Source organism: Bradyrhizobium neotropicale, assembly GCF_001641695.1.
Taxonomy (GTDB): Bacteria; Pseudomonadota; Alphaproteobacteria; order Rhizobiales; family Xanthobacteraceae; genus Bradyrhizobium; species Bradyrhizobium neotropicale.
Genome location: NZ_LSEF01000028.1, coordinates 218,272 through 274,380, shown reverse-complemented (window position 1 = coordinate 274,380; position 56,109 = coordinate 218,272). Strand labels below are relative to the sequence as shown.

The 56,109-nt window shown below is 64.5% G+C and carries 57 protein-coding genes (1 of these 57 only partly in view); 39 read left to right on the top strand and 18 right to left on the bottom strand.

The annotated features are described in order from the left end of the window. The 16 genes from urtA to AXW67_RS07115 all read left to right on the top strand — a co-directional run. Window positions 1-912: the 3' portion of an urea ABC transporter substrate-binding protein gene (gene urtA / locus AXW67_RS07190; protein ID WP_063677281.1), read on the top strand. The gene continues 411 nt to the left of window position 1, outside the view; only the last 912 of its 1,323 coding nucleotides appear in the window; its start codon lies off the left edge, out of view; it ends in the stop codon at window positions 910-912. A 99-nt stretch (window positions 913-1,011) separates the two neighbouring features. Then, complete coding sequence (gene urtB, locus AXW67_RS07185) at window positions 1,012-2,622, top strand: urea ABC transporter permease subunit UrtB (protein WP_063677280.1); 1,611 nt, start codon at window positions 1,012-1,014, stop codon at window positions 2,620-2,622. Next, entirely contained in the window at window positions 2,619-3,797 is a 1,179-nt protein-coding gene (urtC, locus tag AXW67_RS07180; RefSeq protein WP_063677279.1) for an urea ABC transporter permease subunit UrtC, read from the top strand. Before urtB ends, urtC begins: the two co-directional genes overlap by 4 nt. Continuing rightward, window positions 3,794-4,555 carry an urea ABC transporter ATP-binding protein UrtD gene (gene urtD / locus AXW67_RS07175; RefSeq protein WP_027553949.1) on the top strand — a complete coding sequence of 254 codons (762 nt, stop codon included), beginning with the start codon at window positions 3,794-3,796 and terminating at the stop codon, window positions 4,553-4,555. The genes urtC and urtD overlap by 4 nt, the downstream gene beginning before the upstream one ends. Window positions 4,556-4,558: 3 nt before the next feature. Beyond that, window positions 4,559-5,254, top strand: coding sequence for an urea ABC transporter ATP-binding subunit UrtE (gene urtE, locus AXW67_RS07170; protein WP_027553948.1), 696 nt, complete (start codon window positions 4,559-4,561; stop codon window positions 5,252-5,254). Between the two features lie 36 nt (window positions 5,255-5,290). Further along, window positions 5,291-6,136 (top strand): urease accessory protein UreD, encoded by an 846-nt coding sequence (locus AXW67_RS07165; RefSeq protein WP_063677278.1) that lies wholly within the window; start codon window positions 5,291-5,293, stop codon window positions 6,134-6,136. Window positions 6,137-6,160: 24 nt separating this feature from the next. Next, a complete protein-coding gene (locus AXW67_RS07160) occupies window positions 6,161-6,463 on the top strand; it encodes an urease subunit gamma (protein WP_027553946.1) in 303 nt (100 codons plus the stop codon). Window positions 6,464-6,475: 12 nt separating this feature from the next. After that, window positions 6,476-6,778 (top strand): urease subunit beta, encoded by a 303-nt coding sequence (locus AXW67_RS07155; protein WP_430648703.1) that lies wholly within the window; start codon window positions 6,476-6,478, stop codon window positions 6,776-6,778. A gap of 315 nt (window positions 6,779-7,093) precedes the next feature. Next, window positions 7,094-7,633, top strand: a complete 540-nt coding sequence (locus AXW67_RS07150) for an HD domain-containing protein (RefSeq protein ID WP_063677277.1) — start codon at window positions 7,094-7,096, stop codon at window positions 7,631-7,633. Further along, window positions 7,630-8,196: a hypothetical protein gene (locus AXW67_RS07145; RefSeq protein WP_145927459.1), complete on the top strand. Its 567-nt coding sequence runs from the start codon at window positions 7,630-7,632 to the stop codon at window positions 8,194-8,196. The genes AXW67_RS07150 and AXW67_RS07145 overlap by 4 nt, the downstream gene beginning before the upstream one ends. After that, the gene (ureC, locus tag AXW67_RS07140) at window positions 8,193-9,908 is read left to right on the top strand and encodes an urease subunit alpha (protein WP_063677276.1); all 1,716 of its coding nucleotides are present in this window, start codon (window positions 8,193-8,195) and stop codon (window positions 9,906-9,908) included. Before AXW67_RS07145 ends, ureC begins: the two co-directional genes overlap by 4 nt. A gap of 140 nt (window positions 9,909-10,048) precedes the next feature. After that, entirely contained in the window at window positions 10,049-10,348 is a 300-nt protein-coding gene (locus AXW67_RS07135; RefSeq protein ID WP_027553941.1) for a putative quinol monooxygenase, read from the top strand. 13 nt (window positions 10,349-10,361) lie between these two features. Beyond that, window positions 10,362-11,006 (top strand): urease accessory protein UreE, encoded by a 645-nt coding sequence (gene ureE, locus AXW67_RS40290; protein WP_082907808.1) that lies wholly within the window; start codon window positions 10,362-10,364, stop codon window positions 11,004-11,006. Further along, complete coding sequence (locus tag AXW67_RS07125; protein WP_063677307.1) at window positions 10,987-11,715, top strand: urease accessory protein UreF; 729 nt, start codon at window positions 10,987-10,989, stop codon at window positions 11,713-11,715. Before ureE ends, AXW67_RS07125 begins: the two co-directional genes overlap by 20 nt. A 108-nt stretch (window positions 11,716-11,823) precedes the next feature. After that, window positions 11,824-12,447, top strand: a complete 624-nt coding sequence (ureG, locus tag AXW67_RS07120) for an urease accessory protein UreG (protein WP_063677274.1) — start codon at window positions 11,824-11,826, stop codon at window positions 12,445-12,447. Window positions 12,448-12,774: 327 nt separating this feature from the next. Beyond that, window positions 12,775-14,433, top strand: a complete 1,659-nt coding sequence (locus tag AXW67_RS07115) for a CHASE domain-containing protein (RefSeq protein WP_063677273.1) — start codon at window positions 12,775-12,777, stop codon at window positions 14,431-14,433. 135 nt (window positions 14,434-14,568) lie between these two features. Here AXW67_RS07115 and AXW67_RS07110 read toward each other — a convergent pair whose 3' ends face one another. Both AXW67_RS07110 and AXW67_RS07105 read right to left on the bottom strand, forming a co-directional pair. Further along, the gene (locus AXW67_RS07110; RefSeq protein WP_027521710.1) at window positions 14,569-15,117 is read right to left on the bottom strand and encodes a sigma-70 family RNA polymerase sigma factor; all 549 of its coding nucleotides are present in this window, start codon (window positions 15,115-15,117) and stop codon (window positions 14,569-14,571) included. Next, window positions 15,117-15,347 (bottom strand): NepR family anti-sigma factor, encoded by a 231-nt coding sequence (locus AXW67_RS07105; protein ID WP_027553935.1) that lies wholly within the window; start codon window positions 15,345-15,347, stop codon window positions 15,117-15,119. Before AXW67_RS07105 ends, AXW67_RS07110 begins: the two co-directional genes overlap by 1 nt. Before the next feature lie 250 nt (window positions 15,348-15,597). On the opposite strand from AXW67_RS07105, the gene AXW67_RS07100 reads away from it, so the two are divergent. From AXW67_RS07100 to AXW67_RS07090, 3 genes are all read left to right on the top strand, one after another. Then, entirely contained in the window at window positions 15,598-16,404 is an 807-nt protein-coding gene (locus AXW67_RS07100; RefSeq protein ID WP_063677272.1) for a response regulator, read from the top strand. A 191-nt stretch (window positions 16,405-16,595) separates the two neighbouring features. Then, complete coding sequence (locus AXW67_RS07095; RefSeq protein ID WP_063677271.1) at window positions 16,596-17,195, top strand: nuclear transport factor 2 family protein; 600 nt, start codon at window positions 16,596-16,598, stop codon at window positions 17,193-17,195. Between the two features lie 301 nt (window positions 17,196-17,496). Continuing rightward, complete coding sequence (locus AXW67_RS07090) at window positions 17,497-17,901, top strand: hypothetical protein (RefSeq protein ID WP_027553932.1); 405 nt, start codon at window positions 17,497-17,499, stop codon at window positions 17,899-17,901. Window positions 17,902-17,941: 40 nt separating this feature from the next. Here the strand turns inward: AXW67_RS07090 and AXW67_RS07085 are convergent, their stop codons facing one another. The 3 genes from AXW67_RS07085 to AXW67_RS07075 form a co-directional block, all read right to left on the bottom strand. Continuing rightward, the gene (locus AXW67_RS07085; RefSeq protein WP_063677270.1) at window positions 17,942-18,397 is read right to left on the bottom strand and encodes a hypothetical protein; all 456 of its coding nucleotides are present in this window, start codon (window positions 18,395-18,397) and stop codon (window positions 17,942-17,944) included. Window positions 18,398-18,481: 84 nt separating this feature from the next. Next, window positions 18,482-18,847 carry an ElaB/YgaM/YqjD family protein gene (locus AXW67_RS07080; protein WP_027553930.1) on the bottom strand — a complete coding sequence of 122 codons (366 nt, stop codon included), beginning with the start codon at window positions 18,845-18,847 and terminating at the stop codon, window positions 18,482-18,484. A gap of 78 nt (window positions 18,848-18,925) precedes the next feature. Further along, on the bottom strand, window positions 18,926-20,041 hold the full coding sequence (locus tag AXW67_RS07075) for an AI-2E family transporter (protein WP_063677269.1): 1,116 nt from the start codon (window positions 20,039-20,041) through the stop codon (window positions 18,926-18,928). A 208-nt stretch (window positions 20,042-20,249) separates the two neighbouring features. Between AXW67_RS07075 and AXW67_RS07070 the strand changes: the two genes are divergently transcribed. Together AXW67_RS07070 and AXW67_RS07065 are read left to right on the top strand one after the other, a co-directional pair. Next, entirely contained in the window at window positions 20,250-21,047 is a 798-nt protein-coding gene (locus AXW67_RS07070; protein WP_063677268.1) for a L,D-transpeptidase, read from the top strand. Between the two features lie 17 nt (window positions 21,048-21,064). Beyond that, on the top strand, window positions 21,065-21,715 hold the full coding sequence (locus tag AXW67_RS07065) for a DUF2865 domain-containing protein (protein WP_063677267.1): 651 nt from the start codon (window positions 21,065-21,067) through the stop codon (window positions 21,713-21,715). Between the two features lie 79 nt (window positions 21,716-21,794). On the opposite strand, the gene AXW67_RS07060 is transcribed toward AXW67_RS07065, so the two are convergent. After that, window positions 21,795-23,888, bottom strand: a complete 2,094-nt coding sequence (locus tag AXW67_RS07060) for a methyl-accepting chemotaxis protein (protein WP_063677266.1) — start codon at window positions 23,886-23,888, stop codon at window positions 21,795-21,797. Window positions 23,889-24,150: 262 nt separating this feature from the next. Continuing rightward, complete coding sequence (locus tag AXW67_RS07055) at window positions 24,151-26,244, bottom strand: methyl-accepting chemotaxis protein (protein ID WP_063677265.1); 2,094 nt, start codon at window positions 26,242-26,244, stop codon at window positions 24,151-24,153. 278 nt (window positions 26,245-26,522) lie between these two features. On the opposite strand from AXW67_RS07055, the gene AXW67_RS41650 reads away from it, so the two are divergent. Beyond that, window positions 26,523-26,678 (top strand): Thivi_2564 family membrane protein, encoded by a 156-nt coding sequence (locus AXW67_RS41650; protein ID WP_145927457.1) that lies wholly within the window; start codon window positions 26,523-26,525, stop codon window positions 26,676-26,678. 59 nt (window positions 26,679-26,737) lie between these two features. Here AXW67_RS41650 and AXW67_RS07050 read toward each other — a convergent pair whose 3' ends face one another. The 4 genes from AXW67_RS07050 to cysD all read right to left on the bottom strand — a co-directional run bounded on the left by AXW67_RS07050 (window position 26,738) and on the right by cysD (window position 32,224). Continuing rightward, window positions 26,738-26,938, bottom strand: a complete 201-nt coding sequence (locus tag AXW67_RS07050) for a CsbD family protein (protein WP_027553924.1) — start codon at window positions 26,936-26,938, stop codon at window positions 26,738-26,740. Between the two features lie 80 nt (window positions 26,939-27,018). Beyond that, the gene (locus AXW67_RS07045; protein ID WP_063677264.1) at window positions 27,019-29,184 is read right to left on the bottom strand and encodes a malate synthase G; all 2,166 of its coding nucleotides are present in this window, start codon (window positions 29,182-29,184) and stop codon (window positions 27,019-27,021) included. Between the two features lie 306 nt (window positions 29,185-29,490). Continuing rightward, complete coding sequence (gene cysC, locus AXW67_RS07040) at window positions 29,491-31,407, bottom strand: adenylyl-sulfate kinase (RefSeq protein WP_027553922.1); 1,917 nt, start codon at window positions 31,405-31,407, stop codon at window positions 29,491-29,493. Between the two features lie 22 nt (window positions 31,408-31,429). Further along, window positions 31,430-32,224 (bottom strand): sulfate adenylyltransferase subunit CysD, encoded by a 795-nt coding sequence (cysD, locus tag AXW67_RS07035; protein WP_027553921.1) that lies wholly within the window; start codon window positions 32,222-32,224, stop codon window positions 31,430-31,432. A gap of 243 nt (window positions 32,225-32,467) precedes the next feature. Here cysD and cysG point away from each other — a divergent pair, with 243 nt between their 5' ends. The 12 genes from cysG to AXW67_RS06975 all read left to right on the top strand — a co-directional run bounded on the left by cysG (window position 32,468) and on the right by AXW67_RS06975 (window position 43,682). Beyond that, window positions 32,468-33,895, top strand: a complete 1,428-nt coding sequence (gene cysG / locus AXW67_RS07030; protein WP_063677263.1) for a siroheme synthase CysG — start codon at window positions 32,468-32,470, stop codon at window positions 33,893-33,895. After that, window positions 33,892-34,209 carry a DUF2849 domain-containing protein gene (locus tag AXW67_RS07025; protein WP_027553919.1) on the top strand — a complete coding sequence of 106 codons (318 nt, stop codon included), beginning with the start codon at window positions 33,892-33,894 and terminating at the stop codon, window positions 34,207-34,209. Before cysG ends, AXW67_RS07025 begins: the two co-directional genes overlap by 4 nt. A gap of 11 nt (window positions 34,210-34,220) precedes the next feature. Continuing rightward, window positions 34,221-35,876, top strand: a complete 1,656-nt coding sequence (locus tag AXW67_RS07020) for a nitrite/sulfite reductase (RefSeq protein ID WP_027553918.1) — start codon at window positions 34,221-34,223, stop codon at window positions 35,874-35,876. Further along, window positions 35,863-36,378 carry a DUF934 domain-containing protein gene (locus AXW67_RS07015; RefSeq protein WP_063677262.1) on the top strand — a complete coding sequence of 172 codons (516 nt, stop codon included), beginning with the start codon at window positions 35,863-35,865 and terminating at the stop codon, window positions 36,376-36,378. The genes AXW67_RS07020 and AXW67_RS07015 overlap by 14 nt, the downstream gene beginning before the upstream one ends. After that, window positions 36,375-37,106, top strand: coding sequence for a phosphoadenylyl-sulfate reductase (locus AXW67_RS07010; protein ID WP_063677261.1), 732 nt, complete (start codon window positions 36,375-36,377; stop codon window positions 37,104-37,106). Before AXW67_RS07015 ends, AXW67_RS07010 begins: the two co-directional genes overlap by 4 nt. 112 nt (window positions 37,107-37,218) lie before the next feature. Continuing rightward, window positions 37,219-38,220 carry a sulfate ABC transporter substrate-binding protein gene (locus AXW67_RS07005; protein WP_145927455.1) on the top strand — a complete coding sequence of 334 codons (1,002 nt, stop codon included), beginning with the start codon at window positions 37,219-37,221 and terminating at the stop codon, window positions 38,218-38,220. Between the two features lie 39 nt (window positions 38,221-38,259). After that, complete coding sequence (gene cysT / locus AXW67_RS07000) at window positions 38,260-39,096, top strand: sulfate ABC transporter permease subunit CysT (RefSeq protein ID WP_082907807.1); 837 nt, start codon at window positions 38,260-38,262, stop codon at window positions 39,094-39,096. Between the two features lie 10 nt (window positions 39,097-39,106). Next, window positions 39,107-40,018, top strand: a complete 912-nt coding sequence (cysW, locus tag AXW67_RS06995; protein ID WP_063677305.1) for a sulfate ABC transporter permease subunit CysW — start codon at window positions 39,107-39,109, stop codon at window positions 40,016-40,018. Next, complete coding sequence (locus AXW67_RS06990; RefSeq protein WP_063677259.1) at window positions 40,008-41,045, top strand: sulfate/molybdate ABC transporter ATP-binding protein; 1,038 nt, start codon at window positions 40,008-40,010, stop codon at window positions 41,043-41,045. Before cysW ends, AXW67_RS06990 begins: the two co-directional genes overlap by 11 nt. 89 nt (window positions 41,046-41,134) lie before the next feature. Then, window positions 41,135-41,638: a CAP domain-containing protein gene (locus tag AXW67_RS06985; protein ID WP_027553911.1), complete on the top strand. Its 504-nt coding sequence runs from the start codon at window positions 41,135-41,137 to the stop codon at window positions 41,636-41,638. A 78-nt stretch (window positions 41,639-41,716) separates the two neighbouring features. Next, window positions 41,717-42,892 carry a DUF3734 domain-containing protein gene (locus AXW67_RS06980; RefSeq protein ID WP_063677258.1) on the top strand — a complete coding sequence of 392 codons (1,176 nt, stop codon included), beginning with the start codon at window positions 41,717-41,719 and terminating at the stop codon, window positions 42,890-42,892. Window position 42,893: 1 nt separating this feature from the next. Further along, complete coding sequence (locus AXW67_RS06975; RefSeq protein ID WP_027553909.1) at window positions 42,894-43,682, top strand: 3-hydroxybutyrate dehydrogenase; 789 nt, start codon at window positions 42,894-42,896, stop codon at window positions 43,680-43,682. A 203-nt stretch (window positions 43,683-43,885) separates the two neighbouring features. On the opposite strand, the gene AXW67_RS06970 is transcribed toward AXW67_RS06975, so the two are convergent. The 3 genes from AXW67_RS06970 to AXW67_RS06960 form a co-directional block, all read right to left on the bottom strand. Beyond that, on the bottom strand, window positions 43,886-44,710 hold the full coding sequence (locus AXW67_RS06970) for a sulfite exporter TauE/SafE family protein (protein WP_027553908.1): 825 nt from the start codon (window positions 44,708-44,710) through the stop codon (window positions 43,886-43,888). A 189-nt stretch (window positions 44,711-44,899) separates the two neighbouring features. Further along, window positions 44,900-46,267, bottom strand: coding sequence for a flippase (locus AXW67_RS06965; RefSeq protein ID WP_063677257.1), 1,368 nt, complete (start codon window positions 46,265-46,267; stop codon window positions 44,900-44,902). A gap of 115 nt (window positions 46,268-46,382) precedes the next feature. Further along, a complete protein-coding gene (locus tag AXW67_RS06960) occupies window positions 46,383-47,225 on the bottom strand; it encodes a protein-disulfide reductase DsbD domain-containing protein (RefSeq protein ID WP_063677256.1) in 843 nt (280 codons plus the stop codon). Between the two features lie 141 nt (window positions 47,226-47,366). On the opposite strand from AXW67_RS06960, the gene AXW67_RS06955 reads away from it, so the two are divergent. Further along, the gene (locus AXW67_RS06955; protein ID WP_027553905.1) at window positions 47,367-48,011 is read left to right on the top strand and encodes a YqgE/AlgH family protein; all 645 of its coding nucleotides are present in this window, start codon (window positions 47,367-47,369) and stop codon (window positions 48,009-48,011) included. A 198-nt stretch (window positions 48,012-48,209) separates the two neighbouring features. Beyond that, complete coding sequence (locus AXW67_RS40285; protein ID WP_082907806.1) at window positions 48,210-49,064, top strand: lysozyme inhibitor LprI family protein; 855 nt, start codon at window positions 48,210-48,212, stop codon at window positions 49,062-49,064. A gap of 41 nt (window positions 49,065-49,105) precedes the next feature. Here the strand turns inward: AXW67_RS40285 and AXW67_RS06945 are convergent, their stop codons facing one another. Both AXW67_RS06945 and AXW67_RS06940 read right to left on the bottom strand, forming a co-directional pair. Further along, entirely contained in the window at window positions 49,106-49,993 is an 888-nt protein-coding gene (locus AXW67_RS06945) for a TauD/TfdA dioxygenase family protein (RefSeq protein WP_063677254.1), read from the bottom strand. A 208-nt stretch (window positions 49,994-50,201) separates the two neighbouring features. Then, a complete protein-coding gene (locus tag AXW67_RS06940; protein WP_063677253.1) occupies window positions 50,202-50,981 on the bottom strand; it encodes an SDR family NAD(P)-dependent oxidoreductase in 780 nt (259 codons plus the stop codon). 97 nt (window positions 50,982-51,078) lie between these two features. Between AXW67_RS06940 and AXW67_RS06935 the strand changes: the two genes are divergently transcribed. Then, a complete protein-coding gene (locus AXW67_RS06935; protein WP_027553901.1) occupies window positions 51,079-51,816 on the top strand; it encodes an SDR family NAD(P)-dependent oxidoreductase in 738 nt (245 codons plus the stop codon). Between the two features lie 61 nt (window positions 51,817-51,877). Then, a complete protein-coding gene (locus tag AXW67_RS06930; RefSeq protein WP_063677252.1) occupies window positions 51,878-52,252 on the top strand; it encodes a CsbD family protein in 375 nt (124 codons plus the stop codon). Window positions 52,253-52,314: 62 nt separating this feature from the next. Here AXW67_RS06930 and AXW67_RS06925 read toward each other — a convergent pair whose 3' ends face one another. Next, window positions 52,315-54,045, bottom strand: a complete 1,731-nt coding sequence (locus AXW67_RS06925; protein ID WP_063677251.1) for an SGNH/GDSL hydrolase family protein — start codon at window positions 54,043-54,045, stop codon at window positions 52,315-52,317. A 171-nt stretch (window positions 54,046-54,216) separates the two neighbouring features. Next, a complete protein-coding gene (locus tag AXW67_RS06920; protein ID WP_245315442.1) occupies window positions 54,217-55,539 on the bottom strand; it encodes a lytic murein transglycosylase in 1,323 nt (440 codons plus the stop codon). A 261-nt stretch (window positions 55,540-55,800) separates the two neighbouring features. Between AXW67_RS06920 and AXW67_RS43820 the strand changes: the two genes are divergently transcribed. After that, window positions 55,801-56,109: sugar phosphate nucleotidyltransferase (locus tag AXW67_RS43820; protein ID WP_245315441.1), on the top strand; the 309-nt coding region annotated here is incomplete at its 3' end.

Here is a 56,109-nt window from a genome sequence, read left to right as displayed (position 1 = left end):
TACCCCGTGCAGTACGAGGGTGAGGAGAGCGAGCGCAACGTGTTCTACACGGGTGCTGCGCCGAACCAGCAGGCGATCCCTGCCGTCGACTACCTGATGAAGGAAGAGAAGGTGAAGCGCTGGGTGCTCGCGGGCACCGACTACGTCTATCCGCGCACCACCAACAAGATCCTGGAAGCCTATCTGAAGTCGAAAGGTGTCGCCCAGGAAGACATCATGATCAACTACACGCCGTTCGGTCACTCCGACTGGCAGACGATCGTGGCCGACATTAAGAAGTTCGGCTCGGCCGGCAAGAAGACCGCGGTGGTCTCGACCATCAACGGCGACGCCAACGTTCCCTTCTACAAGGAGCTCGGCAACCAGGGCATCAAGGCGAAGGACATCCCGGTGGTCGCGTTCTCGGTGGGTGAGGAAGAGCTCGCCGGCATCGACACCAAGCCGCTGGTCGGCCATCTCGCCGCCTGGAACTACTTCGAGTCGATCAAGAATCCGGCGAACGAGAAGTTCATCAAGGACTGGCAGACCTACACCAAGAATCCGAAGCGCGTGACCAACGATCCGATGGAAGCGCACGTGATCGGCTTCAACATGTGGGTGAAGGCAGTCGAGAAGGTGAAGTCGACCGATCCGGACAAGGTGATCGACGCGCTCCCCGGCATCGAAGCGCCGAACCTGACCGGTGGCGTATCGAAGATGCTGCCCAACCACCACATCACCAAGCCGGTGTTCATCGGCGAGATCAAGGGCAACGGCCAGTTCGACGTGGTCTGGAAGACTCCGAGCCTCGTTCCGGGCGACGCCTGGTCGAAGGAGCTCGACGGCTCCAAGGACCTGATCGGCGACTGGGTCGAGAAGAAGTGCGGCAACTTCAACGTCAAGACCAACAAGTGCCTCGGCTCGGGATCCTGATCCAGGAGCACTCGACCAAGGCCTGACGGCCCATTGCACGCGAGGAGAGGGCGGCGATCCCGCCGCCTTCTCCACCCATTTCTGCCGGGGTTTTTCACTGTGCCAGCCAAACTGTCCGCTCGTCTCTGCTCGCTTCTGCTCGCATTGCTCCTGGTCGCGTTCGCGCTGCCGGCTTTCGCCGGTCCGTTCGAGGATGCGGTCGCCAAATTTGCCAACGACGAATTCTCCGATACGGAGGAGGCGATCGGCGTGATCGCGAGCAGCGGCAATCCGCTGGCCTTTTCGATCATCAGCGCGCTCCAGGACGGCCGCCTGATGGCCGATCCCGACAGCAAGAAGGTCTATGTCACTGGCACCGACGGCAAATCGGTCGACGCCGCGACCGGACAGCCGGTCGCCAGCGTGCCCGACAGCGCCAGCGCGGTCCGCCTCAATAACCGCCTGCGCCGCAGCGTCGATGCCGCGCTCGGCAGCCTGACGCTGCAGTCGCCGGATCTGGCGACGCGCCTGCAGGCCGCGCAATCCGTGTTCAAGTCGCATGAGGAGACGGCGCTCGATGCCGTCGAGAGCGCGCTCGCCAAGGAAACCAACAGGTCGGTCAAGTCGGCGCTGGGCGAGGCCCGCGCGGCGATCCTGCTGTACAAATCCGACGCCACCGAGGTGCAGAAGCTCGAGGCGGTCGCCACCATCAAGGCGCGCGGCGACCAGGAAGCGCTTGCGCTCCTCACCGGCATCGGCGGCGACCAGCCGGCTTCGGTGACCAAGGCGGCAGCAAGCGCGATCGGATCGATCCAGAGCTCGCTCGCGGTCTGGTCCACGGTGCAGAACGCCTGGTACGGCCTCTCGCTCGGCTCGGTGCTGCTGCTCGCGGCGATCGGGCTTGCGATTACCTTCGGCGTGATGGGCGTCATCAACATGGCCCATGGCGAGATGGTGATGATCGGGGCCTACACCACCTTCGTGGTGCAGGAGGTGATCCGCACCCGCTATCCCGGCCTGTTCGACTATTCGCTGCTGATTGCCGTGCCGCTTGCCTTCCTCGTCGCCGGCGCGATCGGCGTCTTGATTGAGCGCAGCATCATCCGCTTCCTCTATGGCCGTCCCCTGGAGACGCTGCTGGCGACCTGGGGCCTGTCGCTGGTGCTGCAGCAGGCCGTGCGCACAGTGTTCGGCCCGACCAACCGCGAGGTCGGCAACCCCTCCTGGATGAGCGGCGCCTTCGAGCTCGGGCAGATCACCATCACGTACAACCGGCTTTGGATCCTCGTCTTCACGCTCGCTGTGTTTGCGATCCTGCTCGCCATGCTGCGCTACACCGCGCTTGGCCTCGAGATGCGCGCGGTGACGCAGAACCGCCGCATGGCGGCCTCGATGGGCATCGCCACCTCGCGCGTCGACGCGCTGACCTTCGGCCTCGGCTCGGGCATCGCCGGCATCGCTGGCGTGGCGCTGTCGCAGATCGACAATGTCAGCCCCAATCTCGGCCAGAGCTACATCATCGACAGCTTCATGGTCGTGGTGTTCGGCGGCGTCGGCAATCTCTGGGGCACGCTCGTCGGCGCCTTCACGCTCGGCATCGCCAACAAGTTCCTGGAGCCGGTCGCCGGCGCCGTGCTCGGCAAGATCGCGATCCTGGTTCTGATCATCCTGTTCATTCAAAAGCGCCCGCGCGGCCTGTTCGCGCTCAAGGGCCGTGCGGTGGAAGCATGACCCCTCACATGCTCACGCGATCGCTGGACCGCGGCGCGACGATCTTCCTCGCCATCGTCGCGGCCTGCGGGATCCTCATCCCGCTCTCCAACCTGCTGCTGCCGGCGGGCTCGTTCCTTCAGGTGCCGACCTATCTCGTCGCGCTGTGGGGCAAATATGTCTGCTACGCCATTCTGGCGTTGTCGATCGATTTGATCTGGGGCTATTGCGGCATTCTCTCGCTCGGCCACGGCGCCTTCTTCGCGCTCGGCGGCTACGCGATGGGTATGTACCTGATGCGGCAGATCGGCTCCCGCGGGGTCTACGGCAATCCGATCCTGCCGGACTTCATGGTGTTCCTGAACTGGGAGAAGCTGCCCTGGTACTGGTACGGCTTCGACATGTTCTGGTTTGCGGCGCTGATGGTGCTGGTGGTGCCGGGCCTGCTCGCCTTCTGCTTCGGCTGGCTCGCCTTTCGCTCCCGCGTCACCGGCGTGTATCTGTCGATCATCACGCAGGCGATGACCTATGCGCTGCTGCTCGCGTTCTTCCGCAACGATTTCGGCTTCGGCGGCAACAACGGCCTGACCGACTTCAAGGACATCCTCGGCTTCAACGTCCAGGCCGAGGGCACGCGTGCGGCGCTGTTCGCGCTGAGCTGCCTGGCGCTGATCGTCGGCTTCCTGGTCTGCCGCGCCATCGTCTCCTCCAAGCTCGGCAAGGTGCTGATCGCGGTACGCGATGCGGAGTCGCGTACGCGCTTCCTCGGCTACCGCGTCGAATCCTACAAGCTGTTCGTGTTCACGGTGTCGGCCTGCATGGCCGGCGTCGCTGGCGCGCTCTACGTGCCCCAGGTCGGCATCATCAATCCGAGCGAATTCGCGCCGGGCAACTCGATCGAGGCGGTGGTCTGGGTCGCGGTCGGCGGCCGCGGCACGCTGATCGGCGCCGCGCTAGGCGCCGTCGTCGTCAACTACGCCAAGACGTTCTTCACCTCCGGCATGCTGGCGCCGTACTGGCTGTTCATGCTGGGTGCGCTGTTCATCCTGGTAACGCTGCTGTTGCCGAAAGGCATCGTCGGCACCTTCAATTCCTGGTGGGAGTCGTCCAGAGAAAAACGCCTGGCCGGGGTCGCCGCGAGCGCCGCGGCTGAAGATGGCATCACCGAGCCGAAGCTGGCGGAGAAGCGGTCATGAACGTCATGGACACCCGCGCGACTTCCGCAATGCTCTATCTCGACGGCGTGCACGTCTCGTTCGATGGCTTCCACGCCATCAACAATTTGTCGCTGACGCTCGAGCCCGGCGAGATGCGCGCCATCATCGGCCCGAACGGCGCCGGCAAGACCACGATGATGGACATCATCACCGGCAAGACCAAGCCCGACGAGGGCACTGTGCTGTTCGACGGCGTCACCGACCTGACGCGGCTGGATGAGACTCGGATCGCCGAGCTCGGAATTGGCCGCAAATTCCAGAAGCCGACCGTGTTCGAGAGCCAGACGGTTCAGGACAATCTGCTGCTCGCGCTCAACGTCGATCATTCCGTGCGCGGAACGCTGTTCTGGCGCGGCAGCAGGGCGGAGTCGGAGCGCATCGACAAGGTGCTGGAGACGATCCGCCTTACCGACGCGCGCAACCGCCTCGCCGGCAGCCTCAGCCATGGACAGAAGCAGTGGCTCGAGATCGGCATGCTGCTCGCGCAGGATCCGAAGCTGCTGCTGGTCGACGAGCCCGTTGCCGGGATGACGGATGTGGAGACGCATCTCACCGCGGAGCTGCTCAAGGAGATCAACAAGACCCACACCGTCATGGTGGTCGAGCACGACATGACCTTCGTGCGCGAGCTCGGCGTCAAGGTCACCTGCCTGCACGAAGGCTCCGTGCTTGCGGAGGGCACCATCGACCAGGTCTCGTCCAACGAGCGGGTCATCGAAGTGTATCTGGGACGCTGACGCATGCTCGAGGTCAAGGACATCAATCTCTTCTACGGCGCGGCACAGGCGCTGCGCGGCGTCTCGATCTCGGCCGAGCCGGGCAAGGTGACCTGCGTGCTCGGGCGCAACGGCGTCGGCAAGACCTCGCTTTTGCGCGCCATGGTCGGCCAGTATCCGATCTCGTCGGGCTCGATCGTGTTCGACGGCAGCGACATCACCTCGCTCAAGCCCTATGAGCGGGCGCGCAAGGGCATCGGCTTCGTGCCGCAGGGCCGCGAGATCTTTCCGCTGCTGACGGTCGAGGAGAACCTCAGAACCGGCTTCGGTCCGCTCAAGCGCGAGGACAAGCACATTCCGGACGACGTGTTCTCGTTGTTTCCGGTGCTGGAATCCATGCTCGGCCGGCGCGGCGGCGACCTCTCCGGCGGCCAGCAGCAGCAGCTCGCGATCGGACGCGCCCTGGTGATGCGGCCAAAACTGCTCCTGCTCGATGAGCCGACCGAGGGCATCCAGCCCTCGATCATCAAGGACATCGGCCGTGCCATCTCCTACCTGCGCAACCTCGGCAACATCGCCATCGTGCTGGTCGAACAATATCTCGACTTTGCCTGCGAACTCGGCGACAGTTTTGCCGTGATGGACCGCGGTGCGGTGAAATTCACCTGCGACCGCAGCAATCTCGATCCGGGCGAAATCAGCCGCCAGATGGCGCTGTAGGCCGGGACATTCTGCGGCGACCGGCTGGGGAGACGGATGCGCAGCGAGCTATCAGCCAATTCTTCTGAGTTGGAGTCTTCCGTGTTCGAAGCCAACCGCGCCCGCGGCGCGGTGCGGTTCGACGTGCATGCCAGGGATGGCGTGACGCGGCGTGGCGCCCTGCATGAGTCCGGCTCCCTGCGCGTGCGATTTCCCTCGCCGGAGGGCGAGGGAATGTCCGGCGTCTTTGTCAACACGGCTGGCGGTGTCGCCGGCGGCGATAGCTTCGACATCGAGATCACGGCGACCGATGCCGCGCGGCTGACGCTGACCACGGCGGCCGCGGAAAAGATCTATCGCGCGCCTGGGCCGGCGGCGCAGCTCAACATCGCCTTGAAGGTCGGCGCTGGCGCGCATCTTTCCTGGCTGCCGCAGGAGACGATCCTGTTCGATCGCGCGCGCGTGCAGCGCCGCTTCGACATCGAGCTCGATGAGACCGCGTCGCTCCTGCTTTGCGAGATCGTGGTGTTCGGCCGCACCGCCATGGGCGAGCGCATGGAGCAGGGCGAGTTCGTCGACCGCTGGCGCCTCTCCCGCGGCGGCAAGCTGGTGTTTGCCGAGACCGTCAGGCTTGACGGCGACATCGGCAAGAAGCTCGCGCGGCCAGCGGTCGCCAAGGGTGGGGCTGCGATCGGCACGGCCCTGATCGTGCCGGGCGACGAGGCTCTGGTCGAGCGCATCCGCGAGGCGGCGGACTCTTTTGCCGGCGAGGTCGGGATATCCGCCTGGAACGGCTTTGCAATGGCGCGCTTCTGTGCCCAAGATGCGGCGCGCTTGCGCGCCGACATGATGGCGGTGCTGGCGCGCACGGGTGCGGCCTTGCCGCGGCTGTGGCTGAATTGATGATGTGAAGGGAAGAGATTTCGCATGAACCTGTCTCCCCGCGAAAAGGACAAGCTTCTGATTTCGATGGCGGCCATCGTGGCGAGACGGCGGCTCGACCGCGGCGTCAAGCTCAACCATCCCGAGGCGGTTGCGATCATCTCCGATTTCATTCTCGAAGGCGCGCGCGACGGCCGCACCGTCGCCGAACTGATGCAATCCGGCGCCCAGGTGCTCACCCGCGACCAGGTGATGCCGGGTATCCCCGAGATGATCCACGACATCCAGGTCGAGGCGACCTTTCCGGACGGGACAAAACTCGTCACCGTGCACGAGCCGATCAGGTAGGAGCGCAACATGATCCCCGGTGAACTCTTCATCCAGGACGGCGAGATCGAGCTCAACGCCGGCCGCAAGACCGTGACGCTGACGGTCGCCAACACCGGCGACCGCCCGATCCAGGTCGGCTCGCACTACCATTTCTTCGAGACCAACCCCGCGCTGAAGTTCGACCGCAAGAAGGCGCGCGGCATGCGCCTCGACATCGCCGCCGGCACCGCCGTCCGCTTCGAACCCGGCCAGACCCGCGACGTCCAGCTCGTCGCCATGGCCGGCAAGAAGACCATTTACGGTTTTCGTGGCGACGTGATGGGAAAGCTGTAGGGCAAGGCCGAGGCGAGTGCCGTGATCCACAGTGAGGTGAGCACAGCTGTCTCGCTCCCTCCCCCCTTGCGGGGGAGGGTCGGGGAGGGGGGTGAGCCCCGGGCTCTGGCAGGAGTGATCGTGCACGCTCGCGCAAGTCAGTTGCGTGGCGAAATTGATTTCACTGAGAGCGCTGCCCTCACGATTCTGCAGGCTGCGGAGCAAGGTGCACCCCCCTCCCTGCCCCTCCCCCGCAAGGAGGGAAGGAACGGAGAGGCCGTGTTCAGGAACGAAGTACGTAACGGCACGGTTGAGGCGCAAACGGAGGTTCTTGCCATGCTGTCACCCGTCCGCCTCATCTCTGAAGCTGCCGAGCTTGCCACGCGCCGACACAACGGCATGGCGCGCAAGGGCCGCGGCAATGAGCCTTACATCAATCATCTGGCTGAGGTCGCGAACCTGCTTGCGGCCGCGACCGATGGTGCCGACGCCGAGCTGGTCGCGGCCGGCTGGCTGCATGATTCGATCGAGGACACCGACACCACGCGCCAGGAGCTCGCGCAGAAGTTTTCCGAGCGTGTCGCCGCGCTCGTGGTCGAATGCACCGACGACATGAGCCTGCCGAAAGCCGAGCGGCGGCGCCGGCAGGTGGTGGATGCGCCGAGGAAGTCGGCCGGCGCCAGGCTGATCAAGATCGCCGACAAGATCAGCAATATCGGCGCACGCATCCACTCGGAACCGACCCCCGAAGAGCGCGAAGACCTCGTCGACTATCTCAGCTTCTCCGAGAAGGTCGTGGCTGGTTGCCGCGGCACCAATGTGGTGCTGGATCGCATTTTCGATGAAACAGTCTCGCTTGCGAGGAGCACGCTGTGAGTGCTGCCACGGGATCTCGTGCAAACGGGTACGTCCTGCGAGTGGTCGGTGCGTTCATCGCTTGCCCGGGTATTCTTTGCTGTATCTGCGGAGCAGCCTTCGCAGATGAAACGAAATGGCGCCTGGCAAAGCCCGTCGGCGACACGCTGATGCTCTATACGGCGGACACCGATGAGGCGACCGATGCGCTTGGAGCTCTCGTTCTTGAGTGCCAAGCCGGTTCGGGCCTTGCGAAGGTCGACAAGGTCATCGTGGACAAGAACGAGAGGAGCGCGATCGCCAAATTGGTCGTCGACGACAGTTATCCAACCGTGGAACTCAATCCCGGACCTGAGAAATCAAGTCTTGACGCGATTACCAGTTCGGACGTCAGCGGCTGGGGATACCGTTTTCAGATCAGCACGGATGCGCCGGCGTTCGACCTGTTCAGCAACACGGGCATTCTCAAGTTCAAGATCGGCGGCAGTTCGATTCAGTCCGGTATCAAGGCCGGTCTCGACAAGATAACCGAATTTCAAACAGCCTGTAGCAAGCCACTCGACAGACCAAAGGCTTCAAAATGACATCCAGAATTTCCCGACGCGTCTATGCCGACATGTTCGGCCCCACCACCGGCGACAAGGTGCGGCTGGCCGACACCGACCTCATCATCGAGGTCGAGAAGGATTTCACCAGCTATGGCGAGGAGGTGAAGTTCGGCGGCGGCAAGGTCATCCGCGACGGCATGGGGCAGTCGCAGGTCACCAACCGGCAGGGCGCGGCCGACACGGTCATCACCAATGCGCTGATCGTCGATCACTGGGGCATCGTGAAGGCCGACGTCGCCATCAAGGACGGCATGATCTCGGCGATCGGCAAGGCCGGCAATCCCGACATCCAGCCGGGCGTCACCATCATCATTGGCCCCGGCACCGACGTGATCGCGGGCGAAGGCAAGATTCTCACCGCCGGTGGCTTCGACAGCCACATCCACTTCATCTGCCCGCAGCAGATCGAGCACGCGCTGATGAGCGGCGTCACCTCGATGCTTGGCGGCGGCACCGGTCCCTCGCACGGCACCTTCGCCACCACTTGCACGCCGGGCCCCTGGCACATCGCGCGAATGATCCAGTCGTTCGACGCTTTCCCGGTCAATCTCGGTATCTCCGGCAAGGGCAACGCCTCGCGGCCCGCCGCGCTGGTCGAGATGATCAAGGCCGGCGCCTGCGCGCTGAAGCTGCACGAGGACTGGGGCACCACGCCGGCCGCGATCGACAACTGCCTGTCGGTTGCGGACGATCACGACATCCAGGTGATGATCCACACCGACACGCTGAACGAATCCGGCTTCGTCGAGGACACGATCAAGGCCTTCAAGGGCCGCACCATCCATGCCTTCCACACCGAAGGCGCCGGCGGCGGTCATGCCCCCGACATCATCAAGGTCGCAGGCCTGAAGAACGTGCTGCCGTCCTCGACCAACCCGACGCGGCCCTTCACCCGCAACACCATCGACGAGCATCTCGACATGCTGATGGTGTGCCACCACCTCGATCCCTCGATCGCGGAAGACCTCGCCTTTGCCGAGAGCCGCATCCGGAAGGAGACCATCGCAGCCGAAGACATTCTGCACGATCTCGGCGCGCTCTCGATGATGTCCTCGGACTCGCAGGCCATGGGCCGGCTCGGCGAGGTCATCATCCGCACCTGGCAGACCGCGGACAAGATGAAGAAGCAGCGCGGATCGCTGCCGCAGGACGAGGGCAAGGACAACGACAACTTTCGTGTCAGGCGTTACATCGCGAAGTACACCATCAATCCGGCGATCGCGCATGGCGTCTCAAAACTGATCGGCTCGGTGGAGAAAGGCAAGCTCGCCGACCTCGTGCTGTGGTCGCCCGCCTTCTTCGGCGTCAAGCCGGACTGCATCATCAAGGGTGGCTCGATCGTGGCGGCACCCATGGGCGATCCCAACGCCTCGATCCCGACGCCGCAGCCGGTGCATTATCAGCCGATGTTCGGCGCCTTCGGCAAGGCGCGGACGGCATCTTCCGTCGTCTTCACCTCGAAGGCCGCCGTCACCGGCGGGCTTGCGCGGAAGCTTGGTATCGACAAGAAGCTCTATGCGGTCCAGAACACCCGCGGAAAGATCTCCAAGAAGAGCATGATCCATAACGACGCCACGCCCAAGATCGAGGTCGATCCGGAGACCTACGAGGTCCGCGCCGACGGCGAGTTGCTCACCTGCGCGCCCGCCGAGGTGCTGCCGATGGCGCAGCGATATTTCATGTACTGAAATAGCGCCTCAACACATGTCCCAAAAGTATGTCCCGCGGGCAGGTCCGGAGGCAGCTTTTCCCGATTTGCGTTCGATCCCGCCTGGTCTAATGTCGCGCCCGGTATCTTACCTCAGAAGAAAAGCCGGGAGGATTTCTCGTGATCTACGTCGTTGCCACTTTGACCATCAAGCCCGAAACGCGCGCCGAATTCATCGCAGCCGCCACCGCGTGCATCAAGGAGACGCGGAAGGAGCCCGGCAACATCGCCTATGATTTGCATGAGAGCGTCACCGATCCCTCCAAGATGGTGTTCGTCGAGCAGTGGGAAAATGCCGAGGCGCTGGTGCCGCATCGTGCCATGGAGCACATGAAGACGTTCGGCCGCGTGGCTGTGAAGTGTTTTACGGCGCCGCCGAAGATCGAAGTCATCACGCCGGAAAAGGTCGAGACTAGGTAACAGGGTAAAGTATATGATCCGGGCGACGCAGGTTAAGGGACAGCACCGCTTCACGGAAGCAGCGGCGGATACGGTCGTGCTCGATTTCGACGATCGGCACCGCCGTCGCATGGCGATGACGGGCACGCGCGGGCTCGAATTCCTGCTTGACCTCGAAAACGCCGTCGCCCTGCGTGGCGGCGATGCCCTGGTGCTGGAGGACGGCCGGCTGGTCGAGGTGGTCGCGGCGCCCGAGCCGCTGGTGGAGATCCGCGGCCGGGATCCGCACCACCTCATCCGTGTCGCCTGGCATCTCGGCAACCGCCATCTGCCGACGCAGATCATGGCGAAGAGCCTGCGCATCCGCCGCGACCATGTCATCGAGGCGATGGTAAAGGGGCTGGGTGCGCGCGTGATCGAGATCGAGGCGCCATTCGATCCCGAAGGCGGCGCCTATGCCGACGCAGCTCATGGGCATGACCACGCGCATGGGCATGACCACGCGCATCATGATCACGGCCATCACCATCACGATCATGACCACGATCACCGCGGCCATGATCACCATCATCATGATCATGCCGCGCATGACCACGGCCACGATCATCATCACCACGATGAGCATTGCGACCATCCGGACCATCATCACGGCCACAACCATGCTCATGACCACAAATGAGCCGGTCGAGGCCGGCCGTTTGACCGAGCATGAGGCGGCGGCGCTGTATCGTCTGATGACCTGGCTATCGCCGGCCTTTCCCGTCGGCGGCTTCTCTTATTCCAGCGGCATCGAATGGGCGGTCGAGGCGGGCGACATTGTCGACACCGCGACGCTCGCCGATTGGCTCGACGCGATGCTCGGCGACGGCTCGGGCTTCTGCGACGCGACCTTCCTCGTCCACGCCTATCGTGCCGCCGAGGCGGGCAAGGATGCCTCGCTATGCGAGATCGCAGAGCTCGCTGCGGCCTTTGTGCCCTCGCGCGAGCGGCAGCTCGAGACGACCTCGCAGGGGCGCGCCTTCGTCGACATCGCGCGAGCGGCGTGGGATGCCGACCGGCTGGATGCCATGGTCGCGGCATGCCGCACGCCATTGGTCTATCCCGTCGCTGTCGGCGTGGTCGCGGCCGCCCATGGCGTGCCGCTCGCGCCGACGCTGCACGCCTTCCTGCACGCGTTGGTCTCGAACTGGATCTCCGCGGCGAGCCGGCTCATTCCGCTCGGCCAGACCGACAGCCAGCGCGTGCTGGTGAGGCTGGAAGCTGCGGTCGCCGCGACCGCCAATCGTGCGCTGCTTGCGACGCTGGACGATCTCGGCGGCGCGACGTTTCGCGCCGACCTCGCAAGTCTCCGCCACGAGACGCAATATACGCGGCTGTTCAGGTCGTAACCACGAATGCACGTGGCTATGCATCGGTGTGGCCTCAGCTTGCCGCGACAATAGAGTTCGGTGGTAATGGGTCCTGGCTTTCGCCAGGACGACGATAGGAACGGATCAATGGCTAAATCTCACGGCCCCCTGCGCGTCGGTGTCGGCGGCCCGGTCGGATCGGGCAAGACTGCGCTGATGGACCTGCTCTGCAAGACCATGCGCGAGCGCTACGACATCGCCGCGATCACCAACGATATCTACACCAAATGGGATGCTGAATTCCTGGTGCGCTCGGGCTCGCTGACGCCGGACCGTATCGCCGGCGTCGAGACAGGCGGCTGTCCGCACACCGCGATCCGTGAGGACGCCTCGATGAATCTCGCTGCCGTAGCGGACATGCGCGCAAAGTTTCCCGATCTCGACCTGGTGCTGATCGAGTCCGGCGGCGACAATCTCGCTGCCACTTTTTCCCCGGAGCTCGCCGATCTCACGATCTATGTCATCGACGTGGCGGCGGGCGACAAGATTCCGTCCAAGGGCGGCCCCGGCATCACCAGGTCCGACCTCCTGGTCATCAACAAGATCGACCTCGCGCCCCATGTCGGCGCCTCCCTGGAGAAGATGCAGACCGATGCCAAGCGGATGCGAGGCGAGCGTCCCTTCGTAATGACCAACCTGAAGAAGAGCGAGGGGCTCGACCGCATCGTCGGCTTCATCGAGGCCAAGGGTGGTTTGAAGAGGGGGGGGTGAAGAGCGAGGTTTGAAAGGTCGGCTAGCGGTGCGCGACGACATAACGCAGGCTTTTCCGGTCGTTAACGCCTGCGGCCAAACTGTATCCGCGGAACAAATTTGCGCCATGGCGATTAACGATCTTGGTGCCCGGAGCAAAGCCGTATTGGCCGGACGATCGGCCGGGCGAATTAAGCTTTTCGGGCAACCCAAGTTGCGTCCTGATGCCTCCTCCTTCATTATTGGCTTCGTCACTGAGGTCCACTCTGTTTCGGCACTTGGCCGTTCGAGCGGCGTTCATATGCTCCGTGTTTGTTGCCGACCTCCCACTTTCTTCTGAGTAGACGCGTGGTCCGGCTGGGTTTCATCATCGGCTTCATCGCCCTGCTCGGAGCCCTGCTCTCCGGGCTCGCGGCCTATCGCGTGCACGACCAGGAGCTGGCGCTCGACCGCATCGCGCTGGCGCGCGCCATCGACGTGCATGCGAGCCTGGTGCAGGACCGGCTGACCGAGCGCGAGCTGCTCGCGCGCGTCGCCTCCGGCCTGTTCCGCGCGCCGTCCGTGATCAAGCCCAACATGCTGGAGCCGCTGCGCTCGGCCATCTACGCCTTCAAGACCGATTTCGTGGTGGCCGGCTGGATCGCCCGCCTCAAGCCGAACGAGCTGGCCGCGGCGCAGGCGGCGATCGCGGGCGCGGGCTTTCCCAATCCGAAGATACGCACCTTCGACGACAAGCCGATCGATCCCGCCACCGTCACCCAGCCGATCGATGTGCTGATGGACCTCGAGCCGCGCAGCGACGAGACCAAGGCGCTGCCCGGCCGCAGCTACGATCAGGATCCGGTTCTCAGCGCCATGCTGACGCGGGCCAGGGTCGAGAAGAGGTCGGTCGCCTCCGACCCGGTGCCGCTGCTGCGCGGCAACGGGCCGGTCGGCGTCGTCGTGGCCGCGCCCGTCATTCCCGAGGGCGCGACCGAGCCGGCGGGCTTCATCACGTTTTCCTACGAACTCGCCTCGCTGATGCTGACCAATGACGATCTGTCGTTGTTCTCCGTGGCGCTGAAGGATCCGCGCAAGGACGGCAGCGAACTCGTGGCCAATGACCAGGGCGTGGTCTCCACGCGCCTCGCCTTGGCCGATGGGCCGGCGCCGTCGGCGACGCGCACGCTGAGCTTCGGCGGCCGCGACTGGCAGTTCAGCTATTACGCCAAGACCAATTCGGCACGGCGCGCCGAGCAGACCGCCGTCATCGTGGCCGCGATCGGCTTCGCCATCACGGCGATGGTCTGCGGTCTGTTCGGTTATGTCGCCTACAACAATCTGAGGCTCAGCCGGGAAATCCAGGTGCGGATCGGCTTCGAGCGGCGCCTGACCGCGGTCATCGACGAGCTGAACCATCGCGTCAAGAACATCCTGGCGGTGATCCAGTCGATCGTGACGCGCACGCTGCGCCACGGCTCCGACATCGATGTCGCGCGCGAGCTGTTGATCGGGCGCATCCACGCCATGTCCAACGTGGTCTCGCTGCTCAGCGAGAGCCAGTGGCAGGGTGTCAAGCTGAAGGGCCTGTTCGAGGCACGCGCCATTCCACATGCCGATCGCATCGCCGTCAGCGGTCCGGACATCGCGGTGAGCGCGCGCGCAGCGCAAAGCCTGTCGCTGCTGTTCTTCGAGCTCGCCTCGCATTCCGACGAGGGGTTGTCGCTGGTCGGCAAGCATCCGCACATCACCGCGAACTGGACGGTGTCGGGCGAAGAGGGCGCGGAGATCTTCCACTTCCGCTGGGAGGAGTTCAACACCAGCGAGGCGACGCGCCGTCCCGATTCCGATTTCGGTCTGATCCTGCTCGATCGCGTCGCCCCCGAAGCGCTAGGGGGCGCCGCCAAACGCTATTTCACCGACGCCTCCTACATCTACGAACTGACCGCGCCGATGGAGACCGTCGTCGACATGACCGAGCGCGACCGCACCGAGAAATTCTCGCAGCCAGTGCGGCCGGTGCACTAAAGTTGGATGCGGTAAAAGCTGCCGCGAGCTCCTTTTCCTTCTCCCACAAGGGGAGAAGGGAAGACGCGCATGTAGAGGCGGCCGCCCAATCAGGCGGCCACCTCCACCTTTCCTCGCTGTTCTGACTGCTGCCGGCTAGCCGCCGCTGCCGCCGATCACGGCGCGCACGGTCTCGTCCGGGCCGAAGTCCTCGGCGCCGTCGACATAGAGCAGGGCCGCGAGCTTCGAGCGCGCGCGGTTGACGCGACTCTTGATCGTGCCGACCGCGCAGCCGCAGATCGAAGCCGCGTCCTCATAGGAGAAGCCGGAGGCACCCACCAGGATCAGTGCTTCGCGCTGGTCCTGCGGAAGCTTGTCGAGCGCAGCGCGAAACTCTTCGAACTCGAGGTGCGCGTTCTGCGACGGCTGCGTCTTCAGCGTCTTGGCGTAGTTGCCTTCCGCATCCTCCACCTCCCGCCGCCGCTTGCGATAGTCGGAGCGGAACAGGTTGCGAAGGATCGTGAACAGCCACGCCGGCAGGTTGGAGCCGGGCTGAAACGAATCGATGTTGGCGAGCGCCCGCAGCAACGTTTCCTGCACCAGATCGTCGGCGCGATCGGCGTTGCCGCTAAGCGAGATGGCGAAGGCGCGCAGGCTCGGCACGGCCGCCAGGATATCGTCGCGCAGGGATTCAGTGAGGGGCATTAGTCCCTCCCATGGTTGTCGTTGGTTCCCCCATCGTTTTCCACCTGGGGTGTCGCGCCCGGCGCATCAAGCTTTTTTATGAGCTCCGCGAACCGGTCGGGAACGCCCTGCCGCACGACATCGTCGTACATGGCGCGCAACTGGTGCCCAATCCGGGACTGAATCTCCGGCGTGAGGCCACCCTTGCCGGGGGTTGTGTTCTTGCTGGCTTGAGACTTTAGATCTTTCATGACTTGAGATCTTTCATGACCTGTTCCACGCTTCCCCGAGTTAAGTGACTGCAAAACAGAGACTTTTTCTCAATCGGGAGCCGTTCCCTGGACTGGGCTAATGCAAGCGCGAAGAAAAAGTTCCAGCCGCCGCGGAACTTTTCTTGGTTTCAGGCGTAAGTCAGGGCGAGCAGGGGAGGTCCGGGCTGGCCTCTGCCGTAACTGACGCTTGGTCCACTTGAGGATTGGCCCGAAGATGAATGGAGTGGGGATGTCCCGTTCACAGCTTGTTGCTGAACACTTGCCGTTATTGCGCCGGTATGCACGCGCCCTGACGGGCAGCCAGGCCTCCGGCGACGCCTATGTCGCAGCCATGTTGGAAGCCATGCTCGGCGATCCCTCCGTGCTCGATGAGAGCCACGGACCGCGGTCCGGCCTGTTCCGGCTGTTCACCCAGATCTGGAATTCGGTCTCGGTCAACGACGACTCCGAAGTCACCACCTTGCCGATGCCGCCGGAGCGGCGGTTGTCGAACATCACCCCGCTGCCGCGCCAGGCGTTCCTGCTGCTGTCGCTCGAAGGATTTTCGGAAGAGGAAGTCGCCTTCATCCTCGGCACCGATGTCGCGGAGACGCGCCGTCTCGCCGACGCCGCGGGACGCGAGATGGCCGCCGAGATCGCCACCGAGGTGCTGATCATCGAGGACGAGACCTTCATCGCCATGGACCTCGAGAGCCTGGTGAAGAACCTCGGCCACAACGTCGTCGGCGTCGCCCGCACCCATTCGGATGCGGTGGCGCTCGCCAAGAACAAGCGGCCGGGCCTGATCCTCGCCGACATCCAGCTCGCCGACGGCTCCTCGGGTCTCGACGCCGTCAACGAGCTCCTGCGCACGTTCGAGGTGCCGGTGGTGTTCATTACCGCCTATCCGGAGCGCTTCCTCACCGGCGAGCGTCCCGAGCCGGCATTCCTGATCTCGAAGCCGTTTCAGCCCGCAATGGTGTCGGCGGTGGCGAGCCAGGCGCTGTTCTTCCAGCGCAACTCGCGCAACCGCGCGCCGAAAGCGCCTGCGGCGTAAGGAAGGCGCCCGCACTTCGGCGCGTAATGACGATTTGATCCGGCGTACCGCAGGGTGCGCCGGATTTTTCTTGCTGGCTTTTCTTGCCGGGTTCTTCCTGGCGGCTTGCCGCGCTTGACGGGCGCCGAATGGATTGCTCATACGTCGTGCAGCAGCCGCGTTGCGGCGGCGACGCAATGGGAGATGCATTCATGGACCAGCCGCTGCTCGATCGCCTCGCCATCCGCGACCTCGTCGAGAACTGGGCGGTCTGGCGCGATGCCGGCGACTGGGAGCGCTTTGCCACCGTCTGGCACGAGGAATGCTGGATGTCCGCCACCTGGTTTCAGGGCCCGGCGCGGGATTTCATCCGCGTCAGCCAGGAAGGATTCGCCAAAGGTGTGCGCATCCTGCATTTCCTCGGCGGCACCAGCATCGATCTTTCCGGCGAGCGCGCCATCGCGCAGACCAAGATGACCATCTCGCAGCGCGCGCCGGTGCACGACGTGCTCTGCGACGTCGTCTGCACCGGACGCTTCTACGATTTCCTGGAGAAGCGGCAAAGCAAGTGGGGCATTGTTCGCCGCCAGCCGATCTACGAGAAGGACCGGATCGATCCGGTCGATCCTTCGGCAATCCTCCCCCTCGATGCGCAGGCTCTGGCCGCGCTGCCCGAGGGGTATCGCCACCTCGCCTACATGCAGGAGCTGATCGGTTACAAGGTCAAGCGCGACATGCCGGGCCTTGTCGGCGCCGAAGTCGAGAAGCTCTATGCCGAAGGGCAGGAGTGGCTCGCGGGGAAGGCGAAGTAAGCTGCGGCAAAAGCAAACCGCAGAAAAAAGCAAACCGCAGAAAAAAGTAAGGCGCGACTGGCATCACCACAGTCGCGCCCTACGTCGCCGGTTTATGGGGCAGGGGGGAATAACCGGCTGTTGAGACGACTCCCGGCCGCGAAAGTCGTTCCAAGCCCGATCCAAATTTTTTTGAGCTGCGCGAATTTCTCGAGCCGCGCGATTTTTTTCGCACACGGTTAAGTGATCGTAGCGCCCGAGAACCCCGGACATTCCGGCAGCGTTGTTCCGCCGATCGCCATGGGGCGAGGGACGAACAATAATGTCACAGATTCACAAAGTATTTTTGGGCGCCGTCGCAATTGCCGCGACGCTTGGTGCAGTGCAATTCGCCTCCGGCCATGACCTTGCCAGCCGCTGGCAGGCCATTTCCGACAAGCCTAGTCATATCGTCAATCGTGCCGGCAAGGCAGACCGGGCCGCCGAGCTGAAGCCGGCCGCGACTCCCACCCGCACCGTATCGATGCGGCTCAACGATCTCGCCGATACGTCGGTCCTGTTGCGGGTTCCTGCGGTGATCGAGGCTGGCAATGCCAGCAATGCCAAGCCCCCGCCGTCTCTGCTGAAGAAGCAGGGCCGCAGCAAGCCGACGATCGCCTGCGAGCCGATGGTCAGCTCGCTGACCGAGGTCGCAAAGCTGCTGCAGCCTGGCCGCTGCGTGACCTGATCCCCGCGGGATGATTCTGATCTGAATTTTCCGCCAGCGCTTACTCGGCCGGCTCGGCCGCGGCGTCTTCCGCTGCGCCGCCGCGGCTCGCCATGATCCCGAGCGCGACGCCGCCGATGGCGAGGATCGGCAGCAGCCGCTTGATACCGATGGCGCGGACGATCTGAAGCCCGGTCGCGAGCAGCATGGGGTCGGTCAGCATGCTCTGCGCCGCCGACTTCGCGGCGCGCTCGGCGGCGATGCGGGCGCGCTTTTGCACCGCCCGCTTGTAGCCCCAATACGTCGCCGCTGCGGCGACGGTGAGCAGGAAGAAGATGCCGGCGCCGGCGAGGCATGCCTGCACGGGACCATATTTTTGCAGGACCGATATGAATGCTGCCGCGCACAGGAAGCATGTGGTGATGAAGAGTGCGAATGCGGCGCCGGCGGCGAGGGACGTCAGCCGTACCGTCGTGCCTGTCGACGCGCTGATGCTGTCAACGATACGCTGAAACATGGTCTTGCTCCTCAACTGCCCACAAGCCAGCCGCGGCGGCGCGGCGCGGCGCGCCGCCGTCACCCGAACGGTCACCCCGCATCGTCAGCGGCGCCAGGCGAGGCCGATCAGGAAGCCGATACCGAGCGCGAGCCCGACGGTTGCGAGCGGGCGCTGGGTGATCGCGTCCTCCAGCGTCTCCTCGATCGAGCCATAGGCGTCCTGCGCCGCGTCCATCATCGCGCTGCTGCGCTCCGACATGTCATCCATCGCCGAATCCACGTTCTGGCGTGCCTGGCGATAGCCGCGCCGCGCCTGCTTGCCGGCTGAATTGGCGAAGGTGTTGAGCGCGTCGGTGATCTGTTCGGTGAGGGCTGCGATATCGCTTTTCACGGCTGCTACATCCTTCTCGAGGCGTTCTCTGGTGGCCTTGTCGGTCCAGTCTCTCATTCCGGCTTCGGTCGTTGACATCAGAAGCTCCGAATTGTTGGCGGCTGAGATGACCGGGAAACGTTTCGTCATCGGGTAAGTTCCGCCACGGAAACCCGGTCACGCCTGCGGCAGCTGCGGCGAGTCCGCCGGCATCAGATGCTCCTTCACGATCAGCGCGACGATCAGCAGCGGCGACGACAGGAAGGCGCCCATCGGCCCCCACATCCAGGTCCAGAATGCCAGCGCGAGCAGAACGGCCAGGGCATTCAATGCCAGCCGCCGGCCGATGATGGTCGGCGTGACGAAGTGGCCTTCCAGGAAGGCGATACCGCCGAAGGCGAGCGCGGCGACGAGGCCGCCGCTGATGGTCGGGAAGGCGACGAGCCCCACCATGACGAGCACGGCGAACATTGCGATCGGACCGATGATCGGGATGAAGTTCAGCGTCGCCGCCAGCGCGCCGAGCCCGGCCGGATTCGGCATGCCGGTGAGGGCGCAGACGATTCCGGTGGCGATGCCGAGGCCGATATTGATGACGCTCACGGTCAGGAGGTAGCTGCCGAGATGGTCCTCGATCTCGTTGAGGATCCGGAGCGTGCGCAGCCGCGCATCGCGGTCGCTGAACGTCATGATCAGCGCCCGCCGCAGGTCGCGCCAGCTCGCGATGAACAGGATGAGCGTGGCGAAGAACAGCAGGAATTCGGTGAAGGTCGGCGACAGGAATTCCAGCGTCGGCTGCACCCATTCGAATTTCGGCATCTGGAAGCTCGGCAGCGCTTCCGAGCCGCCGCCGACCATGGCCTGCAGCTCCTGCCACAGCGCCAGCGGCCGGTCGAAGACGTGCAGCTTGTCCTTCAGCTGCGCGCCCAATTCCGGCAGGCGCGAGCTCCACTCCATCGCGGGCGAGGCGATCAGCGCGACGACGAAGGCGACCAGAGTGGTCACTGTTATGACGATCAGCACTGCGCCGAGCGCGCGCGGCACCTTCTGCCGCTCCAGGAAGTTTGCAGCCGGCGACAGCATGGTGCCGGTGACGAAGGCCATCACCACGGGCAGGAAGAACGCCTTGCCGACATAGAGCACGGTCGCGATCGCAATGACCAGTAATCCTGCGAGCGCGAAGGCGACGAACTCGGTGCGGCGGATGACGGGCGGCAGCTCACTGTGGCTGTCGGGAAGCGGTGCGCCTTCGCTGTTGCCGGGGATCAGACGTTCACTGGGAAGGACGCGCACAATACCTCTCCCGCACGGGAAATCTGCTCCGCGCCCATTGGTAGAGTGAGAACGCGTCAGCAGCGCGCGGGTTCCGTCGCGCCTTCGTGAACAAGCGCTCGCTTGACTGTGACGTCGCCGCCGCAAGTGTTCGCGGAACTTGAGTCGGTCCGCGGGCGTTTGTTGGAGCACCGCATCACCCAGATGCACACATCCAACGGGGCAGCACATGACAAAGTTATCTGCAGTCCGCCGCCGCTTCTCGCCGCGCGCCGCCACCGCTCTTGCCTTCGCGACAGCATTGTTGACCGTGCCGTTCGGCGCCGCGCACGCGCAGATGTTTGGCTATGCGCCGATGCAGCCGCTGGCATATCCGCAGGACCAAGGCTATTCGCGGGGTTACACAAACCAAGCGCCACAGGCCGTCGACGAGGATGCCGCGCTGCCCGAGCGCCTGCGCAAGCAGATCGTCAGCTTCGACCGCAGCGAGCCGGCCGGCACCATCGTCATCGATACCGGCAACACCTACCTCTACTATGTGCTCGGCAATGGCCGCGCCATCCGCTACGGCGTCGGCGTTGGCCGCGACGGCTTCACTTGGTCGGGCGTGCAGAGCGTCGCGCGCAAGGCGGAATGGCCGGACTGGCATCCGCCGGCCGAGATGATCGCGCGCCAGCCCTATCTGCCGCGTTTCGTCGCCGGCGGCCCGGGCAATCCGCTCGGCGCGCGCGCGATGTATCTCGGCTCCAGCGAATACCGCATCCACGGCACCAACGATCCCAGCACGATCGGCAAGTTCGTTTCCTCCGGCTGCATCCGCATGACCAATGAGGACGTCATCGATCTGTTCGGCCGGGTCAATGTCGGCGCCAGGGTGGTGGTGCTGCCGAAGAGCGCGCCGCTGATGGCCAAGGGTGGCGACAAGGGTGGCGACAGGAGCGGCGATGCCGTGCGCAAGCGACCGGCGGCGACGACGCTGCCTTCGGGCCGCCAGGCCCTGAGCATCGCGACGTCGTCGGTGAACTGAAGAGCATATGAGGCCGCATGAATAGACGTTCGATCGGCAAACCGGCCCGGATCGCGGCACTCTTTACCGTCGTGTCTCTCGGCTTGGCGCCGACCCCGTCGGCGCACGCGCAGGATTTCTTCTCGGCACTGTTCGGCGGCTTCCGGATGCGGCCGCCGCCGCAGATCCGGGTACCGTTCCCGACCGACGACGTGCCGCGTTACGAGACGCCGCGCTCACGCGCCAGCTATGATGGCGGCGCGGCCTATTGCGTGCGCGGTTGCGACGGCCGCTACTTTCCGGCGCAGGGCAATGATGCCGAGAGCAAGGCGCAATCCTGCAAGAGCTTTTGTCCGGCCGCCGAAACCTCGGTGGTCTATGGCAGCAACATCGACGACGCCGCGACTGACAGCGGAAAATCCTATTCCGATCTGCCGAACGCATTCCGCTATCGCAACGAGATCGTGGCGGGCTGCACCTGTAACGGCAAGGACGCGGTCGGGCTCGCGCCGGTCAAGGTCGATGACGATCCGACCTTGCGCAAGGGCGACATCGTCGCGGGCCGGGACGGCCTCGTCATCGCCAACCGCAACGCCAGCGATCGCAGCGGCGCCGCAATGAACTTCTCCCCGCTGCCGGAGAAGGTCCGCGCCAAATTCCGCCACCTGCCGGTGGTGGCGAAGGAGTAGGGGGAGGGACTCAGCTTTACGTGCTGATCGTCGCCCAGTCTTCGCCGGGACGACACCGAGAGTGTGATGGCTGGGTACCCTACGCCGCGCGGATCTTGCCGAGGAAATCGCTGACCTGATGGCCGAGCTGCCGGCTCTGGGTCTCCAGCATTTCGGACGCCTGCCTGACGTTCTCTGCCGCGCCGGCCGCGGTGTCGGCGTCGGCTTTCACGCCGGTGATGTTGTCCGAGACATTCTTGGTGCCCTGCGCCGCATATTGCGTGCTGCGGGTGATCTCCTGCGTGGCCGCACCCTGCTCCTGCACGGCGGCGGCAATAGCAGTGGCAACCTCGTTCACCTCGCCGATGATGCCGCCGATCGCCTGGATCGCGCTGATGGCGTCGCCCGCGACCTTCTGAATGTCGGCGATCTGCTCGGAGATCTCCTCCGTTGCCTTCGCGGTCTGGCTCGCCAGCGACTTCACTTCGGAGGCGACAACCGCAAAGCCGCGGCCGGCCTCACCGGCGCGCGCCGCTTCGATCGTGGCGTTGAGCGCGAGCAAATTGGTCTGTGCCGCGATGGTGTTGATCAGGCCGACGACCTCACCGATGCGGCCGGCGGATTGCGCCAGCCCCTGCACGGTGCCGTCGGTCTCGCGCGCCTGGTTGACCGCGCGGCTGGCGATGCCGGCCGCATGCGCCGCCTGCTGGCTGATGTCGTTGATCGAGGCGCTGAGCTCCTCGGCTGCGGCGGCGACGCTTTCGACACTGCCGGAGGCGTCGTTTGACGCCTTGCCCGCGACCTCGACGCGTTCATTGGTCTGGCGCGACACGGCGGACAATTCGCCCGAGGTCTTGCGCATTTCGGCCGACGCATCGCTCAACTCGCCCAGCGACTTCTGCACCACGCCCTCGAATTCGCCGACATAGGCCTCGACCGCGCGTTGGCGCGCAGCGGCGCCGGCATTGCGCTCGCGCTCCTGCGCCTCGATCTTCAGCTTGTCGGTCGCCTGCTGGTTGAAGGTTTCCAGCGCGCCGGCGAGTGCGCCGATCTCGTCCTTTCGGTCGAGATAGCCGCTGTCGACGGTGAGGTCGCCGCCGGCCACCTTCAGCATGGCATCGCGGATCCGGTGCAGCGGCGTGATCACGCGGCGGCTCACCGCCAGCATCGCGGCGCCGGTCAGGGCGATTGCGATCGCGAGCAGTGCCGTATTGACGATCAGCGACTGCACCGCAGTCGCGCGCTGGGCCGCGGAATGGTCCTTGGCGGCGGCAAGCGCGGCGTCGGCGAGCTTCACCGCGGTCATCATGCGGTTGACCGAATAGGGGCTCCACTGATTGGCCGTCATCGACGGCTTCTCACCCTTGGCGAGGGCCGCGATAATGCCGTCGCGCGTGCTCCCGTACTGGGGATCGAAATAGACGGATTTGGCTTCTGCCATCGCCGCGCTCAACGCCGGCGGCAGTTGCATACCGGTAGCGGCAAGCTCGATCGCGTTCCAGGCGGTCGCGGTGCCGCCGACCCATTTCGTATAGGCGAGCTGGATCTCAGGCGCGATCTTGCCGCTGCCGAGTGCGTTGCCGACGATCAGCGAGGATTCGCCGGCGTTCAGGCGCAGCAGCCAGGCCATCTGCTTGATCATCAGCAGTTGGTCGATGGTCGGGTCCTGGTGGTTGACGCTTGCGGCGAGGAGCGGCGACAGCTTTTCGAGGATCGCCATCAACCCGTCCTCGCTGTCGGTGTATTCCTTGGCGAGCGCCGTGCGGCGCGACGCCTTTGGCTTGGCGACCTCGCTCCAGAATTCCGCCTGCGCCGCGAGCAGCGCCTTGTTGAACCGGTCGAGGTCGGCGACCATCGCGTCGCGCTGCGGGAGGTCGATCGAAGGCAGGATCTCGATCGCGCGGGCCAGTGCCGGCATCAGGTCGTTACGGATGTCGCGGATATATGTCTCGATGTCCTTGTCCATCTGGATATCGGACGTGAGTTGCCGGTTGCTGGTCGAGCGGTCGGCGCGGATGTTGGCCATCGCCTTGAACACGTCCGCCGAGGCTGCCGAAATCGCGACGATCCGATTGGTCGCTTGCAGCCGGGTCCAGGAGCTCCAGGCATTCAGCGAGAATCCGACGACCACGACGAGCGCGGTGGACAGGATCACTGCCTTCAGCAGCGAAGATACGGTCAAGCGATTGAGCATGGGACACCCCGGTACGTTTCGAAGTTCGTGGCCCCCAACGGCAGCCCCCACGAACTTCGACAATCAAGGGATGCACGCACCGCGCGTATGCCTTTTGGCAGGCGCGCTGGGCGCATTTGGCCCGAAAAGGGTAAAAACTTAGACAGTGGCGCTGCCGTAAAATTACGGAGTCGTTAACGATTGGGGGCGGCGTCTCATCATCGTCCTGGCTTTCGCCGGGACGACACGGGGGCTTGTGGCCGCTTACCTGCAACCCACAGCCTTACGCCGCCCTGATCTTGCCGAGGAAGTCGCTCACCTGCTGGCCGAGCTGGCGGCTCTGGGTCTCCAGCAGCTCGGAGGCCTGCTTCACATTCTCGGCGGCGCCGGCTGCGGCGTCGGCGTCGGCTTTGACGCCGGTGATGTTGTCGGAGACGTTCCGGGTGCCCTGCGCCGCATATTGCGTGCTGCGGGTGATCTCTTGTGTCGCCGCGCCCTGTTCCTGCACGGCGGCGGCGATGGCGGTGGCGACCTCGTTCACCTCGCCGATGATGCCGCCGATCGCCTGGATCGCGTTGATGGCGTCACCCGCCACCTTCTGGATGTCGGCGATCTGCTCGGAAATCTCTTCCGTCGCCTTCGCGGTCTGGCTCGCCAGCGACTTCACTTCGGAAGCGACCACCGCAAAGCCGCGGCCGGCCTCGCCGGCGCGGACCGCTTCGATCGTGGCGTTGAGCGCCAGCAGGTTGGTCTGTGCCGCGATGGTGTTGATCAGGCCGACGACCTCGCCGATACGCCCCGCCGACTTCGCAAGGCCCTGCACGGTGCCGTCGGTCTCGCGCGCCTGGCTGACGGCGCGGCCGGCGATCCCTGCGGCATGGGCGGCCTGCTGACTGATGTCGTTGATCGAGGCGCTGAGCTCTTCAGCCGCGGCCGCCACGCTGTCGACGCTCATCGAAGCGTCATTGGAGGCCTTGCCGGCGACCTGGACGCGATCGTTGGTCTGGCGCGACACGGCCGACAGATCGCCAGAGGTCTTGCGCATGGCGCCGGAGGCTTCGCCGAGCTCGGCCAGCGTCTTGCGGACCGCGCCCTCGAATTCGCCGACATAGGCCTCGACCGCGCGCTGGCGCACTGCTGCGCCCGCGTTGCGCTCGCTCTCATGCGCCTCGATCTTCAGCTTGTCGGTGGCCTGCTGCTTGAACGTTTCCAGCGCGCCGGCGAGTGCGCCAATCTCGTCCTTTCGGTCGAGATAGCCGCTGTCGACGGTGAGGTCGCCGCCGGCGACCTTCAGCATGGCGTCGCGGATGTTGTTGAGGGGATGGATGACGCGGTGGCTGACCAGCATGATCGCACCTACGGCAAGGCCGAGCGCGAGCGCGAGCAGGACGAGCTGCACGATCAGCGCGCGCTGCGCGGCGCCGCGCTGCTCCAGCGTGTGGGTCCTGGCGGCGTCCAGGGCGGCTTCCGCGACCGCGACCGCGCTCGCCATGCGGCCGACCGTCACGGGGCTCCACTGGTTCGCCGTCATCTCGGCCTTTTCACCCTTGACCAGCGTGTCCGCAAGACGATCACGCAAGGCCAGATATTGCGCATCGAAATAGCCGGTCTTGGCCGCCGCCATGGCGGAGGCGAGCGCCGGGGGCAACTGCATGCCCGAGGTCGACAACTCCAGAGCCTTCCAGATCGCCGTCGTGCCGCCGACATACTGGGTATAGGCGTAGCGGCCTTCCGGCGTGATCTTGCCGGCCGCAAGTCCGGTCGAGACGATCAGCGAAGCCTCGCCCGCCGTGTTGCGCAAGAGCCAGGCGTTCTGCTTGATCGACAGCAACTGGTCGATCGCGGCGTCCTGGTGGTTGACGGTCGCGGCCAGGATGTTCGACAGCTTGTCGAGCGTGTCGAGCAGGCCCTGCGTCGTCTCCATATATTCCTTGGACAAGGCAGCGCGGCGTTGGTCCTTGGGCTTCGCCACCTCTTCCCAGAACTGCTTCTGTTCCTCCGTCAGCAATTTGTAGAGGCGGGCAAGCTCCGGCACCAGCGTGCCCGATTGCGGAAAGTCCAGGGTCGGCAGCAGCTCGAGCGCGCGCGCCATCGCGGGCATCTGCGCATCGCGCAGGTCCCGCAGATATTTCTCGATTGTGGGATCCATCGGCTCGGCCGCGTTGAGGAGCCGCGTGGTGGTCGAGCGGTCGGTGCGCAGATTGTGCATCGCCTTGAACAGGTCGGCGGAGGCGTAAGCGATGTGCGAGATGCGGGTCGCGGTTGCGAGGCGGTCCCAGGACTCGTAGGCGGTGAGCGAGAGCGCAATCACCACGCAGACCGACGTGATCGCAATCACTGCCTTCAGCAGCGCGGACACGGTCAGACGATTCAGCATCGAAACCCCCAATTCCAAATTCCAAGCTTCGTTAAGGGCACTCCCAACTGCAAATGAAGGAAAACAGGGAGGGCGCTCGTGATCTGCAATCGCGTGCCGCTCGCGGCTTGCCCCGAACGGTTTCGGCATTCCGAAGCAAAAGGGTAAAATTTTAGGCAGCGGACCCGCCGGTAGAAGTACGTATTTACCAGAAGTTGTAAGGGGTTGCTGGATATGGAACCGGGAGCTAGGGGTGCGCGTTAGGACATCGTTAGGAATTGCCTGAAGGGGGCTTTGCGATGTTGATCGGCGTACTCGTCACCTTTCTCGTCGTTATTCTCGTTCTTTATCTCATCAACATGTTGCCGATGGACGGCCGCGCCAAGCAGATCGCGCGCATCATCGTCATCATCATCGGCGTCGTGTCGCTGCTGAAATATCTCACGGTGTTCTAGCGGGGCTACGAGCAAAAAAGCCCCGGCGTGAGCCGGGGCTTCGTTCGCTTTATCGCGCCCTAGTGCAGCGACTTGAGCCAGTCGTCGACGTCCTGACGAACCTGATCCTTGGCCTTGCCGTAGCGCTCCTGGAGCCGGCCTTCGAGCTGCTCACGACGGCCCTCGATCAGTTTGAGGTCATCGTCAGTGAGCTTGCCCCACTTCTCCTTGGCCGAACCCTTGAACTGCTTCCAGTTTCCTTCGATGCGATTCCAGTCCATGGCCATCTCCAATCAGTTGATGGCCGGACAACGCGATCGGCGCGCCGCCGTTCCGCCGCGCGCCGTGACCTTTCGCCCGATCAGCCCGCGGCTTTGGCCTCGCGGCGGCGCGCGGTGAGGATGTATTCGGTGTAGCCGTTCGGCTGCGTGCGGCCCTTGAAGACGAGATCGCATGCCGCCTTGAAGGCGACGCCGTCGAAGGCGGGCGCCATCGGCTTGTAGAGCGCATCGCCCGCGTTCTGCTTGTCGACGACCACAGCCATGCGCTTCAGCGATTCCATCACCTGCGCTTCGGTGATGACGCCCTGGTGCAGCCAGTTGGCGAGATGCTGGCTCGAGATGCGCAAGGTCGCGCGGTCTTCCATCAGGCCGACATCGTGAATGTCGGGCACCTTGGAGCAGCCGACGCCCTGGTCGATCCAGCGTACGACATAGCCCAGAATGCCCTGGCAGTTGTTGTCGATCTCTTGCTTGACGTCGTCGGGCGCCCAGTTCGACTTCGACACCGGAATGGTGAGGATGTCGGAGAGCTTGGCGCGCGGTCCGCCCTTGGTGAGCTCTTGCTGGCGCGCGATGACGTTGACCTGGTGATAGTGCAGGGCGTGCAGCGTCGCGGCGGTCGGCGAGGGCACCCAGGCGGTGGTGGCGCCAGCCTGCGGATGCGCGATCTTCTGCGCCAGCATGTCCGCCATCTTGTCGGGCGCGGCCCACATGCCCTTGCCGATCTGGGCGTGGCCGGGCAGGCCGTCGATCAGGCCCATGTCGACGTTCCAGTCCTCATAGGACTTGATCCACGGCTGCGCCTTCATCTCGTTCTTGCGGATCATCGGACCCGCTTCCATCGAGGTGTGGATCTCGTCGCCGGTGCGGTCGAGGAAGCCGGTGTTGATGAAGACGATGCGCTTGGAGGCCTGCTGGATGCAGGCCTTGAGGTTGACGGTGGTGCGGCGCTCCTCGTCCATGATGCCGACCTTGAGCGTGTTCTCCGGCAGCGACAGCATCTTCTCGACGCGGCCGAAGATCTCGCAGGTCAGTGCCACCTCGTCCGGTCCGTGCATCTTCGGCTTGACGATGTAGACCGACCCGGTGCGGCTGTTCTTGCTCTTGGACAGACCCTTGAGGTCATGGATCGCAAGCAGGCCGGTGACGGCGGCATCGAGGATGCCTTCCGGAATCTCCTCACCCTTCTCGTCCAGCACCGCGTCGGTGAACATGTGGTGACCGCAATTGCGGATCAGCAGCAGGCTGCGGCCGTGCAGCTTCACCTCGCCCTTGCCGTCCGGCGTCTTGTAGCTGCGGTCGGTGTTGAGCGAGCGCGTCAGCGTCTTGCCGCCCTTCTCGAAATCCGCCGAGAGGGTGCCATTCATCAGGCCGAGCGTGTTGCGATAGACCAGCACCTTGTCCTCGGCGTCGACCGCGGCGACCGAGTCCTCCATGTCGAGGATGGTAGAGACCGCGGCCTCCATGATCATGTCGGCAACGCCGGCCGGATCGTCCTTGCCGATCGTGTTGCTACGGTCGATCTTGACCTCGACATGCAGGCCGTTGTTGACGAGCAGCACCGCGGAGGGCGCGGCCGCATCGTCCTGGAAGCCGGCGAATTGCGCGGCGTTCTTCAGCGCGGTGGCATTGCCGCTCTTCAGCTTCACCGCAAGCTGGCCGGCGACGATGCTGTAGGCGGTGACGTCGGTGTGGCTGCCGGTCGCCAGCGGCGCGGCGGCATCGAGGAACGCCTTGGCCTTGGCGATCACCTTGTCGCCGCGCGATTTGTTGTAACCCTTGCCGCTCTCGGAAGGATCATGCGGAATCGCATCGGTGCCGTAGAAGGCATCATAGAGCGAACCCCAGCGCGCGTTCGCCGCGTTGAGCGCGTAGCGCGCATTGGTGAGGGGCACGACGAGCTGCGGACCGCAGATCTTGCCGATCTCCTCGTCGACATTGGCCGTCTCGACCTTCTGCGTCGCGGGCTCGGGCAGGAGATAGCCGATCTCCTTCAGGAACGCGGTATAGGCATTGATGTCGAACGGCTTGCCCTTGTTGGCGCGGTGCCAGTCGTCGATCTTGGCCTGGAGCGTGTCGCGCACCGCCAGCAGCGCGCGGTTCTTCGGCCCAAGATCTTTGAGGATGGCGGCAAGCCCGGCCCAGAACGCGTCAGGCGCGATCCCGGTTTTCGGGGCCGCTTCCTTGGCGATGAAATCAAACAGGACCGGGGCGATCTTCAATCCGTGGGCATCGACGCGTTTCATGATGGGCTTTCTTGTTGGAAATGGCTGTTTTTGGCTGCTTTTGACCCGTCAGCAGCAAAATGCGCCCATAAAGGGCGGCTTTCGGGGGCCCTATTAGCCCCAAAACCGGGGCCGTGAGAAGGCCCCTATCCGTTTGTCAAAATGTCAAGAAGAGGTGCGCTGCCGCACGCACCGCTGTCATTCCCCGCGAAGGCGGGGAATCCAGTACGCCGCGGCTTCTCCGTATCCCAACGCTGTCTCTGGAATACTGGGTCGCCCGGTCCGCACATCAAGCCGGGCGACGACAACTGGGGAGATACGGCAGACTCAAATATTCGCCGCGAGATCGACCATCTCGTCGAACAGCACGCCGGTCTCCTTCAACATCCGCTCGATCTCGTCGGCCGCATCCGCAACCGTCCGCGCGGACGTGTCGATGACGAGCTCGGCGGCCTGCGGCGTCTCGTAGTCGTTGCCGATGCCGGTGAACGAAGCGAGCGCACCCGAGCGGGCCTTCTTGTAGTGACCCTTGGGGTCGCGTTCCTCGCACACGGCCGCAGGCGTTGCGACATGGATCTCGCGGAACGTGGTGTCGGCGATCCGACGTGCCGTAGCGCGGTCTTCGCGGGCCGGCGAGACGGCGGCGACGATCGCGATATGGCCGTTGCGCGCCAGATGCGTTGCGACTTCGGCGAGGCGGCGGATGTTCTCGCTGCGGTCGGCGGCGGAGAAGCCGAGGTCGCTGTTGAGCCCGGCGCGCAGCGTGTCGCCGTCGAGCAGGATGGGCGAGCCGCCGTTGGTGAACAGCCGCCGCTCCAGCGCCTTCGCCAGCGTCGACTTGCCGGAGGCTGGCAGGCCGGTGAGCCAAACCACCGCGCCGTTGTGGCGATAGCGCGCGGAGCGCTCGTCGGGCCGCAGCGCCGATTCCACCGGCACGATGTCGACCGGCACGGCGCGCTGGCCGGCATCCACCGACAGCACCAGACCGCCGCCGGCGATGCGTCCGGAGACTTCGATCACGAGGCGGCCGGTGCGCGGGTTCTCTGTGTAGGGATCGGTCGCGATCGGATTGGACAGTGAAATGTCGATCTCGCCGACATGGTTGCGGCCGATCGCCTTGTTCTCGGTGCTCGAGAGCTCACCGGGATCGACCGCCTTCTCGATCGCGACCACGGTGGCGCGGCTTTCCTTCGGTCCGCAGCGCACCAGTAGCTGGTCGCCCTTGGCGAGAGGCTTGTCGTGCAGCCAGAAGATGCGCGCGCGCAGCCGGCGCGTCTCGCGCGGGGCCGTGCCCGCATGCGCGATGATATCGCCGCGCTCGATGAACAGCTCGCGGTCGAGCGTGATGCCGACCGAGCGTCCCGCGCCCTGCCGGGTCGCGACCGGCGTCACCGGCCAGCTTTCGACCGTCTTGATCTTCGCGATCTTGCCGGCCGGCATGATCACGATCTCGTCGCCGGCGATGAGGCTGCCGGATTCGATGCGGCCCGCGACGATGCGGCGGTCATCGAATTTGTAGATCGCCTGCACCGGCAACCGCAGCGCCAGCGCCTCGAGCGGGCGCGCCGGCTCGAGCCGGTCGAGCGCCTCGACCACGGTCGGGCCCTTGTACCAGCCGATGCGGTCGGTGCGCGTCGCAACGCCGTCGCCGTCGCGCGCGGAGATCGGGATGATCGCGGTCGGCGTCACGCCGAGGCCATTGAGATGCGCTGAGATCTCGTCGCTGATCGCCTTGAAGCGATCGGCGGCGAAGTCGACGCGGTCCATCTTGTTGACGACGATCGCGACCTGCTTCACGCCGAGCAGATGCAGGAGATAGCCGTGCCGCCGGGTCTGGTCGCGCACGCCTTCGAGCGCGTCGATGATCAGCACCGCGCCGTCGGCCTGCGACGCGCCGGTGATCATGTTGCGCAAGAATTCCGCGTGACCGGGCGCGTCGATCAGCACGATGTCGCGCGAATTGGTGCGGAAGCGGATCTGCGTGGTGTCGATGGTGATGCCCTGGTCGCGCTCGGTCTGCAGCGCATCGAGCAGGAACGACCATTCGAACGGCATGCCGCGCCGCGCGCTGACGGCTTGCAGCATTTCGAGCTTGCCCTCGGGCAGGCTGCCGGTCTCATGCAGCAGCCGGCCGACCAGCGTAGACTTGCCGTGGTCGACATGGCCGACGATGACGATGCGAACCTGCGGACGCGTGGTGCCGTTCGGAGTGGCGGGCGAAGCCGTCGTAACGATCATGTTCATAGCCGCGTTGCGTCCTCAGGGATCAGAGATAGCCGGCGACGCGCAGACGCTCGAAGGCGTCCTCGGTCTCGTGGTCGAGCGCGCGGCCGGCGCGCTCCGGCACCTTGGTCTGCTCGAGCTCAATCAGGATCTCGTCGATGGTTGATGCAGTCGAAGCGACCGGATTGGTGATGTCCTGATCGCCCAGCGAGCGATAGCGCTTGCCGTTCTGCGACAGATAGAGCGGGATGATCGGGATGTTCTCGCGCTTGGTGTAGGCCCAGATGTCGGCCTCGGTCCAATGCAGGATCGGGTGGATGCGCAGATGCGCGCCCGGCGGCGGCGAGGCGTTGAACTGGTCCCAGAACTCCGGCGGCTGGTCGCGCACGTCCCAATTGCCCTCGAGCCCGCGCGGCGAGAACACGCGCTCCTTGGCACGGGTTGCCTCCTCGTCGCGGCGGATGCCGGCGATCAGGCCGTCGAAGCCGAATTTGCCGAGCGCCATCTTCAGACCCTCGGTCTTGCGCGCGGCGGAGCGCGCGGCCGGCGGCAGGGTCGGATCGACGGCATCGATCGGCGGGCAGGGCTCGACGCGAAGATCGAGGTCCCACTCTTTTCCGTAGTGATCGCGGAAGCGATACATCTCCGGAAACTTCTTGCCGGTATCGACGTGAAGGGCAGGGAACGGCATGCGGCCGAAGAACGCCTTCCGCGCCAGCCAGATCATGACGTTGGAGTCTTTGCCGAGTGACCACAAGAGTGCGATCTTCTTCAGCCGGGCGAAGGCCTCGCGGAAGATGTAGATGCTCTGCGCCTCAAGCTGGTCGAGATGGTCCATGCTCGGAGCAAGGTCGGCAGAAAATTCTTGCGCGCGCACGCGCTCGGCGAGCGCCGGGCTGCTCAGTCCGTCAGCTGCGGAATCGTCCTTGAGAAGATGCATCTCTGCCACTTTGCGTTTGGAGGCGAAAATTCTATAGTTGCAGTGCAGAAGAGAAGAAAAAATTTTCTCTTTGCGCGCTCGAAACGACACATATATAGAAAATAATTCCAGTCAACCCCGAATTGGGGAAACGAGTATCGCATGCGGTTCTTGCCGGTGTTCCTCGATCTCAAGGCCGGTCCGGTGGTCCTCATCGGCGCGGGCGAGCTTTTGCGCGCCAAGCTGCGCGTGCTCGCGGCCGCCGGGGCGCGCATTCGCGTGCATGCGATCGACGGCAATCATGACCTCGGCGGTCTCGGCGATGCTGGCACCGCGCACATTGAATTCGATGCCGGCGATCCGCTTGTCGCCGATCTCGCTGGCGTCATCGCCGTCGTCTGCGCAGGAGCGGGCGATGTCGGCGTTGCGATGTCAGCGCGCGCCAAGATGCTCGGCCTGCCCGTCAACGTCATGGACGACCTCGAGCATTCCAGCTTCATCTTCCCGGCGATCGTCGATCGCGGCGATGTCGTGGTCGCCGTCGGCACCGGCGGCACCTCGCCGGTGGTGGCGCGGCGCGTGCGCGAAAAGATCGAGGCGCTGCTGCCGGCCCGCATCGGCGAGCTTGCCGAGTTCATCGGCGGCTTCCGCAAATCGATCAACGAGCGCATCGCCGAGTTTCCGTTGCGCCGCCGCTTCTGGGAGCGCGTGGTCGACGGTCCGATCGGCGCCGCCGTGCTCGCCGGCCGCAAGGATGAGGCGGATGCGGCACTCAAGGCTGTTTCAGATCCGTCCGCCTTCGCGCGCGCCGACAAGCCGGAGGGCTCCGTCACGCTGGTCGGCGCAGGCCCCGGCGATCCCGATCTTCTGACCATCAAGGCGCTGCGCGCGTTGCAGGACGCCGATGTCGTCTTCCATGACGAGCTGGTCTCGGTAGAGATTCTCGACCGCATCCGTCGCGACACCACGCGCGTTCCCGTCGGCCGCCGCGTCGGCAAGCCCGGCATCGGCCAGGACGCCATCAACCGGCGGATGATCGATGCCGCACAGGCCGGCCAGCGCGTCGTGCGGCTGAAGGGCGGCGATCCCTTCGTGTTCGGCCGCGGCGGCGAAGAGGTTGAAGCGTTGCGGGCGGCGGGCGTCGCCTATTCGATCATTCCCGGCATCACCGCCGGCATCGGCGGCGCCGCCGATTTCGAGGTGCCGCTCACCTACCGCCATGAAGCCACGCGCATCACCTTCCTCACCGCGCACAAGGCGCGCGATGCCGAAACCGTCGACTGGTCGACACTGACCGATACGAAAATGACCGTCGTGGTCTACATGGGCATGACTGCCGCGCCTGCCGTGCGCGCCGGCCTGTTCGCGGCCGGCCGTTCGCCGGAGACGCCGGTCGGTGTGTTCGCCCGCGTCACCCGGCCCGATGCGCAAGCCGCGATCGGCACGCTGCGCGACCTGCCCGAGCTCGTGCGGCGGACCAATGGCGGTCCTGCCATTCTCATCATCGGCGAGGTGGTCCGGCATGCCGGTTCCCTTCGCCGCCAAACTCCCAAACAAATCATCTCTGACCTGTTGGATGCAGCCGAATGACCTCCCCGCTTGAACAAAAGAAGATCCGTATCGCCGGTACCTCGGTCGTGACCGCCAATCGCACCTGGGATGGTGCGGTGGTCTATCGCACCGCCAGCAAGGGCTGGTCCGCCGACCTGTCGGAGGCTGCGATCGTGCGCAACTCCGACGAGGCAAAAGCGTTGCTTGCGGAGTCCGTTGCCGATGACGTCGGCGCCGTGGGTGCCTATATCGCTCCGGTGCAGGTCGGCGAGGACGGCAAGGTCGAACCCGGCAATCTGCGCGAACAGATCCGCCGCACCGGCGTGACCATCGGACAGCCGGCCCAGGTTTAAGGCACTCTCTTATGTACGCTTACGATGAAATCGACCGCACGCTGGTCAACGAGCGTGTCTCGGAATTCCGCGACCAGGTGAAGCGCCGCCTCTCCGGCGAGCTCACCGAGGACGAATTCAAGCTTCTGCGGCTTCAGAACGGCGTCTATCTGCAACTGCACGCCTACATGTTCCGCGTCGCGATCCCCTATGGAACGCTGGCGTCGAACCAGTTGCGCGCGCTCGCCCATGTCGCGCGCAAATACGACCGCGGCTACGGCCACTTCACCACGCGGCAGAACATCCAGTTCAACTGGATCAAGCTCGCCGAGCTGCCGGACGCGCTGGCTGATCTCGCCGAGGTCGGCATCCATGCGATGCAGACCTCCGGCAACAACATGCGCAACGTCACTTCGGACCAGTGGGCCGGCGTCGCGCCGGGCGAGATCGAGGATCCTCGCATCTGGTCGGAGCTGATCCGCCAGCACACCACGCTGCATCCCGAATTCTCGTTCCTGCCGCGCAAGTTCAAGATCGCGATCACCGCGTCGGATCACGACCGCGCCGCGATCAAGATTCACGACATCGGCCTGCGCCTGATCAAGAACGAGAAGGGCGAAACCGGCTTCGAGGTGCTGGTCGGCGGTGGTCTCGGCCGCACGCCGTTCATCGCCAAGACCATCAAGCACTTCGTGCATGGCCGCGATATCCTGAGCTATATCGAGGCGATCCTGCGCGTCTACAATCAGTACGGCCGCCGCGACAACATCTACAAGGCGCGCATCAAGATCCTGGTGCACGAGCTTGGCATCGAGAAGTTCTCGCGCGAGGTCGAGGAGGAGTGGCAGCACATTCGCAACTCCTCGCTTCAGATCGACGACGAAGTGATCGAGGACATCCGCTCGCGCTTCACCTATCCGGCCTATGAGAAGCTGCCGCACATGCCGGACGAGCTGCGCCAGGCCGCGGCCGATCCCGACTTCGAGGCGTGGCGCAGGAACTCGGTCGCCCCGCACAAGATCCAGGGCTACTCCATCGTCACGATCTCGCTGAAGCCGACCGGCAAGCCTCCGGGCGATGCCACCGCCGAGCAGATGGACGCGCTGGCCGATCTCGCCGACAAATATTCCTTCGGCGAAATTCGTGTAGGCCACGAGCAGAACCTGGCGCTGCCGCATGTCGCCAAGCGCGACCTGCCGGCGTTGTGGAAGGCGCTCGACAAGCTCGGGCTCGCCACGCCCAACGTGAACCTGATCACCGACATCATCGCCTGCCCGGGTCTCGACTATTGCTCGCTGGCGAATGCGCGCTCGATCCCGATCGCGCAGGAGCTGACGCGGCGCTTCGCTAATCACGAGCTCGCCAACCTGATCGGCCGGCTGCACATCAACATCTCCGGCTGCATCAACGCCTGCGGTCATCACCATGTCGGGCACATCGGCATTCTCGGCGTCGAGAAGAACGGTGAGGAGGTCTACCAGATCACCATCGGCGGCCGCGCCGACGAGAGCGCCGCGCTCGGCAATCTGATCGGCCCCGGCGTGAAGTTCGACGAGGTCGCAGACGTCGTCGAGGACATTGTCGAAGCCTATCTCGCGCTGCGCGAGCGACCGGAAGAGCTGTTCATCGACACGGTGAAGCGTCTCGGTGTCGAGCCCTTCAAGGAGCGTGTCTATGCCACTCGTTAATGGCGGAAAGATCGTCGACGACAGCTTCGTCAAGCTCGCCGTCGATACGCCGCTGCCTGAGGGCGGCGACATCCTGGTGCCGGCCGAGCGCTTCCTCGGCGATGCGGAGGCATTCCTCGCGCGCGCCGGCAAGGTCGGCGTGATCTGGCCGAACAACCGCGACATCGACGAGCTGGTGCCCTATCTCGGCAGGCTGGCCGCGGTGGCGCTGGTGTTCCCGACCTTCCGTGACGGACGCGCCTATAGCCAGGCGCGGCTCTTGCGCGAACGCTTCAATTATCGCGGCGAGGTGCGCGCAACGGGTCAGGTGCTGCGCGACCAGTTCGTGTTCATGCTGCGCGCAGGCTTCGATGCCTTCGACGTCAAGAAGCAGGCCGACGCCGAAGCCTTCATGCAGACGGCGAAGCGCTATTCGGTGTTCTATCAGCCGACCGGGGACGGCCGCATCACGGCGCTGCACCGGCGCATGCAGCTGCGCCATTCGGAAGGTGTCGGCACGTGAACGCGATCGCGGCACAGGTTTCATCAGCGTCGGTCCCTGCGCTGCCGTCGGCGGAAGAGCTTGATCGCGCTCTGCGCGACGCCTCGCCCGCGGAAGTCATCGCTGCCGCTCTGAAGGCCGTTGGCCGCGACAAGCTCGCTCTGGTGTCGTCATTCGGCACGGAATCGGCGACGCTGCTCAAGGTGATGGCGGATGTCGATCCCGCCATCCCCGTGATCTTCCTCGACACCGGCTGGCTGTTCGAGGAGACGCTCGCCTATCGCGACACGCTGATCGCAACACTCGGGCTGAAGGACGTCCGTTCGGTCAAGCCGGCGGAGGAAACGTTGTCGCGCGAGGATCCGGACCGCGAGCTCTGGTTCTCCGATCCCGACGCCTGCTGCCGTATCCGCAAGGTTGAGCCGCTGGCGCGTGCGCTGAAACCGTTCACGGCCTGGATCAATGGCCGCAAGCGCTTCCAGGGCAATGCGCGCGCCGATATTCCGGTCGTCGAGGACGACGGCGCGCGGTTGAAGTTCAATCCCTTCGCCAATGTCTCGCGCGAGGAGCTGGAGGCGATCTTCGTCCGCGCCAAATTGCCGCGGCACCCTTTGGTCGCGTCAGGATTCCTGTCCGTTGGCTGCATGCCCTGCACCAGCCGGGCGGCCGAAGGCGAGGATTCTCGCGCCGGCCGGTGGCGGGGCCGGGCCAAGACAGAATGCGGCATTCACACGATGAAGATTTCGTAGCACAGTCAGGTTGCCACGCTGCGAACAAGGAAATCCGGTTCCGTTGACTTAAGCGCGTTTCGCCCCGAGTTATGTCTGCACGCCTTCGCCGACACTGTCGTCGTCGAAGTGAATGGAGATGGATATGATGCGTCGTATCGTTCCGCTCGCTGCAGGACTCCTCTGGGCAAGCTCGGCTCTCGCCGCTGACATCAATTTGTTGAACGTGTCGTACGATCCGACACGCGAGCTCTATGTCGAGTTCAACAAGGCGTTTTCGCGCGTCTATCAGAAGGAAACCGGCAAGAGCGTCGAGATCAAGCAGTCGCATGGCGGCAGCGGATCGCAGGCGCGTGCGGTGATCGACGGATTGCAAGCCGATGTCGTGACGCTTGCGCTCGCCTATGACATCGACGCGATCGCCGGCAAGGGCCTCACCGCCGCCGATTGGCAGAAGCGGCTGCCGCAGAATTCGTCACCCTACACTTCGACCATCGTCTTCCTGGTGCGCAAGGGCAATCCCAAGGGCATCAAGGACTGGGACGACCTTATCAAGCCCGGCGTTGCCGTGATCACGCCGAACCCGAAGACCTCGGGCGGCGCGCGCTGGAATTATCTGGCGGCCTGGGGTTTTGCGCAGAAGAAATACGGCTCGGCCGACAAGGCCAAGGATTTCATCGGAAAACTCTATCAGCAGGTGCCGGTGCTCGATACCGGTGCGCGCGGCGCGACCGTGACCTTCGTCGAGCGCGGCGTCGGCGACGTCTTGCTCGCCTGGGAGAACGAGGCTTACCTCGCCCTCAAGGAGTTCGGCGCCGAGAAGTTCGAGATCGTGGCGCCGCCGCAATCGATCCTCGCCGAGCCGCCGGTCGCGATCGTCGACAAGGTTGCCGACAAGAAGGGCACCCGCAACGCCGCCGATGCCTATCTGCAATACTGGTACACCAAGGAAGGTCAGGAGATCGCCGCGCGCAATTTCTACCGCCCGCGCGATCCGGAGATCGCCAAAAAGTACGAAAACGCCTTTGCCAAGGTCGAGCTGTTCACGATCGATGATTTGTTCGGTGGCTGGACCAAGGCGCAACGGGAACATTTCGCCGATGGCGGCGTCTTTGATCAGATCTACAAGAACTGATCGGGCGTTGCCGTAGAGAGGGCTGTCACAGGGGGACTGGTGAGCGCTATCGCAGCACGACGCCGGACACTGCCGGGCTTCGGTCTCACGATGGGACTGACGCTGTCCTGGCTGTCGATCATCATCCTGATTCCGCTCGCCGGCCTGTTCCTGAAATCCTTCGAGATCAGCCCCGAGCAGTTCTGGAACATTCTCTCCAGCCGCCGCACTTTGAACGCGCTGCGGGTCTCGTTCGGGCTCGCCTTCGCGGCGGCCTGCGTCAATCTGGTGATGGGCAGCATTATCGTCTGGGCGCTGGTGCGCTACCGCTTCCCCGGCCGGCGGCTGTTCGATGCCATTGTCGACGTGCCGTTCGCGCTGCCGACGGCGGTTGCCGGCGTCGCGCTGACCTCGCTGTTCGCCGAGAAGGGCTGGCTTGGCGCGCCGCTGGCGGCGCTCGGCATCAAGGTGGCGTTCACGCCGGTCGGCATCTTCGTCGCCATGATCTTCATCGGCATTCCCTTCGTGGTCCGCACCGTGCAGCCGGTGCTCCAGGATCTCGATCCCGAGATCGAGGAAGCCGCGGGCAGTTTGGGGGCAAGCCGCTGGCAGACAATCATTCGCGTGATCCTGCCTTCGCTTGCACCCGCGCTGCTGACCGGACTGGCGCTCGCCTTCGCGCGCGCCGTCGGCGAATACGGCTCGGTGATCTTCATTGCCGGCAATCTGCCCAATGTCTCCGAGATCGCGCCGCTGCTGATCGTGATCCGGCTCTCCGAATTCCGCTATGCCGATGCGACCGCGATCGCGGTCATCATGCTCGTCGTGTCATTCGTCACGATCTTCGCGGTGAACCGGTTGCAGCGCTGGGCGCAAAACCGGATTCCGGCGCGTTGAGGTGGATGCGATGACCCTGCAGATCGCAGATACCGTCTCGCTCTCGCCGTCGCAAGCGAAGGCGCGCGCGCACGCGGCTGCCGCGCGCGACAACCTCCGCACCGAGCCGCGGGCGGTACGGATTGCCATCATCACGCTGGCTGTGCTGTTCCTCACCGTCTTCGTCGTGCTGCCGCTGGTGGTGGTGTTCGCGCAGGCGTTCTCGAAGGGCATTCTGGCCTATCTCGCCGCGCTCTCCGAGCCGGAGGCGCTGGCCGCGATCAGGCTGACGCTGCTGGTCGCATTGATATCGGTCGGGCTCAATCTCGTGTTCGGCCTGGTCGCGGCCTGGGCGATCGCCAAGTTCGACTTCAGGGGCAAGACCTTCCTGATCACGCTGATTGATCTGCCGTTCTCGGTGAGCCCGGTGATCTCGGGCCTCGTCTTCGTGCTGCTGTTCGGCGCGCAGGGCTATTTTGGCGGCTGGCTGCGGGAGCACGACATCCAGATCCTGTTTGCGGTGCCCGGGATTGCGCTGGCGACCACATTCGTGACCTTTCCGTTCGTGGCGCGCGCGCTGATCCCGCTGATGCACGAGCAGGGCACGCAGGAGGAGGAGGCCGCGATCTCGCTCGGCGCCTCGGGCCTGCAGACCTTCTTCCGCGTCACGCTGCCCAATATCAAATGGGGCGTGCTCTACGGCGTCCTGCTCTGCAATGCGCGCGCGATGGGCGAGTTCGGCGCGGTGTCGGTCGTCTCCGGCCACATCCGCGGCGAGACCAACACCATGCCGCTGCTGGTCGAGATCCTCTACAACGAGTACCAGTTCGTCGCCGCCTTCGCGATCGCCTCGCTGCTCGCGATGCTGGCGCTGATCACGCTGATCGCAAAAACCGTTCTCGAACGTCATCTGGGCGAAGGACACGCATCCCGTGACCATTGAAGTCAGGAATCTCGTCAAGAAGTTCGGCAGCTTCGCGGCGCTCGATGGCGTCGACCTCAAGGTCGACAATGGCGAATTGCTGGCGCTGCTCGGCCCGTCCGGCTCCGGCAAGACGACGCTCCTTCGGATCATCGCCGGCCTCGACTGGCCTGACAGCGGCGAAGTGTCCTTCAACGGCGAGGACGCGTTGGCACAAGGGGCGCGCGAGCGTCACGTCGGCTTCGTGTTCCAGCACTACGCGTTGTTCCGCCATATGACGGTGTTCGAGAACGTCGCCTTCGGCCTGCGCGTGCAGCCGCGGGCGGTTCGCAGGGACGAGGCGACCATTCGTGCGCGCGTCAAGGATCTGCTCGATCTGGTGCAACTCGACTGGCTCGCCGACCGCTATCCGAGCCAGCTCTCGGGTGGCCAGCGACAGCGCATTGCGCTGGCGCGCGCGCTGGCGATCGAGCCGCGCATCCTGCTGCTCGACGAGCCCTTCGGCGCGCTCGATGCCAAGGTGCGTAAAGAATTGCGCAAATGGCTGCGCTCGCTGCATCACGAGATCAACGTCACCTCGATCTTCGTCACCCACGACCAGGAGGAGGCGCTTGAGGTCGCCAACCGTGTCGTGGTGATGGACAAGGGCCGGATCGAGCAGATCGGCTCGCCCAACGAGGTCTACGAAAGCCCGGCGACCGCGTTCGTCCATGGCTTCATCGGCGAGTCCATCGAGCTGCCGGTCCATGTCGCCGACGGCGTGGTCCGGCTCGGCAGCCGGCCGCTCGGGCTTGCGGTGGACGGGTTGGCGTCTGGCGCGTCACGACTGTTCGTGAGGCGACACGACATGCAGGTCGGCCCGGCCGGCAGCGGGGCCTTCGAGGGCGCCGTGCAGCATGTGCGGAATTTCGGCCCGGTGCAGCGGGCCGAGGTGGCGCTGTTCGGCGGCGAGACCATCGAGATCGACGCCCCGCGCGACAAGGAACTGCGCGCCGGCGACAGGATCGGCCTCGAGCCCCGCCGCTACCGGATATTTGCGGGCGGCTGAGGCCGTCACACTGGGCAAATTTTCCTCAAAATTCACCTTTCAGCCACGGTTGGTATGCAACAACGGCCCCTTCATTGGGGGCCTTACTCATGCGCGCCGCGGCCGCAATTCTCATCCTTTTGCTGTTGGCCGGCTGTGCGGGCAACGAAGCGCCGGTCCAGCAGCCCTCGATGTATGCCGACATGGCGGTCCCGGGCGCGAAGCTCGATGCACAGGCCGCCGCGGTGATGATCTCGCAATACCGCCAGAACAACGGGCTCGGCACCGTCATCATCGACCCCGATCTGACCATGCTCGCCGAATCCCAGTCCAGCGCCATGGCGGCGGCGAACAAGATGGACCACGACGTCCGCGCCCCCCTGGGCAAGCGTCTCAATGCCGGAGGCTATCCGGCCACCGTCGCGGTCGAGAACATCTCGGCCGGCTATCATACGCTGGCAGAAGCGTTTTCCGGCTGGCGCGACTCGCCTCCGCACCGGGCCAATATGCTCAAGAGCGGTGTCACAAAATTGGGCATAGCAGCGAGCTATGCTCCGGGCACCAAATACAAGGTGTTCTGGACCATGATCCTGGCCTCGACGGACCCCCGATAAGCCAGACTTGATCCCGGGATGCATTGACGCCGTGGCAGACTGTCGCCACGGTGGCTTGCCTTTTGCTATTGTTCCCGCATGACAGATCATAGCCCGGAAGTCGCAACTGTCCCCGCGAATGCGCAACGCGTCCTGGTCCTGCAGGGCGGCGGCGCGCTCGGCTCCTATCAGGCCGGTGCCTATCAGGCGCTGTGCCATTTCGGCTTCGAGCCGGAATGGGTCGCCGGCATCTCCATCGGCGCGGTCAATGCCGCCATCATCGCCGGCAATGAGGGACAGACCCGCATCAAGCGGCTGAAGGAATTCTGGGAGATGGTCTCCGCGCCGGTGCCGTGGAAACCGATCGGCAAGAGCGATCACAGCCGCGAGCTGTTCAACTCCACCAGCGCCGCGCTGATCGCGACCTTCGGCGTGCCCGGCTTCTTCGTCCCGCGCGTTCCGCCCGCGCCGCTGTGGCCACCGGGCCATCCCGAGGCGGAAAGCTATTACGACACCGCGCCCTTGAAGAAGACACTGGAGCGGCTGGTCGATTTCGACCGCATCAACGACCTGAAGACACGCCTGTCGGTCGGCGCGGTCGGCGTCACCTCGGGCAACTTCAAATATTTCGACAATTACGAGTTCAAGAAGCTCGGCAAGAAGATCGGCCCCGAGCACATCATGGCCTCCGGCGCGTTGCCGCCGGGCTTTCCATCCGTCATCATCGAGGGCGAGCATTATTGGGACGGCGGCATCGCCTCGAACACGCCGCTCGATTACGTGCTCGATGCCGAATTCCAGCGCGACATGCTGATCTTCCAGGTCGACCTGTTCAGCGCGCGCGGGGACTTGCCGGTCTCGCTGCTCGAGGCCACCGAGCGCGAGAAGGATATTCGCTTTTCCAGCCGGACGCGGATGAACACCGACAAGAACAAGCAGATCCACAACGCCCGCCGGGCCGTGCGCGACCTGATCGGCAAGCTGCCGGATTACCTGAAGAACGATCCGTCCGTCGAATTCCTCGCCAAGGCGGCGCGCGAAAGCACCGTGACCGTCGTGCACCTGATCTATCGCAGCAAGAATTACGAATCCTCGTCCAAGGATTACGACTTCTCGCATGTCGCCATGGTCGAGCACTGGGAAGCCGGCGTGCGCGACGTGCACCTGTCGATGCGCCACAAGGATTGGCTCGAGCGGCCGCAGTCCGGCGAGACCATGGTGACCTACGATCTCACGGGGGACGTCTCCGTGCCCCCGGCAAAAAGGAGCGAATAAAATGGGTAGTCTGTCAGGCAAGAACGCCGTCGTCACCGGATCGACCAGCGGCATCGGGCTCGCTTATGCGCGTGCCTTCGCGCAGGCTGGTGCCAACGTCGTCATCAACGGCTTCGGCTCGCCCGAGGATATCGAGAAGGAACGCTCGAAGATCGAGTCCGACTTCAAGGTGAAGGCGATCTATTCGCCCGCCGACATGACCAAGCCGGCCGAAATCGCCGACATGATCGCGCTCGGCGAGAAGACCTTCGGCTCGGTCGACGTCCTCGTCAACAATGCCGGCATCCAGTTCGTCTCGCCGATCGAGGAATTCCCGATCGAGAAGTGGGACCAGATCATCGCGATCAACCTGTCCTCGGCGTTCCATGCCATCCGCGCCGCGGTTCCCGGCATGAAGAAGCGAAGCTGGGGCCGCATCATCAATACCGCGTCGGCGCACTCGCTGGTTGCCTCGCCCTTCAAGTCGGCTTACGTGTCGGCCAAGCACGGCATCGCCGGCCTGACCAAGACGGTGGCGCTGGAGGTCGCGACTCACAAGATCACCTGCAACTGCATCAGCCCGGGCTATGTCTGGACGCCGCTGGTGGAGAAGCAGATCCCGGATACCATGAAGGCGCGTAACCTGACGCGCGAGCAGGTCATCAACGACGTGCTGCTCGACGCGCAGCCGACCAAGGAATTCGTCACCTCCGAGCAGGTCGCGGCGCTGGCGCTGTTCCTGTGCAGCGACGATGCCGCGCAGATCACCGGCACCAACCTCTCGATCGACGGCGGCTGGACCGCGGAATAGGGCTTCGGATTCGCATGACGCAAGCGGCGGGAGCGCTATGTTCCCGCCGTTTTTCGTTTGATGGCTCCAGGCCGTAGGGTGGGCAAAGGCGCGTCAGCGCCGTGCCTACCCTCTTTCTCCGAGTGAGAAGTGGTGGGCACGCTTCGCTTTGCCCACCCTACGAAGCAGGGCGATGATTGATAGAGAGCGCAGCGTTTTTCGGCTCAATGGCTCCAGGCCAGAGCCGTCACGATGGCGGATGGCAGGTTCAGCTCGGTGAACATGATCTTGCCGGAGACCACGATGAGGACGCAGGCGAGCGCGAGGCGCAGCACCGTCTCCGGCATGCGGGTCGCGCTGTAGCTGCCGACGATGATGCCGGGCAGCGAGCCCATCAGCAGCACGCCCATCAGGTGCCAGTCGACCGAGCCGAGCATCCAGTGACCGGTGCCGGCCACCAGCGTCAGCGGCACCGCATGCGCGATGTCGGAGCCGACGATGGTCGCCATCGGCAGGCGCGGATAGAGCAGCAGCAGCACGGTCACGCCGACCGCGCCGGCGCCGACCGAGGAAATCGACACCAGCACGCCAAGCACGACACCGGTGACGACGGTCGCAATCGCCGTGGTGCGGTCATCGAGCTTCTCCAGGCGGCGGCGATAGCGTTCCATGATCGACTTGCGGAAGATCAGCGAGGCCGCCGTCAGCATCAGCGCAAAGCACAGCACCAGATTGACGAGATTGCGCTCGGCATCGCTCTTGAGATCGAGCTTCCACAGCACGAGGAGCGTCAGCGCACTCGCCGGAATGCTGCCGCAGGCGAGCCGCAGCACTGCCGGCCAATGCACGCTCTTCGACCAGCCGTGCACGACGCTGCCGCCCGTCTTGGTGGCTGCGGCATAGAGCAGATCAGTTCCGACCGCAGTCGACGGGTGGACGCCGAACAGCAGGATCAGGAGCGGCGTCATCAGCGAGCCGCCACCCACGCCGGTCATCCCGACAAGCAGGCCGACGCCGAATCCCGAGGCGACGTACAATGGATCGATCATGCTGGGAGAATCTTAGGTTTATCTCGTCATTTGGGCAATACGACGTAGAATAAACTTTCCCTGAGGCGCAACCGCTCGGATCAAATAAGAAAGATCATACTACGGGCCCAAGATGGGGCAGCCATTTTGTCCTGCTCGCGGGCGTCTCGCGAAATGGCGTTCCCCACAGGGGAAGGCAAGCTGTAAGGTCTATTTCCCGAACGCCAGCACGTGCAGCCCCAGCCGCTGCCTGACGATCCAGAACAGCAGGACAGTCTCGAAGGTCAGCGAGATCGAGGTCGCGGCCGCAGCGCCGTGGCCCCCGAAGCGCGGCACCAGGGCGATGCAGAGCACGACGTTCATCGCGAAGGCGAGGGCATAGGCCAGGGCGCAGATTCTCTGCTGGCCGAGCATGTTGAGCAGACGTTCGACCGGGCCGATCGCGGCGCGCACCACGAGCCCGATCGCGGCAACGAACATGATGTCGTAGCCGACCACGAATTGCGGTCCGAACAGCCAGAGCAGCGGCTTGCCGAGCGCGAGCAGCACGACGGTCGCCGCCAGCGACGGCCAGAACGTCCAGTTGATGGCGTGGGTCACGTAAGCCGACAGGCGCGCCTTGTCGCCGAGGGCGTTGTACTCGGCGAAGCGATGCGCTGTCGTCGCCGACATCGCGTAGTGGATGAAGGAGACCAGCGCCAGCGTCTTCACCACGGCGAAGTAGACGCCGACTTCGTCGGAGGGGCGGAACTGCTGCAGCACCAGAACGTCGGTGTAGGAGAGCAGCAGGTAGAAGCTCTCGACCAGCAGGATCGGCAGCGAGACCGCGAGCCAGCCGCTGATGTCATAGGCCTTGGGACCGGGCTCGATGTGGTCGGCGAGCTTGCGATTCAGCATCACCATCTGGCCGGTCATCGCGATCCACACCGCGCCGGCGCTCGCGATCATCGCCGCAACGGCGCCGAGATGGTAGCCGAGCAGGAAGGCGCCGGCCGTGATGCCGATGATGAGCGCCTGGCGGATGATGAACTGCGGCATCAGGCCGAGCTGCATCCAATCATGCGAGCGCGCGATGCCGTCCTGAGTGTTGGCGACGACGAAGGCCGGCAGCGTCATGCAGCCGATATAGAGCGGCAGCTCCTCGGCCGGATCGATCCAGGGCGAGAGCAGTTTGACGATGCCGGCGAGGCCAAGCGACACCAGCGTGGAAACGGCGAAGGTCAGCCAGCGGCTGCCGGAGAGGAAGCCGCGCAGCAGCGCATGCTCGCCGCCGGTACGATATTCCGGAATGATCTTTTGCGCCGACGCCGAGATGCCGAAATCCATCATGCTGCCGAGCAGCAGCACCCAGGTCCAGACATAGACATAGATGCCGTAGTCCGACGTGCCCATCCAGCGCGCGAGCAGCACCTGCGAGAAATAGGCAAGGCCAGCGCTGATCACGCGGATCATGAAGATGGTGCCGGCAAGCCGCCGCGTCAGCGACGCTTCGCTCGACCCGCCCGAGAGTTTGCCGCGCAGCCGCGCGATCAGGCCGGCCGGTCCGGTCGTTGCGGATTGTGCGTCCATCACGGCCACGTCGAAGGGATCCCTGGGCGTTCCGCAAGCTGCGGCAGCCTTCGACCTAGCAACCATTCGTTAAGATTCGGTTGGGTGCCCCAAGGTCGTCCTGGCTTTCGCCAGAACGACTCTCCTAGTCCAGTTTCGTGTTGAACTCGTACGACTTGTCCGGCCCGACCAGCGTGAACTTCAACGCCGCGCCATCGGGCTTGGCGCCTGGCGGCAGTCCGTCGAGCTCGAAGGCAAAGCGTTTCACCCCCGGCGGGCTGTGTTCGACCGGGGCCGGAATCGGCAGCGCCCAGTCGAGCGTCGGTCCTTCCACGAACAAATTGACGTTGCGCGCGTCCGCCGGCGCGACCACGTCGACGATCACCTTGGTGGCCCCGTCGCGCTTGACGTCGCGGATGGTCAGCGGATTGGGATCGCCGATATTGGCGGGCTTGGGCACGGTGTCCAGCGCCGCACGCAGATTGGCGTCCTCGGTCGAGGCGACATTGTTGAAGCCGAGCTCGGCGCTGGCCTCGACGGGAATGCAGAGCTTTTCGCACACGGCATAGTTGATCTCTGCGCGCAGCGTTACCGGCTTGTCAGGCGCCTTGGCGACGATGCGCAGGGGCAGCACGATCTGGTCGTGATAGCCGATCGAATGGCCGCCGGCACCGTCGTCGAATTTCTGCGGCGCCGGCCACATGACCGTCACCGTCTCGACATTGTCCGACTTCGAGAAGTCGAACCGCGGCGGAACACCGGAATCGCCGGGCATACGCCAGTAGGTTTTCCAGCCGGGCTGGATCTGAAAGGCGATGCCGCCGAGCAGGACCGCGCCGCTGCGGGATCCCGCGAGCAATCGCACCGCGGAATGTCCGTCGCGCTGCCAGGGCGAGGCGTCGTCGGCATGGGCTGCAAACGCCAGCGACGACGCAAGCAGGGTGGTTGCGACGCCAATCGCCGCACGCATGGGAACTCTTGTCAGCATAGCACGTCTTTACAGGGGCATCCCTGGGCAAACCATTGAATTGCTTGTGATGAATGTGGCTGAATCGGGCTTCCTCAAGCCTTGATTTGACAGCCGCCGGGCCCGACATCAGGATAGGAATTGAAACCGGAGTGCTTCCCCATGGCTCCTGAAGGCAAAAGGACTGGCGAGAGCACCCAGAATGTGGGCTCTGCGCCGCATAATTCGGCCGGGTATCTCGACGGCCGTCTCCTGATCGCAATGCCGGTGATGGGCGATCCCCGCTTTGAGCGCTCGGTGATCTATCTCTGCGCTCATTCGGCGGAAGGCGCGATGGGCATCATCGTCAATCATCCTGCCGGTAGCATCGATTTTCCCGAGCTCCTGGTCCAGCTCGGCATCATCAAGAAGGGCGAGCAGATCAAGCTGCCGGAGAACGCCGAAAGCATGAAAGTGCTGCGCGGCGGCCCGGTCGACACCGGCCGCGGCTTCGTGCTGCATTCCAGCGACTTCTTCATCGAGAACGCGACGCTCAGGATCGACGACGGCGTCTGCCTCACCGCGACCGTGGACATATTGCGAGCGATCGCCAACGGCTCCGGGCCGAAGCACGCCATACTCGCGCTCGGCTATGCTGGCTGGGCGCCGGGCCAGCTCGAGACCGAGATCCAGAGCAACGGCTGGCTGCATTGCGATGCGGATACGGATCTGATCTTCGGCGACGACGTCGACGACAAATACGCCCGCGCCCTGCGCAAGATCGGCATCGATCCCGGCATGCTCTCGAACGAGGCGGGGCACGCGTAGCTGCACGTTTGGCCGTCGTCCTGGCGAAGCCAGGACCCCTGCGCGCGTGCTTGCGCTCGCCGCGATGGCCAAAATCGGTTCTATCCAACCCCAAGACTGCGCCAATCTGAGTTTGGGCGGCGTCATGAGCCGCCGAGCGGTAGGCTTAGCGTCGATTTGCTGCTATCGGGTCGCGCGCAGCTCACTGGGTGACCGCAAATGAAATTCCCCTTTCTGGCCTCCTTATGCGCTCTGGCTCTCGTTCACCCGTCTCCTCTGTACGCACTTGATTGCATCAAGGCTTCATCACCGGGCGAAAAGCTATTCTGCGCGACTCCCAAACTGAAAAAGGCCGACGAGGCGATGAGCGCCGCGTATTTCAAACTCCTGCGCGAGACGACAGATCCGGAGTTTCACGATGCGCTGATCCGCAGCCAGCGGCGATGGCTGGAGGTGCGCGAATACGGCCCTGACAGATTCGGACAAGCGAAACGCGACACGACCGATGACCGCGAAATTCTGTTTACAGCAACCTATGATCGAATGATATTTCTGCAAAGCGGCGACCCAATCCTCAACATGGAGCAACAGCGAAAACTCCGCCTGAAAGATAGCGGTGGTGCGTTCGCCGGCTACAAGACGAGCTGCGTTCTTCAGCCCCCACCTTATGGAAGTTGGAATTACGAGTGCTGGGGCGAAGCGTTGCGCCAGCAAAATGAAAGAATTTGCAGCTCGGTCGTCGAATGGGCAAGCGGTTACATGACCGAACATCGAGCTGTCAGCGTCTTGAAAGATGGCAAGCCAACAGTCGTAGCAACTTGTTCAACCGGCCATGCCTCGACGAGCGAGCAGTGCCCCTTACCCGACGGCGACGTCTGGAACAAACTGGATGGTCGCTGGAATACAAACCCGGCAGCGTCCGATAACTTGCCGGCATGGGATGCAGGGGACCTTTGGAAATACGATCCGGATATTTCACTGAATGCAACCGATCAGCGGTGGATGCAGGATTGCCTCTTCGCTCCGACTTACCCTCCGTCGCCGGAAACGAGCCGCCCCCAGCCCGGGAAGTGATGCCGTCCCGCCTTCGCCCCGACGATGACGGTGGCTGAATCCTACTCCGCCGCCCGCTGCTGCACTGTCGGCTCGGTGCCGGCAACAGTGGCGCGGCGCATGTCGCGGGGCTGAGACTGGTCGTAGCGGCGGACGCGATGCATGGTCTGGCGGTTATCCCACATCACGAGGTCATGCAGCTTCCATTTGTGGACGTAGACGAACTCCGCCTGTGTTGCGTGCTCGTTGAGATCGCGCAACAGGAGCCGGCCTTCGGGCACGCTCATGCCCGCCACCTTGCCCGCGTGTGATGACAGATAGAGCGACTTGCGGCGATGGACGGGATGGGTGCGCACCAGGCGTTGCAGTACCGGCTTGAACATCTCCTTTTCCTCGTCCGTATATTCGGTGAAGCCGAGCGAACCGCGCGAATACATCAGCGAGTGCTCGCAGGCGAGATCGTCGATCTCCGCCTTGGTCTCGTCGTCGAGCGCGTCATAGGCCGCGCGCATGTCGGCGAATTCGGTGTTGCCGCCCTTCGGGTTGACCACGCGCGCCGACAGCAGCGAGAATTTCGCAGGGATCGGCCGGAACGAGCTGTCGGAATGCCACAGGCAGTTGCCGAGATTGAACAGATGCGTGCGGCTGTCCTTTGCCAGCGGCTTGCCATCCTTGCCGAGATTGGAGACGTCGTTGAGGCCCGATTGGAGACGGTAGTCTTTCTCCTTGGTCACCGTGCCGCCGCGCGCGTCCTCGCGCTGGCCGAAATTCAGCGCGAACGCCATCTGCTGCTCGTCGGTGATGCCCTGGTCGTGGAAGACGAGCACGGCGTATTTGTCCATCGCGGCCTCGACCTCGCGCGCCTCGTCCGGCGTGAGCGGCTTTCGCAGGTCGAGGCCCGAAACCTCGCCGACAAAATGCTTCTGAAGCTGCCGGATGGCGATCGTCATGGCGTTTCTCCCGCGAGTGCGAGCGGTTGGTCCCACTCTGCTATCGAAAAAAGCTACTCCCGCACCCGGCGATGTCAACGCCTGGCGCGCATGGCTCGTAAGCATGATCCGGAGAAGTGCGAAGCGGTTCTCCCTCGCGACAAACGCGGAACGCGTTTGCGCGGTGATCATGCTCAAACCATAACCTAAAACGCGATCTCGTCGCGCTTTAGGCGTTGCGCGCCATCAGGCCGCCGTCGACGGGGATCACTGCGCCGGTCAAAAAGGATGCGGCCGGCAGGCACAGGCTGAGCGTCATATGCGCGACCTCTTCCGGATCGCCGTAGCGGCCGAGTGCGGTGCGGCGCTTGGCGTAGATGGTCTTGTGCTCCTCCGAAATACGGTCGGTGATCGCGGTGCGGATCGGCCCCGGGCAGATGCAGTTGACGGTGATGCCCTCGCGGCCGAGCTCCACGGCGAGCGAACGGGTGAGGCTCGCCACGCCGCCCTTCGCTGCCGAATAGGGGCTGTGCAGCGCGGTCGCGCCGAGCGCCTCGGTGGAGGCGATGTTGACGATGCGCGGGCTTTTCGATTTGCGCAGGTGCGGAAGCGCCGCGCGGATGATGCGCGGATGCGCCGTCAGCATCACGGCGATGCCCTTGGCCCATGCGTCTTCGTAACCTTCGTCGTCGATCGCGACACGCACGGAGATGCCGGCATTGTTGACGACGATGTCGAGCCCGCCGAAATGCGCCGCGACGTCATCGACCACGCGCTTGATCTCGCCGGCATCGGCGACATCGAGCTTCCAGGCCTTCGTCGAGCCGCCGTTCGCAGCGATCTCCTTCGCGACAGCCTGTGCGCCTTGCTCATCGAAATCGGTGACGGCGACATGCGCGCCTTCGGCCGCGAACACGCGCGCCGTCGCGCGCCCCATGCCGCTCGCGGCACCGGTGACGAGTACGGTCAGGCCCTTCACGGACCGGCTGAGCTGCTTGAACTCGGACATGTTGTTTCCTCGGGCGCGCTTGCTTCTTGTTATGAGATTGACAAGGCTTGCATCGATCCGCAGACAGGTCAAACAAGCAAAAACAGGGGAGGCCGCGATGGCGAATGAGCTCGATTTCACAGGCAGGCAGGTGCTGGTCGTCGGCGGTTCCAGCGGCATCGGCAACGGCATCGCGCAAGCCTTTCGCGCCAGGGGCGCGCATGTTGCGGTTTGCGGCACGCGTGCTCACGCCAAGGAATATTCGGCGGAGGAAGGGTCTGATCTCACGGGTCTCGCTTACGCCCAGCTCGACGTCAGCAGCGCCGGCGCGATTGAAACGTTCAAGCCGCCCTTCGATCGGCTCGACGTGCTCGTGCTGGCGCAAGGCGGAGTGCTCTATCGCCGCGGCGAATTCGAGATGGCGGGCTTTCGCAAAGTCGTCGAGGTCAACCTGATGAGCCTGATGGCTTGCGCCACGCGATTTCATTCCATGCTGCGGGATGCCAAGGGTTCGCTGATCATCATCTCCTCGACTGCCGCCTATCATTCCACCATGGGCAATCCCGCCTACAATGCGTCCAAGACCGGCGCGGTCGGATTGACGCGGACGCTCGGCGAGGCCTGGGCCGAGGACGGCATCCGCGTCAACGGCATCGCGCCGGGCCTCGTCGACACCAAGATGACGAAGGTAACAACCGACAATCCCAAGCGGCTCGAGGGCGCGCTGGCGCGCATTCCGCTGCGGCGATTGGGCACGCCGGCCGACATGGCGGGCGCCGCCTTGTTTCTGGCCTCGCCGTTGTCGTCCTACATCATCGGCCAGACCATCGTGGTCGATGGCGGGCTCATTCTATAAGACCAAAGGAACTGCGCCGCGCCTGGTCGGTTACTTGGGCTGACCCCCGAGGAGGACCATCATGGACAACGACCGGATTGTCGGATCGGCCAAGGAATTCGCTGGACGCGCGGAAGGCGCCGTCGGAGAGATGGTGGGCGACGCGACGACGCAGGCATCAGGCCGCGTGCGCGAAGCTGCCGGCACGGTGCAGGATCTTTACGGCCAGGCCAAGGACGCAGCGCGCGATGCAGGCGCGACCGCGGCCGGCTACGCCAAGGATGCTTATGACGCGGGCGAAGACACGTTCCGCGACGGCACGCAGGCGATCGCCAAGAAGGTGCGGGACAATCCGTTCGGCGCATTGCTGGTCGCCGGCGGCATCGGCTTCGCGCTCGCCCTGCTGATGTCGCGTCCCGCGCGCCGTCCGCCGCGCTGGCGCCATTACGGCTGGTAGCCGATCACGTCATAGCGGGGCGCCGCGTCAGCGGCGAACCCCATTGCGCGATGGGCGCGTAACTATCGGAACATTTCCGCCGAGCGCCCAACGTTGCCCGGCGGACGCGGGATCGCCGGATTGGGATTCGGATTGCGCGGCCCCGGCGTGAATTGACGCGGCTGCTGCGGCGGCGAGCCGAAGCCGAAGAAATCGCGGAATGAGGGCGTGGCCTGCGCCGGCTGCTGTTGTTGCACCGGAGGCTTCTTCGGCGCGGGCTTCGGCGGCGCGATCGCTGCGGCAGCGCCACTGCTCGCCGAGCCGGGAGTGGCACTGCCGCTGCCATCCGGCGTCGTCGTCGCCATCGGGGTGTCGCCCTTGGCCTGCTCGCGGCCGACCTCGCGGCGCGGCCAGGCATAATCGTCCGCACGGCCCGCGGGCGCGCTCAGGGGCTCTCCCTTCACCAGCGTTTTGGCAGCGAGCGCATCGACGGCGGCGGGACGCGAGCCCGGTCCGCCCAGCAATTGATCGGTCGAGATCGCGGCCGCAACCAGCGGCACGATCGGGCCGGCCAGCGGTCGCGGCGCGGGCTTGCCGGGCTCGGCACTGGTGTCGGGCGTTGCCGGCTCGCTCGGCAATGCGATCGGGCCGGAGCGGCCCGCGAGCAGGCGCGTGATCTCGCGCTCGACATAGTGCGCGAGCTTGCGGGCGCCGGCCTTGGTGAAATAGACGCCGTCATAGGTGCGGAGCTGACGGATCTGGCCTTCGAAGTCGGGGCCCTTCTGCAGGAAGCGGCCGGCTTCGTCGACAAAGCCGTCCCAGACGTCGACGTAGGTGATGCCGGCCTTGCCGGCGCCTTCGCGGTAGAGCGAATCCAGGAACAGCATGTCCGCCGTGCCCTTGGGCCCTCGGATCGCGGGCAGGCCGACCCACAGCACCGGCACGCCCTTGGCTTTGAGGACGGCGGCGAGCTCCTCGATCTTCTTGCTGTAGAGTTCGACCCAGCGGTCGTCGCGGAATTCATAGAGGCCGTTCGGCGAGCGCGCGGTCTTCTCGGCGGATGGGGTCTGCGGCGCGTCGGCGCTGTCGACGTCGTCCTGCGGCAGGTCGGTATCGGCCGACTTGTCGTCCGGTTTGGCGGTCGTGTCGGCGCTACCGGGTTTGGCGTCGCCCGGCTTTGCCTGCGGCTTGGCGCGCGCGCCCTTGTCGTTCTTCTTGTCCGTTTTGTCCGTTGCCTTGTCCGATTTGTCGGGCGCCGGCTCGCGGATCGCGACGCGGTCGTTGAGGCCGAGCATGACGACGATGACGTCGGGCTTTTCGGTCTCGAGGATTCCCCTCGCTGCAGCCGCCCAGTCGGAGGGCTCACCGCGCGGCTGGTACTTGATCAGACCGGACGTTGTCTTGTGCTTGCGGATCACGCCCATATCGGGCTGTTCGGTGTAGGCATCCTCCAGGCCATAGGCGAGCCAGTCAGCCATGGCGTCGCCGATCACCAGCACGTTCTTCTCGGCGGTCGTTTCGCGCTTCGCCGGCGCCGGGGCGCGCGAAAAATCCTGGCGCGGGGCCTGCTGCTGCTGCTGAGGCTGCTGGAATGGCGCGAAGAAGTCGCCGCCGAACCAGCCGCCGCCATGGCGCGGCGGCGGCGCCGATCGCTGCGGAGGCCCGCCGAAGCCGGGGAAGTTGAAGAACTGTGCCGAGGCGGGTCCTGCGACCGAGACCAGAATCGCAAGCGCCGTCCCCAGCGCGATCAACGGGCCGGTCTCGGTCAGCGCCTTGAACAGGGACGCCTTAAACGGGGACTTGGGCTTCGACATGCGATCTCGGGCACGCGCAACGGCTGTTGGAATAGGCTCAACATAATAACGGAATCGGGCCGCAAACGGGCAGATTCTCTCGCAGATTCTTTGGGTCATACACCCGGGATCGGCCGTTCCCGTCAAGGGCAACAGCCAAAATTCCCGTTCGGGGTTACTTTCGCCCCGGTTTCAGCGTCCGCGCAGCCGTTCCAGCATGTCGGAGGAGGCAAATCCGTCCGCCGGGGCCCCGATCGAGGCCTGGAAATTGCGCAGGGCCTCCCGGGTCTGGCCGCCGAACTGGCCGTCCGGGGTGCCCTTGTAGAAGCCGCGCTGGGCGAGCAACTGCTGCAGCTCCAGCCGCTCCGCGCGGGACAGTTCCCGTTCCTGCCGGGGCCAGGGCTGGGTGAAGGGCTGGCCGCCGCGCAGGCGGTCGGCGAAATGACCGATCGCCAGCGCATAGGCCTCGGCCGGATTATATTTCATGATGACCCGGTAGTTCTGCAGCATCAGGAAACCCGGCCCCTCGGCGCCGGCGGGCGCCAGCAGGTAGGCCTTCTCGGCCGGATGCGGGAACGGTTGCCCGGCCGGGCGGGTGATCCCCAGCTTCTCCCATTGCGCGATCGTCATCGCCTTGGCGCGATCGGCCAGCATGTAGTTGAAGCCCTTGGGCACCACAACCTCAAAGCCCCAGGTCTGACCGGCCTGCCAGCCATCCTTCTTCAGATTGTTGGCGGTGGAGGCGATCAGGTCGGCGGGATTGTCGACCACGTCGCGCCTCCCATCGCCGTCGGCATCGACGGCGTAGCGCTTGAACGCGGTCGGCATGAACTGCGTCGGGCCGAACGCGCCGGCCCAGGAGCCGCGCATCTGCTCAGGCCTCAGATCGCCGCGGTTGAGGATCTCCAGCGCGGAGAGGAATTCGTCCCTGAAATAGGCCTGGCGGCGGCCGATGCAGGCGAGCGTCGCGGTCGATTGCAGCACGCTGCGGTCGCCCATCTGGGTCGAATAGTTGGACTCGATGCCCCAGATCGCCGCGACGATGTAGCGATCGACGCCATAGGCCTTTTCGGTCGCGTCGAACTGGGCCTTGTATTTGGCGAGCACCTCGCGTCCCTTGGCGAGCCGGTTGTCGTTCACGAGGATGTCGAGATAGTCCCAGATCGATTTGGTGAACTCCGGCTGCGAGTCCAGGAGATCCATGATGCGCAGGTCGGGCGACAGGTCCGCCGTGAAGCGCTGAAAATTCTCCTGGGTGATGCCGCGCCGTGCGGCATCAGGCCACATCCCGGCAACGCAATTGTTGAAGTTTCCCGCCGCCTCGCGGATTGCGGATGCCGTCATCAGCGGATGACCGGAGGCACCGTCCTCGCCGCTCCAGGGTTGGGCGCCGCCGGGCTGGGCCTGCGAAGGCGCCGGGTTCGATCCGGAAAAAATGCCGCCAAACAAATTGGACAGGCCGCTCTGTGCCTGCGCATTTGCGGGCAGCGGGAACGATAGCATGACCGCAAGCATTGTTGCGCCGGTCAAAGGCCTCGCGAATTTCGCCATCCCTGCCACTGATTGCCTCATGTCCTGCCCGTCCGGCCAAAAATCCGCCTTCAGGAGGCCCCGTTGCGGTTGCCAATATCTTAACAAAGGTGAACTTTTGTAGGCGGCCTTGTCATCAAATCCGCCGGGCAAGGGCCCTACATCCGCCTTTGTTAGCGGCTGCAAACCGTCTAGCAAGCACTCATTGCTTCGTTCACGCATCTCTCAAGGTATTCGATCGAGCCCATGAAAATCCGTAAAGCTGTATTCCCGGTCGCCGGCCTCGGCACCCGTGTCCTGCCCGCCACCAAGGCGATGCCGAAGGAGATGCTGACCATCGTCGACAAGCCGCTGATCCAGTACGTCTATGACGAAGCGAAGGAAGCGGGCATCGAGCATTTCATCTTCGTGACCGGCCGCAACAAGAGCGTCATCGAAGACCATTTCGACCGCATGTTCGAGCTCGACACCACGCTCACCGCGCGCGGCAAGAAGGCCGAGCAGGAGATCTTGGCGCAGAACCAGCCGGAGGCGGGCGCCGTCAGCTTCACCCGC

Excerpts from the sequence above, each read along its gene's own strand:
- urtC (WP_063677279.1), top strand. The coding sequence starts at position 2,619 with ATGACCCCTCACATGCTCACGCGATCGCTGGACCGCGGCGCGACGATC.
- urtD (WP_027553949.1), top strand. The coding sequence starts at position 3,794 with ATGAACGTCATGGACACCCGCGCGACTTCCGCAATGCTCTATCTCGAC.
- urtE (WP_027553948.1), top strand. The coding sequence starts at position 4,559 with ATGCTCGAGGTCAAGGACATCAATCTCTTCTACGGCGCGGCACAGGCG.
- AXW67_RS07165 (WP_063677278.1), top strand. The coding sequence starts at position 5,291 with ATGCGCAGCGAGCTATCAGCCAATTCTTCTGAGTTGGAGTCTTCCGTG.
- AXW67_RS07160 (WP_027553946.1), top strand. The coding sequence starts at position 6,161 with ATGAACCTGTCTCCCCGCGAAAAGGACAAGCTTCTGATTTCGATGGCG.
- AXW67_RS07150 (WP_063677277.1), top strand. The coding sequence starts at position 7,094 with ATGCTGTCACCCGTCCGCCTCATCTCTGAAGCTGCCGAGCTTGCCACG.
- ureC (WP_063677276.1), top strand. The coding sequence starts at position 8,193 with ATGACATCCAGAATTTCCCGACGCGTCTATGCCGACATGTTCGGCCCC.
- ureE (WP_082907808.1), top strand. The coding sequence starts at position 10,362 with ATGATCCGGGCGACGCAGGTTAAGGGACAGCACCGCTTCACGGAAGCA.
- AXW67_RS07125 (WP_063677307.1), top strand. The coding sequence starts at position 10,987 with ATGCTCATGACCACAAATGAGCCGGTCGAGGCCGGCCGTTTGACCGAG.
- ureG (WP_063677274.1), top strand. The coding sequence starts at position 11,824 with ATGGCTAAATCTCACGGCCCCCTGCGCGTCGGTGTCGGCGGCCCGGTC.
- AXW67_RS07110 (WP_027521710.1), bottom strand. The coding sequence starts at position 15,117 with ATGCCCCTCACTGAATCCCTGCGCGACGATATCCTGGCGGCCGTGCCG.
- AXW67_RS07105 (WP_027553935.1), bottom strand. The coding sequence starts at position 15,347 with ATGAAAGATCTAAAGTCTCAAGCCAGCAAGAACACAACCCCCGGCAAG.
- AXW67_RS07100 (WP_063677272.1), top strand. The coding sequence starts at position 15,598 with ATGTCCCGTTCACAGCTTGTTGCTGAACACTTGCCGTTATTGCGCCGG.
- AXW67_RS07095 (WP_063677271.1), top strand. The coding sequence starts at position 16,596 with ATGGACCAGCCGCTGCTCGATCGCCTCGCCATCCGCGACCTCGTCGAG.
- AXW67_RS07090 (WP_027553932.1), top strand. The coding sequence starts at position 17,497 with ATGTCACAGATTCACAAAGTATTTTTGGGCGCCGTCGCAATTGCCGCG.
- AXW67_RS07085 (WP_063677270.1), bottom strand. The coding sequence starts at position 18,397 with ATGTTTCAGCGTATCGTTGACAGCATCAGCGCGTCGACAGGCACGACG.
- AXW67_RS07080 (WP_027553930.1), bottom strand. The coding sequence starts at position 18,847 with ATGTCAACGACCGAAGCCGGAATGAGAGACTGGACCGACAAGGCCACC.
- AXW67_RS07070 (WP_063677268.1), top strand. The coding sequence starts at position 20,250 with ATGACAAAGTTATCTGCAGTCCGCCGCCGCTTCTCGCCGCGCGCCGCC.
- AXW67_RS07065 (WP_063677267.1), top strand. The coding sequence starts at position 21,065 with ATGAATAGACGTTCGATCGGCAAACCGGCCCGGATCGCGGCACTCTTT.
- AXW67_RS07060 (WP_063677266.1), bottom strand. The coding sequence starts at position 23,888 with ATGCTCAATCGCTTGACCGTATCTTCGCTGCTGAAGGCAGTGATCCTG.
- AXW67_RS07055 (WP_063677265.1), bottom strand. The coding sequence starts at position 26,244 with ATGCTGAATCGTCTGACCGTGTCCGCGCTGCTGAAGGCAGTGATTGCG.
- AXW67_RS41650 (WP_145927457.1), top strand. The coding sequence starts at position 26,523 with ATGTTGATCGGCGTACTCGTCACCTTTCTCGTCGTTATTCTCGTTCTT.
- AXW67_RS07050 (WP_027553924.1), bottom strand. The coding sequence starts at position 26,938 with ATGGACTGGAATCGCATCGAAGGAAACTGGAAGCAGTTCAAGGGTTCG.
- AXW67_RS07045 (WP_063677264.1), bottom strand. The coding sequence starts at position 29,184 with ATGAAACGCGTCGATGCCCACGGATTGAAGATCGCCCCGGTCCTGTTT.
- cysC (WP_027553922.1), bottom strand. The coding sequence starts at position 31,407 with ATGAACATGATCGTTACGACGGCTTCGCCCGCCACTCCGAACGGCACC.
- cysD (WP_027553921.1), bottom strand. The coding sequence starts at position 32,224 with ATGGACCATCTCGACCAGCTTGAGGCGCAGAGCATCTACATCTTCCGC.
- cysG (WP_063677263.1), top strand. The coding sequence starts at position 32,468 with ATGCGGTTCTTGCCGGTGTTCCTCGATCTCAAGGCCGGTCCGGTGGTC.
- AXW67_RS07025 (WP_027553919.1), top strand. The coding sequence starts at position 33,892 with ATGACCTCCCCGCTTGAACAAAAGAAGATCCGTATCGCCGGTACCTCG.
- AXW67_RS07020 (WP_027553918.1), top strand. The coding sequence starts at position 34,221 with ATGTACGCTTACGATGAAATCGACCGCACGCTGGTCAACGAGCGTGTC.
- AXW67_RS07015 (WP_063677262.1), top strand. The coding sequence starts at position 35,863 with ATGCCACTCGTTAATGGCGGAAAGATCGTCGACGACAGCTTCGTCAAG.
- AXW67_RS07005 (WP_145927455.1), top strand. The coding sequence starts at position 37,219 with ATGGAGATGGATATGATGCGTCGTATCGTTCCGCTCGCTGCAGGACTC.
- cysW (WP_063677305.1), top strand. The coding sequence starts at position 39,107 with ATGACCCTGCAGATCGCAGATACCGTCTCGCTCTCGCCGTCGCAAGCG.
- AXW67_RS06985 (WP_027553911.1), top strand. The coding sequence starts at position 41,135 with ATGCGCGCCGCGGCCGCAATTCTCATCCTTTTGCTGTTGGCCGGCTGT.
- AXW67_RS06980 (WP_063677258.1), top strand. The coding sequence starts at position 41,717 with ATGACAGATCATAGCCCGGAAGTCGCAACTGTCCCCGCGAATGCGCAA.
- AXW67_RS06975 (WP_027553909.1), top strand. The coding sequence starts at position 42,894 with ATGGGTAGTCTGTCAGGCAAGAACGCCGTCGTCACCGGATCGACCAGC.
- AXW67_RS06970 (WP_027553908.1), bottom strand. The coding sequence starts at position 44,710 with ATGATCGATCCATTGTACGTCGCCTCGGGATTCGGCGTCGGCCTGCTT.
- AXW67_RS06960 (WP_063677256.1), bottom strand. The coding sequence starts at position 47,225 with ATGCTGACAAGAGTTCCCATGCGTGCGGCGATTGGCGTCGCAACCACC.
- AXW67_RS06955 (WP_027553905.1), top strand. The coding sequence starts at position 47,367 with ATGGCTCCTGAAGGCAAAAGGACTGGCGAGAGCACCCAGAATGTGGGC.
- AXW67_RS40285 (WP_082907806.1), top strand. The coding sequence starts at position 48,210 with ATGAAATTCCCCTTTCTGGCCTCCTTATGCGCTCTGGCTCTCGTTCAC.
- AXW67_RS06945 (WP_063677254.1), bottom strand. The coding sequence starts at position 49,993 with ATGACGATCGCCATCCGGCAGCTTCAGAAGCATTTTGTCGGCGAGGTT.
- AXW67_RS06940 (WP_063677253.1), bottom strand. The coding sequence starts at position 50,981 with ATGTCCGAGTTCAAGCAGCTCAGCCGGTCCGTGAAGGGCCTGACCGTA.
- AXW67_RS06935 (WP_027553901.1), top strand. The coding sequence starts at position 51,079 with ATGGCGAATGAGCTCGATTTCACAGGCAGGCAGGTGCTGGTCGTCGGC.
- AXW67_RS06930 (WP_063677252.1), top strand. The coding sequence starts at position 51,878 with ATGGACAACGACCGGATTGTCGGATCGGCCAAGGAATTCGCTGGACGC.
- AXW67_RS06925 (WP_063677251.1), bottom strand. The coding sequence starts at position 54,045 with ATGTCGAAGCCCAAGTCCCCGTTTAAGGCGTCCCTGTTCAAGGCGCTG.
- AXW67_RS06920 (WP_245315442.1), bottom strand. The coding sequence starts at position 55,539 with ATGCTTGCGGTCATGCTATCGTTCCCGCTGCCCGCAAATGCGCAGGCA.